Here is a 56,301-nt window from a genome sequence, read left to right as displayed (position 1 = left end):
GTGACATAGCTGCGATCCTGCTCAATCGACTGCACCAGTTCATCCGAGATATGAATGATGTTGGTGCTGAAGCTGAGGTGACCCATGAGTTCAATCATAATCCGCTGATACTCACGCAAAGCGAGCTTGCGCTGCATCAACAGTGTCTGCCAAGTTACATCTGAAGTTACCGATGGATTTCCATCCCGGTCTCCACCAATCCAGGAACCGAAACGCAAATACGTCGGTACATGCCAGTCATGGTCTGGATAAAATTTATTCAGGCAACGTTCCAGCTCCTGATATACATCCGGAAGTACGTGGAACAACGTTTCATGAAAGTAATACATCCCGTTCCGTACTTCATCAAGTACAGTCGGTTTGCGATCGCGTAGCTCATCTGTTTGCCAGAGGGTAATAACCTCATTTAACAGTTTCTCACGCAGCTGTTCACGTTCACGCAACGTCAGCGTAGGATTGTCGAGCAGCATGACATCTTCGGAAATCCGTTTATGGATATCCAGAATAACCCGGCGCATCGCCTCGGTTGGGTGAGCTGTCATCACGAGTTCCAGCGATAAGTCATCCAGAATGTCCTCTACTTCGGTATGAGACAACCCACGTTCCTTCAAATCCTGTACTGCTTTTTCAATGGATCCCGGCTGTACAGCATCTCCTGCAGAGCGCTCATAATCCCGTTTACGCCGAATCCGATGGTTTTGTTCAGCAATGTTAACTAATTGAAAATAAATAGCGAAAGCCCGAATAACCTGATGACGATTGTCCGAGTCTAATTCCTGGATCATCGTTTTGAATTCTTCATACAGTTCTGGCAAAAACTCTGCACGCAACGATTTGCTCGTTTCCCGAATCTTCTCAACGATATCTAGAAGTTTCGTGCCGCCTTGATGGACAAGAACTTCTCCGAGTATATTGCCCAGGAACCGCACGTCTCTACGAAGCAGGTTGTTGGATTGGCTTTTGCTGGCGGTTACCATAGTTTCAGTCATGCTTATCCTCCCATCTGATCGTTCCATTCGTACACGTAAATTTGACACCTTCATAACATCATACAATAAAATGGTACGAAAATCTTTATTTTTCTACTAGAAAAAATGGGGATTATCCCCGAAATACAGCACAAAAACACGCTTTTTTATTCATTTTCTTGTTCTGCTTCAATGAATGGTCATTTGCTGTCGCATGATACCTTTTTCACGTACTTTCTACACCTCATATATCTCATAACTAATCTAAAAAATTTATAATTATGCAGTTTGTTTATATAGGCCTGAATGCACGCAAGCAAAATTTCCAGTCTCCAGTTTTACCATTCATTGATAACAGATGTTACAAAGAAACATGACCGGCAAAGCAAGCTTTTGTATACTTTATCACACTGACGTAATAAATTAAAGATGAAATTTTGATTTTCTATCACATACCGTCTGCTTTCAATCGATTTCTTATGTATGTCTCAATCACTTTTATCGCTTCCCCATAAGTTAACACTCCTCCTGCTACATAATCTTCTTGTGAGTTTGGGCAGATTACTTGATAGTTCGTACAACATAAAGGAGGAGTTCACATCATGAAAAAAGCCACAACAATTATTGCTTCAATGGTACTGGTTGCCGCAATGGCTGGTTCTGCAGGCGCTGAGGGCCACATGTCCAAAGGTATGGATGCCAACGGTTCTCGTGTCCAATCGTATCAGAACAGCAACTACATGGATCGTACAAACAGCAACATGAATATGAACATGGATGGTAACTATCGTACGAATGGGGATTACCGTACCAATAGCGTGCGCACAAATGCAGCTACAACAACAGACCGTGACAGGGGCATGGACTGGGGCTGGCTTGGTTTGCTAGGATTGCTTGGATTAGCCGGCATGCGTAAAAGAGTCACTGATCATCACGAGCGTTAATCCATTGATTCCTTTGAAAAAAAGAACCTCCGCTACTGGGCTGGTCAATGCTGACATATAGCGTAAAACAAGCATAATAGAGCCAAGACCTTCTGTGGCGCTTGTCACGAAGGTCTTGGCTCTATTGAATACATATAGGCGATCTGTCCCTCCGATCACCCTCTGACACTACACATTAACATTTTCAGTTTCACCATTGTTAAGTACACAAAAAAAGTCTCTGCATATATAGCAGAGACCTTGATCTGAATCAGTAAGCGGGTGATGGGAATCGAACCCACGCTATTAGCTTGGAAGGCTAAAGTTCTACCATTGAACTACACCCGCATAACAAAAATCGGGATGACACGATTTGAACATGCGACCCCCTGGTCCCAAACCAGGTGCTCTACCAAGCTGAGCTACATCCCGATATGAATGGAAATAATGGCGCGCCCTGAGAGATTCGAACTCCCGGCCTTTTGATTCGTAGTCAAACGCTCTATCCAGCTGAGCTAAGGGCGCAAATATTGGAGCGGAAGACGGGAATCGAACCCGCGACCCTCGCCTTGGCAAGGCGATGCTCTACCGCTGAGCCACTTCCGCAAAATAAAGGATGCGCGTGGAGGGACTTGAACCCCCACGTCAAAGACGCTAGATCCTAAGTCTAGTGCGTCTGCCAATTCCGCCACACGCGCATATAGTAAAAGTGAGTCATGAAGGATTCGAACCTTCGACACCCTGATTAAAAGTCAGGTGCTCTACCAACTGAGCTAATGACTCATAATAAATGGCTGGGGATATAGGATTTGAACCTATGCATGACGGAGTCAAAGTCCGTTGCCTTACCGCTTGGCTAATCCCCAAAAATAGATGGTGGAGGCTGAGGGGATCGAACCCCCGACCCTCTGCTTGTAAGGCAGATGCTCTCCCAGCTGAGCTAAGCCTCCATCTTTGGGATTCTCATCCCTTGTTAAAGCAATAGATATTACTATGACCCGTAGGGGATTCGAACCCCTGTTACCTCCGTGAAAGGGAGGTGTCTTAACCCCTTGACCAACGGGCCCCATCTTCAGAGCTCTCAACCGGGATCGAACCGGTGACCTCATCCTTACCATGGATGCACTCTACCTACTGAGCTATGAGAGCAAATGGCTCCCCGAACAGGACTCGAACCTGTGACAACTCGATTAACAGTCGAGTGCTCTACCAACTGAGCTATCAGGGAATAATATGCATTTGCAATGCAAATGCAATTCATCGTACAACGTCCACATGCAGAGCCTGTTTTCTATGTATGATGAAAGAGTTCGCTTGGCGGCGTCCTACTCTCCCAGGACCCTGCGGTCCAAGTACCATCGGCGCTAGAGGGCTTAACGGTCGTGTTCGGGATGGGTACGTGTGGAACCCCTCCGCCATCGCCACCAAACGCGATTGGTCGAAGCATAGCTTCTTCCATTCATCAGAGTGTTGTTCTCTGAAAACTAGATTCGAAACGAAACTTACGCGATTAAAACGTGCTATTGGATAAGCCCTCGACCGATTAGTACTGGTCAGCTCCATGCATTGCTGCACTTCCACCCCCAGCCTATCTACCTCGTCGTCTTCAAGGGGTCTTACATACTGGGAAATCTCATCTTGAGGGGGGCTTCACGCTTAGATGCTTTCAGCGCTTATCCCGTCCGTACATAGCTACCCAGCGGTGCTCCTGGCGGAACAACTGGTACACCAGCGGTACGTCCATCCCGGTCCTCTCGTACTAAGGACAGCTCCTCTCAAATTTCCTACGCCCACGACAGATAGGGACCGAACTGTCTCACGACGTTCTGAACCCAGCTCGCGTACCGCTTTAATGGGCGAACAGCCCAACCCTTGGGACCTACTTCAGCCCCAGGATGCGATGAGCCGACATCGAGGTGCCAAACCTCCCCGTCGATGTGGACTCTTGGGGGAGATAAGCCTGTTATCCCCAGGGTAGCTTTTATCCGTTGAGCGATGGCCCTTCCATGCGGTACCACCGGATCACTAAGCCCGACTTTCGTCCCTGCTCGACTTGTTGGTCTCGCAGTCAAGCTCCCTTATGCCTTTGCACTCTTCGAATGATTTCCAACCATTCTGAGGGAACCTTTGGGCGCCTCCGTTACTCTTTAGGAGGCGACCGCCCCAGTCAAACTGCCCACCTGACACTGTCCCCGTACCCGATGAGGGCACCAGGTTAGAACCTAGATACGATCAGGGTGGTATCCCAACGGTGCCTCCACACAAGCTGGCGCTCATGCTTCTAAGGCTCCCACCTATCCTGTACAGATCGTACCCAAATTCAATATCAAGCTGCAGTAAAGCTCCATGGGGTCTTTCCGTCTTGTCGCGGGTAACCTGCATCTTCACAGGTATTAAAATTTCACCGGATCTCTCGTTGAGACAGCGCCCAAGTCGTTACGCCATTCGTGCGGGTCAGAATTTACCTGACAAGGAATTTCGCTACCTTAGGACCGTTATAGTTACGGCCGCCGTTTACTGGGGCTTCGGTTCACAGCTTCGGATTACTCCTAACCACTCCCCTTAACCTTCCAGCACCGGGCAGGCGTCAGCCCGTATACTTCGCCTTACGGCTTCGCACAGACCTGTGTTTTTGCTAAACAGTCGCTTGGGCCTTTTCACTGCGGCCCCCTCGTGCTATTCACACTACCGGGGCACCCCTTCTCCCGAAGTTACGGGGTCATTTTGCCGAGTTCCTTAACGAGAGTTCTTCCGCGCGCCTTAGAATTCTCTTCTCGCCTACCTGTGTCGGTTTGCGGTACGGGCACCTTCATCTGGCTAGAGGCTTTTCTTGGCAGTGTGAGATCATGACCTTCGCTACTGTAATTTTCGCTCCCCATCACAGCTCAGCCTTACAATGTGCGGATTTGCCTACACATCAGCCTTACTGCTTAGACGGACATCCATCAGTCCGCGTCACTACCCTACTGCGTCCCCCCATCGCTCGTAACGATTTACGGTGGTACAGGAATTTCGACCTGTTGTCCTTCGACTACGCCTTTCGGCCTCGCCTTAGGTCCCGACTTACCCTGAGCGGACGAGCCTTCCTCAGGAACCCTTAGGCTTTCGGCGGATCAGATTCTCACTGATCTTTTCGTTACTCATACCGGCATTCTCACTTGTATAATGTCCAGCGCTCCTTACGGTACACCTTCAACCCTTATACAACGCTCCCCTACCCCTGATGCAATGCATCAAGCCATAGCTTCGGTGGTGTGTTTAGCCCCGTTACATTTTCGGCGCAGAGTCACTCGACCAGTGAGCTATTACGCACTCTTTCAATGGTGGCTGCTTCTAAGCCAACATCCTGGTTGTCTGTGCAACTCCACATCCTTTCCCACTTAACACACACTTGGGGACCTTAGCTGATGGTCTGGGCTGTTTCCCTTTTGACAATGGATCTTAGCACTCACTGTCTGACTCCCGGAAGTAAGTCTATGGCATTCGGAGTTTGACTGAGCTTGGTAACCCTTGCGGGCCCCGCACCCAATCAGTGCTCTACCTCCACGACTCTGTTTTCCGAGGCTAGCCCTAAAGCTATTTCGGGGAGAACCAGCTATCTCCGAGTTCGATTGGAATTTCTCCGCTACCCCCACCTCATCCCCGCATTTTTCAACATGCGTGGGTTCGGGCCTCCAGTGCGTGTTACCGCACCTTCACCCTGGACAGGGGTAGATCACCCGGTTTCGGGTCTACGTCCACGTACTATGGCGCCCTATTCAGACTCGCTTTCGCTGCGGCTCCGGCTCTTCACCTTAACCTTGCACGGGAACGTAACTCGCCGGTTCATTCTACAAAAGGCACGCCATCACCCCTAAAACGGGCTCTGACTTTTTGTAAGCACACGGTTTCAGGTTCTATTTCACTCCCCTTCCGGGGTGCTTTTCACCTTTCCCTCACGGTACTGCTTCACTATCGGTCGCTAGGAAGTATTTAGCCTTGGCAGATGGTCCTGCCGGATTCATACGGGGTTTCACGTGCCCCGCACTACTCGGGATCCGTCTCGGAGGGAACCAACTTTCAACTACAGGGCTTTTACCTTCTTTGGCGGGCCTTTCCAGACCTCTTCGCTTAACCGCTTCCTTTGTAACTCCATGTGAGACGTCCCACAACCCCAAAGAGCAAGCTCCTTGGTTTGGGCTTCTCCGCGTTCGCTCGCCGCTACTGACGGAATCACTATTGTTTTCTCTTCCTCAAGGTACTTAGATGTTTCAGTTCCCTTGGTATGCCTCTGCACAACCTATGTATTCAGTTGTGAGTAACTGGATATTACCCCAGCTGGGTTTCCCCATTCGGACATCCCCGGATCAAAGCTTGCTTACAGCTCCCCGAGGCAGTTTCGTTGTTCGCCACGTCCTTCATCGGCTCCTAGCGCCTAGGCATCCTCCGTGTGCTCTTAGTAGCTTAACCATGACGCTCGTGTTCGAGCTGTCGCTCCGCTTGGTTTGCTTGCGCAAAGCCAAAAGTCGCTCCATTTCGATCACTCGCTCCAGCAATCTACCGTTTTTATTGAAACTTGTTATACACAAGTTCAGCTAAAAAGGAATGTTCTAATTCGCGTTTGTTTCGTTTCGATATCTAGTTTTCAAAGAACAAGCTTATAAAATCTTGTTGGTGGAGCCAAGCGGGATCGAACCGCTGACCTCCTGCTTGCAAGGCAGGCGCTCTCCCAGCTGAGCTATGGCCCCATAATTCACCCCAAAAAGTGAAATATGGCTACGAAGTTTATTCCGATTACTTTTCGGGGACCCCGTACAAAAACACTTTATGAAGTTTAAATGGTGGGCCCTGGTGGACTCGAACCACCGGCCTCACCCTTATCAGAGGTGCGCTCTAACCAACTGAGCTAAGGGCCCACATTATAAAATTATCGAACCCATAATGGGTTACGCTTGGCGGCGTTCTACTCTCCCAGGACCCTGCGGTCCAAGTACCATCGACGCTGAAGGGCTTAACGGTCGTGTTCGGGATGGGAACGTGTGGAACCCCTTCGCTATCGCCACCAAACGTTTGAGAGTTTGAGCTCTCAAAACTGAGCAACGAGTGAGTTGAAAGCTTTACGAAGTAAAGCTCGCTTCGGAAGCATACTTCCTGAAGACTTTTTGAATGTTTCCACGCGGGAAACGATTCTCCATAGAAAGGAGGTGATCCAGCCGCACCTTCCGATACGGCTACCTTGTTACGACTTCACCCCAATCATCTATCCCACCTTCGGCGGCTGGCTCCTTGCGGTTACCCCACCGACTTCGGGTGTTATAAACTCTCGTGGTGTGACGGGCGGTGTGTACAAGACCCGGGAACGTATTCACCGCGGCATGCTGATCCGCGATTACTAGCAATTCCGACTTCATGCAGGCGAGTTGCAGCCTGCAATCCGAACTGAGACCGGCTTTGCTGGGATTGGCTCCATCTCGCGATTTCGCTGCCCGTTGTACCGGCCATTGTAGTACGTGTGTAGCCCAGGTCATAAGGGGCATGATGATTTGACGTCATCCCCACCTTCCTCCGGTTTGTCACCGGCAGTCTATCTAGAGTGCCCACCCGAAGTGCTGGCAACTAAATATAAGGGTTGCGCTCGTTGCGGGACTTAACCCAACATCTCACGACACGAGCTGACGACAACCATGCACCACCTGTCTCAACTTTCCCCGAAGGGCACCTGATGCATCTCTGCTTCGTTAGTTGGATGTCAAGACCTGGTAAGGTTCTTCGCGTTGCTTCGAATTAAACCACATACTCCACTGCTTGTGCGGGTCCCCGTCAATTCCTTTGAGTTTCAGTCTTGCGACCGTACTCCCCAGGCGGAGTGCTTAATGTGTTAACTTCGGCACCAAGGGTATCGAAACCCCTAACACCTAGCACTCATCGTTTACGGCGTGGACTACCAGGGTATCTAATCCTGTTTGCTCCCCACGCTTTCGCGCCTCAGCGTCAGTTACAGCCCAGAGAGTCGCCTTCGCCACTGGTGTTCCTCCACATATCTACGCATTTCACCGCTACACGTGGAATTCCACTCTCCTCTTCTGCACTCAAGTCACACAGTTTCCAGTGCGATCCGGGGTTGAGCCCCGGGATTAAACACCAGACTTACATGACCGCCTGCGCGCGCTTTACGCCCAATAATTCCGGACAACGCTTGCCCCCTACGTATTACCGCGGCTGCTGGCACGTAGTTAGCCGGGGCTTTCTTCTCAGGTACCGTCACCTTGAGAGCAGTTACTCTCCCAAGCGTTCTTCCCTGGCAACAGAGCTTTACGATCCGAAAACCTTCATCACTCACGCGGCATTGCTCCGTCAGGCTTTCGCCCATTGCGGAAGATTCCCTACTGCTGCCTCCCGTAGGAGTCTGGGCCGTGTCTCAGTCCCAGTGTGGCCGATCACCCTCTCAGGTCGGCTACGCATCGTCGCCTTGGTGAGCCGTCACCTCACCAACTAGCTAATGCGCCGCAGGCCCATCCCCAAGTGACAGATTGCTCCGTCTTTCCAGTTTCCTTCAGGCGAAGAAAACAAGTATTCGGTATTAGCTACCGTTTCCGGTAGTTGTCCCAAGCTTGAGGGCAGGTTGCCTACGTGTTACTCACCCGTCCGCCGCTAACCGTCCGAGAAGCAAGCTTCTCTTCAAGTCCGCTCGACTTGCATGTATTAGGCATGCCGCCAGCGTTCGTCCTGAGCCAGGATCAAACTCTCCAATAAAGATGAATTTGGTCAGCGTCGTTAAACGCTATCAAACTCATCGGGGTATTGAAAAGAGCGATAAGCTCATTTTGAATCTGACGAGATTAAAATCTCATTTGTGCTCCAGTCGACCCAAGCCAAGGCTTGTCTCAAACTTTCGCGTTCATTCTGCAAGCAGAATGTTTACTCACTCGTTGTTCAGTTTTCAAAGATCAAACATTCAATTTAAAACGTTGTTTTTCATGTTGTCGTCGTTTCAGCGGCGACTTTTATAATGTATCATAGCCAGATTCTATTTGCAAGCATTATTTTCGATTTTTTTAATCATGTTAACAAATATGCTTGTTCTATCAATCGGCTCCTTAAAAAATGGAACGAAAATTAATTTACCATATACTCATGGAATGGTCAACCCTATTTCGACAAAAGATTGATTATTCACTTTAACAATACACCAATGAGTCAGAGGCTCAGACTCTATAGAGAGTGCTGCTCCTCTCCTCATCTCGTGCAGATTTATATTTTCAGCCTTAATATCACGGCTTGGAATGCTTTAACTTGCCACCTCTTGCATACTTGGATAACTCTTTAGGCGGGGCAAATCGTGCATACATTCGGAATACAGTCTTGTACCGACTCGCTATAGCATATTTAATCTCCTGATCAAGACGATGGTCACTCAGATCGAACAACATTTCATCCAATTCTTTGCGCAATACATAGTCCAGCTCTTTGCATTCCTTCTCGTTAAATAGCATACCCAACATTCAGACTTCTCCTTTTTGTGCATAGCCTCTATAGTCACACTGCAGCATTTCAGCAACGTTTTTGGTTAAGCAAATCTCTTTTTGTCTGCACTGCTGAAACCCATTTTATTGTTATGGTCAAATTATTGGGAATTTATGAATGCTGGGTATCACAAAATTTCACGAAAAATTTCAACCTCTCACAAGCGCATATGTGAGTGTGCTCTCAATAACTGCCGCAACGAGGAGTAAGACGACGATCCAAAAGCTTGCTGTTAACGTCATGCTCATAAGCTCTTTCCATCGCGATCCAATCAATCCACGTTTGTCGCCTCCCAGTTGTGCAAGACTGCGTACCGACAGACCACCGAACTTCAATCCAAATGCACATGCAATAATAATGACCGGAATCTCGATAATCCCGTGAGGTAGTAGCCCCTTAACGACGATATCGAAAAAGCTGGCTCCATAATTCATCGAGGTATGAACAACAAAGCCCAGCACCATGCCGTTAATTAGCAGAAAGATGATGGGTAAGATGCCGAAGAAAACACCTGCATAGATGACCAGCACACTTTTGATAGCATTGTTGAAAAAAATGAGCAAAAAGAAATTCCATTGCACATTCTCTCCCTGCTGCAACTGTTGACTGATTTGGCGAAGGCCTTCAATCTGTTTTAACAATAACTGCTCCAGTGGCCCTGTACTTACCCATCCAGCACCAATCCCCACAGCAAACAACAGAAATGACCAGATTAAAACTCCCCTGATCTTGCCCATGTCTCTCATAAAAGTACTGAATTTTAACATAACAACCTCCTGATAATCGAAATGATGGACAAACAACGATGTAAAACGAATAACTGGACAGTACGAGCATACATTGGAAAGTAAACAAGCATTTCTTTATTGGGAGAGGGGCGCTTAGCGAAATGAACTCGTTCTATGTATTTAGCGGCAAAAAAATCAAACGTAACCTGATTGTGCTCGTTGCTGCCATCTTTGCAATTGGTATTATTTATCTGGAGAGCGGAAACGTATCTGTGTTCTCGGAAGAAGCACCTTCCGCCGTCTACAGTGTTGCAACCGACAAAAAGGTCATTGCGCTTACCTTTGATATCAGCTGGGGGGATAAACGCACCGAGCCGATTCTAAAAGTTCTTCAGGAGAACAAAGTGCAAAAAGCTACCTTCTTCCTCTCTTCACCCTGGAGTAAAACGCACCCTGAAATTGTTACTGCCATCAAAGATGCAGGATATGAGATTGGCAGCCATGGACATCGGCACGAAAACTACAGCAGTTTAACCGAAGAGCAAATCCGTAAAGAAATTTCGACAGCTCACAGCATTTTAACCGATTTAACAGGAAAAGAACCGAATTTGCTGCGATTGCCTAATGGAGATTTTGATAAACGTGTGCTTCAGGTTGCGAACAGTTTAAACTATCAAGTTGTACAGTGGGACACCGATTCTCTAGATTGGAAAAATCCCGGGGTGCAAACGATTGTCGATCGCGTCGTCAGTAAAGCTCATCCCGGTGACATCGTCCTGCTGCATGCCAGTGACTCTTCGAAACAAACCCATGAGGCTTTGCCAGTCATCATCGATAAATTGAAAAATCAGGGATATGAGTTCGTGACCGTGTCCGAGATGCTTAATCACTCCAGTGTAAAAGGTAAGGAAGTACGTGATCAAGCCAGCGCCCAATAATGAAACAAGGAGACCATCCATCAGGAACGGAATTTTAAGGTTCACAGCCCGTTTAAACAATACCTGCACCACGCAAGTGGAGCCATGATACGTAAAAAAAAGTTGAAAAGAGCTAACTTGGTTAGCTCTTTTGGTATTTCTCATAATATGGGCTTTTTGATGTTAATGGATGCTTACAAGTCCGTATTCTTTCATCGGCTCGGAGCAGGCTCCACAGATCTTTCTTTTGTAACATCGACCAGTTTGTGCAAAATCAACATCTGGTATGCATTACATAACAGCAAAGGGATCACAATAAATATGGTTGCTGCATTAACATCAATGCGCAATACACCAATCGTCTCCACAGCCGTTACGGCTATCATGAAAAAGAGCGTTGGTACTAACGCGGAGATATGCGTCTGTTTTATTTTCACGTAAGCGGTAACAATTGCCGTCGCCAAAATGATCAGTCCCAGCACAATGTCCGAGATGCGCTCCCGCCCTCCTCCAACGAACAAACGTAAGAACATGATGTCCAGCAGCGCCAGCACGGTCAGCACAATCTGAACCATTTGCCATCCGCGTCTTGGAAATACACCCTTCCCCATATAATTTAATATGAGATATGCAAAGAAACCCATTTGTGAATATACGCTAATCATCACTCCGGAGCCAAACAGAATCAGAAGATACAACATAAAATCAGCAATTCCGTTCATTCTTTCTCCATTTACCAACATCATAATCAATCCTGTACCTAATGCTCCCGCGGCGCCAATAAGTAAGGCTGTCCAAAACAGGAAAAACCATCTACGCAAATTCAAATGTTTTCCACCCCCGAGAGTATATTTTACCAACCTTCACAGCAAAAAACCATCATTGCTCAACATATTTCCCCCTTTCCCATCACATACTACATCCAGTATCTATTCAAGGAGGGATTGTACACATGAAACGGCCTATGTGGCAGCTATGCTGCGTTGTATTGGGACTATCCGTCATGCTTGCCGGCTGTGGTTCAGATCAGAGTTCTTCGCCTCCTCAGGGCAGTTATAAAGAAATGAAAACGATGGTCGTAGATATTTTGAAAAGTGATGAAGGCAAAAAAGCGGTTGAAGAAGCTCTAACGGGGCAAAGCAGCTCTGGAGGCGGTGGCTCTGAAGAAGGGGGCAGCTCTGGCGGTGGAGCAGGAAAAGTCGGTATGAAAATGTTAATGCCTATGCAATCTTCGGAACAAATACGTATTGCTGTAAAAGATACCATAACCGCTCCTGAATACCAGAAGGAATTCGAGAAGATCATGACCGACCCGCAATTTGCCGGTGAATTCGCCAAGGTGATCAACGCTCAAAGCAAGCAACTGCACATGCAGCTAATCAAAGATCCGACGTATCAAAAATCAATCGGGGATATCATGAAATCACCTGAGGTATCCAAGATGTTTATGGATATGACTAAAACCCCTGAATACCGAAAACAGACGATGACCGTTATGCAAGAAGTCATGCAAAATCCTCTGTTTCGTATGGAAGTCCTTACTTTGCTAAAAAAAGTAGTACAAGAAGAGCTTCAGCCCAAAATAGAAAGTGGTGGCGGGCAAAAGGGGCAGGACGGTGGAGATGGTGGCAGTGGTGATTCTGGAGGCGGAGACTCTGGTGGTGGCGGTGGAAATTCATAAAACGAAACGTATATCCGGAGTTCGTTAAAAATTTATCGATGATGGATGCTCATCCTCAAACTTGAGCTGATGTCAAAAAGCCTGCATCCAAAGCAACGGACGCAGGCTTTTACCTCTATTCGTATTAATTACAACGCTTATTCAAATTTAGACTCGATCGACCGGGCAACTTCGTCATAAATAGCTCCGATTGTCGTCTCCGCCTTGTACACAGACGGTGAGAAATCCGGCTCGGAAGGATGGTTGTCTGGAGCACCTAATGGAATCTGAGCCAGGAGCACCGTGTGCAGGCTTTCTGCAAGACGCCCGCCCCCGCCACGCCCAAATACATACTCTTTCTCCCCACATTTTCCACATTCGTAGTACGCCATGTTCTCAACTACACCTAGTAGCTCATGCTCCGTTTGAATGGCCATCGCTCCGGCACGCGCCGCAACAAACGCTGCAGTGGCATGTGGAGTCGTGACAATGATCTCTTTGCTCTGCGGCAGCATTTGATGGACATCAAGCGCGACATCGCCCGTACCTGGAGGCAAGTCCAATAACATATAATCCAGTTCGCCCCACTCTACATCTGTGAAGAACTGACGCAGCATCCGGCCAAGCATCGGACCACGCCAAATCACCGGGTTATTCTCTCGTATAAAGAACCCCATAGACATTACTTTAACCCCAAAACGTTCGACCGGTTGAATGACACCGTCTTCCACGACTGGAAATTCTTCAATTCCCATCATATCGGGTACACTGAACCCATAAATGTCGGCATCAATGAGGCCTACTTTCTTTCCTTGACGTGCCAAAGCTGCTGCCAGATTAACGGTAACAGTCGATTTACCCACGCCCCCCTTACCACTGGCTACCGCGATAAAACGAACTCCCGATTCAGGACTCAACAGTTCATGTCCATCCAGCCCAGCTGCATGGCCTTTTACAAGCACTTCATCCTGATCTTGATCATGTTCCGACTGTCCCAAGTTAAGGCTCTCACGGTCATGCTCAGACGCTGCACGTACGCGGATATGTACATCCTTCACCCCTTGCTGCAAAAGCAGATTGCGCGCGGCATCCGTTAAAGCGGTTGCATCTTCTGGCCGATTCTCCAGTGTCACCATGCTTAGTGCCACATGATGTTCCTTCACCATAATGTCACGAATCCATCCCAGCTCCGTCAAGCTTTGTCCCAGCTGCGGTTCCTGTAATGGCTGTAAAAGTTCAAGTATCTGTTCTTTTGATAACATCAGACAGCACCTCGGTTTTATCTATTGGCATGTGTTAGGTATGCTGTTCCAATTATAGCACTACCTTTCTTCTTCTGACTAACTTTTCGGATGTTCCCCTGCGGAATATCGGAGAATCCCGTTGTAAATAGAGGCAGCTACTTTTCGTTGGTACGCTTCATCAGCGAGCATCCTTGCCTCTTCTGGATGAGACAAAAAGCCGACCTCTACGAGGGCTGACGGGATTTTAAGAGCCTGCAGCAGATAAACTGTACTCACCGTTTTCGCTATACGGTCTGTATTTTCCAGATTACGAATGATTTCGGCTTGAAGCAGGTTTGCCAGTCCTTCATTATCGGGATGGTTAGTTGTGTAGAAGACCTGTGCCCCGCTCCAACGATTGGAAGGTACACTGTTCATATGAATGCTGATGAATAGATCGGCTTGTTTATCTTCGATGTGCCGCACTCTTTGTTTGAGATCCTCTGTTTTGCGTTTGGAGTACCCTCTCGTTCCCTCTTCAGCCAGATCCTTATCGCTTTCACGAGTCATAACAACAAGAGCACCAGCCTGCTGCAAATAGTCCCTGACATAGAGCGCAATAGACAAGTTGATATCTTTTTCGATTACCCCCTGTCTGCTTACAGCGCCACCATCTGGACCTCCATGACCCGCATCAATGGCGATCACCTTTCCGGCAAGAGGCAGACTCCAATATCCTGATGTCTTCGTAGAGGGCATTTCATACGAAACCACCACCACAAACATGGCCAGCAAGCACAGACTCAGCATAACCCTCTTCACCGTCTTCAAGCGGATCCAGACCACCAGATGTTTCCCCATGTTTTTGCGCATAAAAAAACCACCTCGTCCCTATAAATGACTCTAATCATCTATATGGGACAAGATGGACAAATATACCCTTAGGAATGGACTTGCTCTGCCATACCCTCAATCAGCACCTCAGCAACCTCAGGGCGTGTGAATTGAGGTGGCGGACATTCACCATTACGCAGCAATCCACGTACCTTGGTTCCGGACAGCGTCAGGTGGTGCTCCTTGTCATGAGGGCAGGTTTTGCTGGAAGCCATGTTTCCGCACTTGGTGCAGAAGAAGCTATGTTCGAAGAACAGTGGTGTAATTCCAAGTTCCTCAGCGGTAAAATTCGAGAAGATCTCTTGTGCTTCATACGTTCCATAGTAGTCACCCACACCCGCATGATCGCGTCCTACAATAAAATGTGTGCAGCCATAATTTTTACGTACCATCGCATGGAAAATAGCTTCACGAGGCCCAGCATACCGCATGGCAGCCGGGAATACCCCCAGAAACGAACGATCCGCCGGATAATAGTTCTCCAGCAGTACCAGATAACTCTTCATTCGCACATTCGCAGGAACATCATCCGATTTTGTTTCACCCACAAGTGGATTCAGGAAAAGCGCATCAACAATCTCCATCGCACTTTTCTGGATATACTCATGCGCCCGGTGGACAGGGTTACGTGTCTGAAAACCAACAACGGTTCTCCATCCTTTTTCCTGAAAAATCTTGCGAGTCTCTGCCGGATCATAATAGAAATCTTCGAACTTTGCAGGTTTTGGACGGTTCAACACTTGAATTGGACCTCCTACATATGTTGCAGGACGCTCCAGCAGTTTTTTCACACCCGGATGTTCGGGATCATCGGTCTTGAATACACGGCGTGCTTCCTCTCCCTGATCCACCTGATAGATGCTTTGAACTTCAAGCAGACCATACGTTACCCCATCTGTATCACCAACGAGAGCCAAAACCTCACCTTTGCGAAGAGATGCAGCTTGTTGATCATCTACGGCAAGGGTAATCGGTATGCTCCATACTGTACCATCAGCCAAACGCATACGGGAAACTACGGAAAGATAGTCTTCCTCATTCATGAATCCCTGAAGCGGTGAAAACGCACCTACACCAATCAAGTCCAAATCTGAGATTGTCCAGGTATTAATTCGCAACGAGTTAAGCGTCTTACTTCCCTGCAATAGTTGCTCACGTTCTTCTCCTTGTACGACACGCTGTACCAGCGCACCTCCATGAGGCAGAATCGAAGTCATCTTGTCAGCTCCTTATTTATGCATCCGCAATTTGATGAAAACCAATTATTTATCGATTACTGTTTATCTGGCAACGCTGTGCACACCATCATTAAGCTCTTATTTATGCAGTCCACATTCCGTTTTATCATTGCCAGACCAGCGTCCCGCACGTGGATCTTCTCCGGGCATAACCTGCCGTGTGCAATGCTCACAGCCGATACTCGGGTAATTCTGATCATGCAGGGGATTGTATGTGACGTTGTTAGCACGAATGTAGTCCCATACATCCTCACTCGTCCAGTGTGCAATTGGATTAAATTTCATCAGTCCAAACTTCGTATCATATTCAACCTTCTTCGAATTTGCACGCGTTGGCGCCTGATCTCTGCGAATTCCCGTGATCCATGCATCATACTGCGAAAGAATACGTGTCAGTGGTTCCACTTTCCGAATGTTACAACATGCATTAGGATCTGATTTCCACAATTCTTCCCCATGTTGTGCAGCTTGTTCTTCCGGTGTGATTTTTGGAGATACTTTTACAAATTCAAGATTGTACTTTTCTTGCATCCGATCACGCGTATCATATGTTTCCTGGAAATGAAAGTCTGTATCCAGATAAAAAATATCGGTGGAAGGGCTGATTTTTTGCATCATATCTACAAGCACAACATCTTCTGCGCCAAAGCTGCACGCAAATGTGATATTAGGAAATGTTTCAATCGCATAGCGAATAATATCTTCCGGACTTGCTTGCTCCAATTCCTCTGCTTTTGCGCGTGCTAGTTCTTCCTTTTCTAACAAGTTCATTGTTCAATTTCCCCCATTCTTGATCTAAAAGAACATAAAGCCGACTAATCTAATATGAATTATGTATAGTATAAATCTTTCACTCGGGATGTCAATGCCTGCCATCTGGTAAATTACATCAATTCCTTCTACAAAAAAAACATTACAGTATAGATGAATTTAGCGTTTATTAGGCTTTTACATAAAAATCAGACAAAATCATTCGAAAACCTGATAAGGGTAACTTTAAGGTCATTAAGTTCTAAAGTTGAATAAATCGTTGCTATTATTGGACTTATGGTATGATCTGCATCGTTATTTTGAATCGATATACAATTTATTCTGCTTCCCCTTCACTACTAATGAAGATATTTCAGTCCCCATACTCGCTGCTCAGTCAAACCACAAAAGTAAGAAGCCTTTATCATATTCATAAGAAAGACTGATAAGCAGGGCATGAGAAACAGGTGTTCATCTGAGATAATGGCAAGGCTAACAGTACATCTTAGAAGTACAACAGGAAAGCAGTTAGACATGTAGAGAAAAGATAAGTCGAGGAATGAGAGAGGCAATAGGATAAGACTTTGTGGGATATGATTTTACATGTGCGCGCGTGCAACGTATCTTTTCCATCCAAATAATAAAAAAAGCCCCTGGCCGGAGCCAAGGACTTTGAAAAATCTTAACGTTTGGAGAACTGAGGAGCGCGACGAGCCGCTTTAAGACCGTATTTTTTACGTTCTTTCATACGTGGGTCACGAGTCAGGAATCCTGCTTTTTTCAGGGATGCACGGTATTCCGGGTCTGCTTTCAACAGAGCACGGGAGATACCATGACGGATCGCGCCGGCTTGACCGGAGATTCCGCCACCATGAGCGATAACCAAAACGTCATAGTTAGTGAGCGTTTCTGTCAAAGTCAGTGGTTGTTTTACAATCAGTTTAAGTGTTTCCAAACCGAAGTATTCATTAATATCACGTTTATTGATGACAATGCGTCCTTCACCCGGTACAAGGCGAACACGTGCTACCGAATGTTTACGACGACCTGTCCCATAGTATTGTACTTGTGCCATGAAACTGTCCTCCTTTTAATTAACCGCGAAGTTCGTAAACTTCTGGTTTTTGTGCTGCGTGTGGATGCTCAGTGCCTCTGTACGCTTTAAGTCTCAGCTTCATTTTCTCGCCCATGCGAGTTTTAGGAAGCATACCGCGAACAGCCAATTCCAACATACGTTCAGGTTTGTGTTTAACCATCTCTTCTGCAGTAGTTACTTTCAAACCACCTGGGTGCATTGAGTGACGGTAGTATTTTTTACCTTGCATTTTTTTACCAGTCAATACAATTTTCTCTGCATTGATGATAACAACGAAATCGCCAGTGTCCACATGTGGAGTGAATTGTGGCTTATGTTTGCCGCGGATCAAAGCAGCTGCTTCGCTCGCCAAACGTCCGAGGGTTTTGCCTTCAGCATCAATGATGTGCCATTGGCGCTCAACTTCGTTAGGCTTCGCCATGTACGTAGTACGCATGAAAATTTCCTCCTTAAATGTTCAAAATCATCATTTTTCATTTATCTTCGTTCGTTAAGTGATAACTTTAGGTGTTGATGGATAGTTGTTGCGATGTGAACATCTTAATTGGGGCTGTGGGAAAGCCATTAAGAAAACACAACTTTTATATTACATGATAGACGATCAAATCGCAAGTATTATTTAAGTATAATCGCTCACTATTTTAATCCTTTTTGTATTCAAGATCCCAGAGCATCAAACCGCAGCTAACTGCTGTAGGTCCAGCGGCAGAACGGTTGCATGCAGCAATCATATTCGGCACATCAGAGGCTTTCCGTTTGCCCTCTCCGATCTCCAGCAGTGTCCCGACAATGATCCGCACCATATGCTGCAAAAAGCCGTTACCACTCACATAAATGTGAATGACACCCTGATCGCGCGGATGATCCCTGCACATTGAACGGTCCACTTCTATCCATGCTTCATATACCGAGCGTACATGATTATCTTTCTGAGACTTGCGTGAAGCAAAGGACGTAAAGTCATATGTGCCTATGAAATGACGCAGGCCCTCCTCCATAGCAGGGATGTCCAGCTTGGCATGATGATGATGCTGCAGTCTCCTGTTAAAGACATCCGGAAATTGGTTAGCATTGACCGTGTATCGATAGGTCTTCTTTTTCGCTGCATAACGAGAATGAAAATCTAGCGGTACTTCAATAGCATCAATAACAACAATATCGGATGGCAATCTGGAGTTGAGTGCAATACACCAACGTTCCACCGGAATCTGAGACGCTATAGAAAAATTGAAGATTTGTCTGCGAGCATGAACGCCTGCATCCGTTCGGCCTGAACCCGTGATTTTAACGGTCTCACCAGTCAACGCACGAATAGCATCCTCAAGGTGGTCCTGTATGGTATTGCCTCCTGGCTGTATTTGAAAGCCGTAGTAGGCCGTTCCATCATAAGTTACCGTCATACATAAGTTGCGCATATTACCACACCTTTGTTCCATACTATACATAAGTCTATCCCGAACAGCAAAAGAAGCCCCTTACGGAGCTTCATTTACAGCACGAATTCCGAAATGAAGAGAAAAAAAGGGTTGAACCAGAATCGCTTAGATTCTGTCCCCTTTCCTCATCTCACATCTGTATTACGCGCGGTCTACTAGTTCCAAGTAAACCATAGGCGCTGCGTCACCACGACGAGGTCCCAGTTTCAAGATACGTGTGTATCCACCTGGACGCTCAGCGTAACGACCGGACAATTCGCTAAACAGTTTTTGGATTGCATCTTGCTCACCATCGATCGTTTCGCGGCGAACATAAGCTGCCACTTGGCGACGGGCATGAAGATCTCCCTTTTTCGCTTTAGTGATCAGTTTTTCAGCAATAGAGCGAACCTCTTTTGCTTTCGCTTCAGTTGTCTGAATGCGCTCGTATAAGAACAGGTCGGTTACCAGGTCACGGAACAAAGCCTTACGTGCACTGGAATTACGGCCTAACTTTTGGTATGCCATTGTTTTCCCTCCTTCACTTCAAGCACTCAGCTGACTATTCTTCTGTACGTAATCCCAAACCAAGTTCCTCAAGCTTCTCTTGAACTTCTTCCAAAGACTTGCGTCCGAGGTTACGGACTTTCATCATGTCTTCTTCCGTTTTCGTGGTCAGCTCTTGTACGGTATTAATACCAGCACGTTTGAGGCAATTGTAAGAACGAACAGAGAGATCCAGCTCTTCAATCGTCATTTCGAGTACTTTTTCTTTTTTGTCTTCTTCTTTTTCAACCATGATCTCTGCATCCTTCGCTTCGTCTGTAAGACCCACGAAGAGCATCAGATGCTCGGTCAAAATTTTAGCGCCAAGGCTTACAGCCTCTTCAGGACGAATACTTCCGTCAGTCCAAACTTCCAACGTGAGCTTGTCATAGTTGGTTACTTGGCCTACACGCGTATTTTCCACAGCGTAGTTTACGCGGCTGATCGGGGTGAAGATGGAATCGACAGGGATGACGCCGATCGGCTGGTCATCGCGTTTATTCCGATCTGCCTGGACGTAGCCGCGACCGCGATTGGCAAAAATACGCATGTGAAGTCTCGAACCTGGTCCAAGCGTAGCAATGTGAAGATCCGGATTAAGGATTTCCACATCGGAATCAGCACGAATGTCTCCAGCCGTGATTGCTCCTTCGCCTTCAGCATCAATCTCGAGCACTTTCTCCTCGTCAGAGTGAATTTTGAGCGACAAAGCTTTCAGGTTAAGGATAACCTCTGTAACGTCTTCCATTACGCCAGGAACTGTAGCAAATTCATGCAGAACGCCATCGATTTGAACCGAAGACACTGCCGCACCCGGCAGTGATGAGAGCAGGATTCGGCGAAGCGAGTTTCCAAGCGTCGTACCGTATCCGCGCTCCAGCGGTTCTACTACGAATTTCCCATAGGTGCCATCATCATTGACGTCTACCGTCTCAATTTTCGGCTTTTCGATTTCTATCACTGCAATACCCCTCCTTCAAAACGTCGGTCCTCTATGAAACATTTACCTTCTCTTGCGAAAACATGTAGTAGTATGCCTAAACAACCATTATTAGCAGATTGTGCCGGAAGTATACCACACGCAGGGGCAAATCTCATTAGACACGACGACGTTTTGGAGGACGGCATCCGTTATGCGGGACTGGAGTTACGTCTTTGATCAGGTTAACTTCAAGACCAGCAGCTTGCAAAGAGCGGATCGCTGCTTCACGGCCTGCGCCTGGTCCTTTAACCATAACCTCAACGGATTTCATCCCATGTTCCATTGCAGCTTTGGCAGCAGTCTCAGCAGCCATTTGTGCAGCAAACGGAGTCGATTTACGGGAACCTCTGAATCCGAGGCCGCCGGAGCTTGCCCACGAAATCGCGTTTCCGTGAGGATCCGTAATAGTAACGATAGTGTTATTGAAAGTGGAACGGATATGTGCCACGCCAGATTCAATATTCTTACGGTCACGACGTTTAGTACGTACGACTTTTTTCGGTTTAGCCATTTTCTCTTATCCCCCCTTATTATTTCTTCTTGTTCGCTACAGTACGACGAGGACCTTTACGAGTACGAGCATTCGTTTTCGTACGTTGTCCACGAACAGGCAGACCACGACGATGACGAACTCCACGGTAACAACCGATCTCCGTCAAACGTTTAATATTCAAAGAGATTTCACGACGCAGGTCACCTTCAACTTTGACCTCTTTGTCGATACTTTCACGCAATTTGCTGACTTCATCTTCCGTCAAATCACGAACACGAGTGTTCTGATTGATGCCTGTAGAGCTCAGAATTTTCTGGGAAGTCGTTTTACCGATTCCGAAAATATAAGTCAAGGCGATCTCAACGCGCTTATCACGTGGCAAATCCACACCAGCTATACGTGCCATTTTACGCTACACCCCCTTCATTAACCTTGTTTTTGTTTGTGTTTTGGATTTTCACAGATAACCATTACATTCCCTTTGCGGCGAATGACTTTGCATTTTTCGCAAATCGGCTTGACCGAAGGTCTTACCTTCATGTGAATTACCTCCTCAAAGTTTTGCTTAGCAAAACCCTCTTCGTAAGCATTGACCTTGTTCTACTATTGTAAAACCGGCTTCGAAGCTTTCGCAAGTTTTGCCGGGCAAAACCCGCTTCATAAGCTTCACAGTTCACTGCAACTGTCTACTACTATTTACGGTAAGTTATACGACCTTTTGTTAGATCATAAGGTGATAACTGAACAACTACTTTGTCTCCAGTCAGGATACGGATGAAGTGCATCCGCAATTTTCCGGAAACGTGAGCGAGAATTTGATGACCATTCTCAAGCTCAACCTTGAACGTTGCATTCGGCAGCGGTTCAAGAACCGTGCCTTCCACTTCAATGACATCTTCCTTGGCCATTAGTCAGTCTCCTTTCTCTTCAGCTTGAATGTTGGTGGATTCCAGAAAGGAATGAACCGCATAGCGGAGCTTTCCGTTTGTAACCCGACCACTCTCGTTTAAACTGTTTACTACCTCACTGCTAATCATGGGGTGAAGTTCAAGATGAAGAATATTCTTCTTCTTGGGTTGGTCAAACTTTCGTTTGTCTCCATCCGCAATATATACGAACCTATTGTCCACTATAGAAACAATTACTGCGGCTTGGTCCGCATTGCGGCCTTTACGGATCTTCACAAGTTGACCGAGCTGAGGATTCGACTGATTGTTCATGCCTAATCACCTACGCATTCAGTTTTGTGAAAATTTCCATGCCATCAGGTGTAACTGCTACGGTGTGTTCAAAGTGGGCACATAACGATCCATCAGCTGTAACGACAGTCCAGTTATCTTCCAACGTTTTCACATACCGTCTGCCCGCGTTAACCATCGGTTCAATAGCAAGCACCATGCCAGCTTTCAACCTTGGACCACGATCAGGAAGACCATAGTTCGGAATCGCTGGTTCCTCGTGTAGATCCGCTCCAATGCCGTGACCGACATATTCACGAACGACGGAGAACCCCTCATCTTCTATATATTTTTGAATTGCATGAGATATTGTAAACAAGCGAACATCTGGTTTTACCAGCGCCAGACCTGCGTATAACGAAGCCTCGGTAACGTCCAGAAGACGACGGGCTTCTTCGGAAATACGGCCAACTGGATAAGTCCAGGCAGAATCTCCATGATACCCCTGGTACTGCGCGCCAATGTCAAACGTAACGATATCGCCCTCGTTCAACTTGCGTTTGCCGGGAAATCCATGTACCAACTCTTCATTCACTGAAGCGCACACACTGGCAGGGAAACCGTTATAACCTTTGAAAGACGGCACAGCTCCTTGACTGCGGATATATTGATCAGCCATATGGTCAAGTTCACCAGTCGTAATACCGGGAGCGATATGCTCTGCCAAGAGACGATGCGTTTCTGCAACAATTCTCCCTGCTTCCCTCATCAAACCCAGCTCCGTTTCGGACTTACCAATGATCATCAATTAACCTCTCAACAAGGACACGATTTCTTGAGAAACTTGATCGATATCCTGTTCTCCGTCCATTTGACGAAGAAGGCCCTTAGTTTCGTAGAACGTGAGGAGTGGTGCTGTTTTGTTGATATATTCGTCCAAACGAGTGCCTACACTCTCTTCATTATCATCAGAGCGTTGGTACAACTCGCCGCCGCATTTATCACAAGTACCTTCCTGCTTCGGTGGATTAAATACGACATGATACGTGGAACCGCAATTTTTACAAATGCGACGACCCGTTAAACGAGCGAGCAATTTGTTGCGATCCACTTTCAGGTTGATCACATGATCAAGACCTGAATTCAGTCGCTCCAGGATGCCATCCAGCGCCTCTGCCTGAGACAGGGTTCTTGGAAAACCATCCAAAAGAAATCCTTCTCTGCAGTCCGACTGTTGCAATCGCTCTTCAACGATGCCAATGGTTACATCATCTGGTACAAGTAATCCTTGATCCATATATTCCTTGGCTTTCAAGCCAATGGGAGTTCCCTGTTTAATCGCGAGACGAAATGCATCGCCCGTTGAAATATGGGGAATACCGAACTCTTTCACAATGACGTCTGCTTGCGTACCTTTTCCTGCCCCCGGAGGGCCCATGAATAGGATGTTCACGTTATGTCACTCCCTCCAAGACTACCCTACATCAACAAACAGCACAATAGGTGCCGGCAAGTAAATCTTTACTCAACCGGAACCTATCGCCTATTTATTGATAAAACCTTTGTAGTGGCGTTTGATCAATTGGCTTTCGATTTGCTTCATCGTATCCAGCGCAACACCGATAACGATCAGGAGGGAAGTTCCCCCAATTTGCGCTGATTGAGGCAAACCAGAAAGTGCCCCTAAGAATACAGGCAGAACGGAAATAACTGCCAAGAATATGGCTCCGGCCATTGTCAAACGAGTCATGACACGGGTCAGATATTTCTCGGTTGCTTTACCCGGGCGAATACCTGGGATGTAACCGCCGTTCTTTTTCATATTATCAGCCATCTGCTGTGGATTCATCTGTACAAAAGTATAGAAGAATGTGAATCCAAAGATCATCACAACGTACAGCACCATACCAAGAGGTTTGTGTGTAGTCAAGTTCTGACCGATCCACTGTGCCCAACCTTGATTAGCCCAGAAGTTAGCGATAATCGTTGGGAACATCAACAGCGATGATGCGAAGATGACAGGGATAACACCAGCCGCATTAATTTTCAGCGGGATATGTGTATTCTGTCCACCGTACATTTTGTTACCTACGACACGTTTTGCATACTGTACCGGGATTTTCCGAATCGCCTGCTGAATGTAAATGACTCCAATGATAATCAAAACGATCACGATCGCGATGATCACACCTTTAAGGATGTTCATGAACAACTGATCAGGTTGAATGAAGTCAGATTCGATCGTTTGTTTGATAATATTAGGCACCGTAGATAGGATACCCGCAAAGATCAAGATCGAAATCCCGTTTCCTATGCCCTTCTCGGTGATCTGCTCACCAAGCCACATGAGGAATGAAGTACCCGCCGTAAGTACAATCGCGATCAAGATATAATCTGCAAATGTAGCGTTAGGAATCATGTCAGTATTGTACAAGCGATTGAATCCGATCGACGTACCAAACGCTTGAATCAATGCCAACCCGATTGTTAAGTAACGAGTCAATTGTGCAGATTTTTTCTTACCTTGTTCACCTTGCTTTGCCCATTCCGCTAATTTTGGAATAACGTCCATGGAAAGCAATTGTACTATGATAGACGCAGTGATGTAAGGTACAATCCCGAGTGCAAATATCGAGAACTGAAACAGTGCTCCACCCGAGAATGTATTCAGAAGTCCAAAAACTTCTTTACCCGCAGAATTTGTCGCTTCGAACACATCTTTGTTAACACCCGGAACGGGGACAAAGGAGCCGATGCGGTAAATGATCAGTACAAAAAGGGTAAATAATACCCTTTTGCGCAGATCCTCAACCCGCCAGATATTCTTTAGGGTCTTGAACATTAAATCACCTCGGTTGTACCGCCGGCAGCTTCAATTTTCTCTACCGCAGATTGAGAAAACTTGTTAGCTTTAACAGTCAGCTTCACAGTAACTTCACCGTTACCCAGGATCTTGATTCCGGATTTAGCGTTTTTAACTACGCCGTTTGTCATCAAGAATTCTGGAGTTACTTCAGTACCAGCTGCCAAACTATTCAGGTCTTCAATATTCACAACTGCATATTCTTTGCGAGTTGGGTTTACGAAACCGCGTTTTGGCAATCGACGATACAATGGATTTTGTCCACCTTCGAAGCCTGGACGTACACCACCGCCAGAACGAGCGTTTTGTCCTTTGTGACCGCGACCTGATGTTTTACCAGTACCACTACTTGGACCGCGACCAAGACGCTTACGCTCTTTACGGGATCCAGGTGATGGAGAAAGCTCATGTAACTTCATCGTTCGTTGCACCTCCTTAAAGATTTGTGGGATTAACCCGTTCTTATGCTTCTACTTCTTTGACAGCTACCAAGTGACTTACTTTGTTAATCATACCACGGATGGCAGGATTATCGTTTTGAACCACTTTGCTGTTGATTTTGCGCAAGCCCAATGTTTTCACAGTTGTTCTTTGCGTCTCCGGACGTCCGATCAAGCTACGGACGAGGGTAATTTCTAATTTAGCCATGAGAATTCCCTCCTAACCCAGAAGCTCTTCGACGGATTTTCCGCGCAGTTTAGCCACGTCTTCAGCACGCTTCAAACGGGACAAACCTTCCAAAGTCGCATTGACCATGTTCATGGAATTCGAAGAACCCAGAGATTTTGTCAAAATGTCACCCACACCAGCAAGTTCGAGAACCGCACGTACAGGACCACCAGCGATAACACCAGTACCTTCAGATGCTGGTTTCAACAGAACGCGTCCTGCGCCGAACTTACCTGTTACCAAGTGAGGAATCGATGTTCCTACGAGTGGAACGTGTACAAGGTTTTTCTTAGCATCTTCAATACCTTTGCGAATTGCATCAGGTACTTCGCCAGCTTTACCGATACCCGCTCCAACCCAGCCGTTGCCGTCGCCGACTACAACCAGTGCGCTAAAGCTGAAACGGCGTCCGCCTTTTACTACTTTAGCTACGCGATTAATGTTTACTACTCTTTCAGACAGTTCCAAAGTATTCGGATCTACACGCAAGTCGTTAACCTCCTTTTGAAAAATATCTTAAAACTCAAGTCCTGCTTCACGAGCCGCTTCAGCCAAAGCTGCGATACGACCATGGTACAGATATCCGCTACGGTCAAATACGATATTGGAAACACCTTTGTCTTTTGCACGTTTAGCAACGAGTTCGCCAACTTTACGAGCAGATTCAACAGATGCACCGTTTTTGATGTCAGTGCTCAACTCCTTGTCTACGGTAGACGCGGAAGCGATTGTTACACCAGCTACATCATCGATGATTTGAGCGTACATATGTTTACCAGAACGGAAAACGTTCAAACGAGGACGTGCAGCCGTTCCTTGGATTTTTTTACGAACGCGAAGGTGTCTTTTCAGACGAGCCTTGTTTTTATCTGGTTTCGTAATCATCTCAGGGATTCACTCCTTTCAGGTTACCTCGCTGGCTTCAAAGCAGAAGCCACGGGGTATATTAGAAACACACGAAGCAAGCAAGCCGAAAGCCGCGCAAAGGCGGTAAGAGAAATCTTATTTCTTCTTACCGGCTTTACCTTCCTTACGGATGATACGCTCGCCTTCATATTTAATACCTTTACCTTTGTACGGCTCAGGTTCACGAACGGAACGAATTTTAGCAGCGTAAGCACCTACGCGCTCTTTATCGATACCGCGAACGATGATTTTCGTATTCGAAGGTACTTCGAATTCGATTCCCGCTTCCGGTGTAATTTCAACCGGGTGAGAGTATCCAACGTTCAGAACAATTTTATCTCCGGATTTGCTTGCACGATATCCGACCCCAACCAACTCCAGAGATTTAGCGAATCCTTCAGTTACGCCGCTCACCATGTTGCTGACAACGCTACGCGTTGTTCCGTGCAAAGAACGGTGAGTTTTGTTATCGGAAGGACGCACAACTGTAATTTCGTTGTTTTCAACTGTAACCTTCATGTCTTTGTGAAGTTCACGAGTCAAAGTTCCTTTAGGTCCTTTTACCGTGATAACGGTATTGTCCAAAGTGATGTCTACACCACTTGGTACTGTAATTGGTTTGCGACCAATACGAGACATATGTTGCACCTCCTATCTTGTGACGTTATATTACCAAACGTAGCAGACAACTTCTCCGCCGGATTTCGATTGACGAGCTTCTTTGTCCGTCATAACACCTTTGGATGTTGAGATAATCGCGATTCCAAGGCCGCCAAGTACGCGAGGTACTTCATTGCTTTTCGTGTAAACACGAAGACCTGGTTTACTGATTCTTTTCAGACCAGTGATAACGCGCTCGTTATTTTGACCGTATTTCAAGAAAACACGGATAATCCCTTGTTTGTTATCTTCGATAAATTCAGCGTCACGGATGAAACCTTCGCGCTTCAGGATATCGGCGATTTGTTTTTTCATTGTCGAAGCAGGCATTTCTACCGTTTCATGACGAACAGTGTTCGCGTTACGAATACGAGTAAGCATATCTGCAATTGGATCAGACATAGTCATTGTGAGTTAACCTCCTTCCCGTTCAGGACTTTTTACCAGCTTGCTTTTTTCACGCCAGGGATCTGGCCTTTATAAGCTAATTCACGGAAGCAAATTCTGCAAATTTTGAACTTTTGCAGTACCGAATGTGGACGTCCGCAACGCTCACAGCGTGTATAAGCACGTACTTTAAACTTTGGTGTACGTTGTTGTTTAACTTTCATCGAAGTTTTTGCCACTTTAGCCTGACACCTCCTAAATAATTTCGGAGAAAAGGGAGTCTTTCCAGACACCCGGAACGTTTATGCCAACATTATTTAACGAAAGGCATTCCCATTTGCGTAAGCAATTCGCGGGACTCTTCGTCTGTTTTCGCCGTTGTTACGATGACAATATCCATACCGCGGACTTTGTCTACTTTATCATACTCGATCTCCGGGAAGATCAATTGCTCTTTTAGACCCAGTGTGTAGTTACCACGACCATCGAACGCTTTGCTCGATACACCGCGGAAGTCACGCACACGTGGAAGTGTTACGTTGAACAATTTATCGAGGAAGTAATACATACGCTCGCCGCGCAATGTTACTTTCACACCGATAGGCATGTTCTCACGCAGTTTGAAACCTGCGATAGATTTTTTTGCACGAGTGATTACAGGTTTTTGACCTGCGATCAGTTGCAAATCGTTTACTGCGGAATCCAACACTTTAGAGTTTTGGACAGCGTCGCCCACACCCATGTTGATAACGATTTTCTCGATTTTCGGCACTTGCATTACCGTTGTATAGTTAAACTTCTGCATCAAAGCAGGAGCGATTTCTTGCAGGTAACGTTCTTTCATTCTTGATGCCATGAATCATAGCCCTCCTTTCTCATTCGGTTCAATTAGTCGATAATTTCTCCGGAACGTTTTGCAACGCGCACTTTCTTACCGTTATCCAACACTTTGTAACCGATACGGGTTACTTTTCCGCTCTTTGGATCGATGTGCATCACGTTGGAAACGTGAATCGGAGCTTCCTTCTCGATAATGCCGCCTTGCGGGTTTTGCTGGTTAGGCTTCTGGTGTTTTTTCACCATGTTAACACCTTCCACAAGGACGCGGTTTTCACGAGGATAAGCAGCGATGACACGGCCTTTTTTACCTTTGTCTTTACCGCTGATCACCATAACCGTATCTTCCTTTTTAACGTGAAGTTTGTTGTTATGGGATTCCAGAACTTTTTTCACTCTTGGCATTTCGTACACCTCCTGTTTCTAAACATCACGAGCTTACTCTATTAGATAACCTCTGGGGCCAAGGAAACGATTTTCATGAAGTCTTTCTCGCGAAGTTCACGAGCAACAGGTCCGAAAATACGTGTTCCACGAGGGCTTCTGTCGTCTTTTACAACAACAGCTGCATTTTCATCAAAACCGATGTAGGAACCGTCTTTACGACGTACAGAACGTTTCGTACGAACGACAACCGCTCTAACTACATCACCTTTTTTGACAACGCCGCCTGGTGTTGCTTGTTTTACAGAACAAACGATCAGATCACCGATTTGAGCTGTACGACGTCCCGTACCGCCGAGTACGCGGATACACATCAGTTCCTTCGCACCGGAGTTGTCGGCTACAGTCAAACGTGTAAATGGTTGAATCATTTAGTATTCCTCCTTCCAGCTATGCTGATCATGCAATTAGATGATAACCGCTTTTTCAACGACTTCAGTAAGTCTCCAGCGTTTATCTTTCGAAAGCGGACGAGTCTCCATGATTTTCACCGTGTCACCGATTTTCGCAGTGTTTTCTTCGTCATGCGCTTTGAACTTTTTAGTAACCTTAATGCGTTTATGATACAATTTGTGGTTTTTGTAGGTTTCTACAGCAACAACAATCGTTTTGTCCATTTTATCACTGACAACTTTACCAGTCTGAACTTTGCGTGTATTACGTTCTTCGCTCATTGTTGGCCTCCTTCCTGATTACAGACGGAATGTATATCCGACCTCTAATTAACCGATTCCCAATTCTCTTTCACGGATGATGGTTTTAGCACGAGCTATTTCTTTCCGCACATCACGGATTCGAGTCGGGTTATCCAGCTGACCGGTAGCGAGTTGAAAGCGGAGATTAAAGAGTTCTTCTTTAAATCCGGCAATCTTTTGCTCGATTTCAGCAGAGGTTAGGTTGCGAAATTCACTAGCTTTCATTTGCTTCACCACCCAATTCTTCACGTTTCACGAACTTCGTTTTGATTGGCAGTTTGTGAGCGGCAAGACGCATCGCTTCGCGAGCAACATCCTCCGGTACACCAGCAAGTTCAAACATGATCTTACCTGGTTTCACTACTGCAACCCATTTTTCTACGTTACCTTTACCGCTACCCATCCGAACCTCGAGAGGCTTTTGAGTGATTGGTTTGTCAGGGAAAATTTTGATCCAGACTTTACCACCACGTTTGATGTAACGAGTCATCGCAATACGAGCCGCTTCGATCTGACGGTTCGTAATCCAAGCCGGTTCCGTAGCTTGCAGACCATATTCGCCAAAGTTCAGCGTAGTTCCGCCTTTTGCTTGGCCTTTCATATGTCCACGTTGTTGCTTACGGTGTTTTACACGTTTTGGTACCAACATGATTAGTTGCCTCCTTCCTTAGCAGCTTGTTTCTTAGCCGTAGGAAGAACCTCTCCACGATAGATCCATACTTTTACGCCGATACGTCCGTAAGTAGTATGAGCCTCTGCAGTACCATAGTCAATGTCAGCACGCAGTGTGTGCAGTGGAACAGTTCCTTCGCTGTAGCCTTCAGAACGTGCAATCTCAGCACCGCCAAGACGTCCGCCTACTTGAGTTTTAATACCTTTAGCACCGGAGCGCATTGTTCTTTGAATAGCTTGTTTCAGAGCACGACGGAAAGAAACACGACGTTCCAATTGTTGTGCAATGCTTTCTGCTACCAGGATCGCGTCCAGGTCTTGGTTCTTAATTTCAGAAATATTAATGTGTACTTTTTTACCGCCAGCAATTTTCGTAATTTGGTTACGAAGATTTTCAACTTCAGATCCACCTTTACCGATTACCATACCTGGTTTCGCTGTGTGAATCGTTACGTTTACGCGGTTAGCCGCTCTCTCGATCTCAACACGAGACATAGCGGAGTCTTTCAATTTATTTTTCAGGAATTCACGAATTTTCACGTCTTCCATCAAAAGATCACCGAAGTCTTTGCCTGCATACCACTTAGATTCCCAGTCACGGATAACTCCGACACGAAGTCCGACTGGATTTACCTTTTGGCCCACACGTTTTCCCTCCTTCTACTTCTCAGATACCACCAAAGTAATGTGGCTAGTACGTTTGTTAATACGACTTGCGCGTCCCATTGCACGAGGGCGGAAACGTTTCATAGTCGGTCCTTGGTTTACGTAAGCTTGCGAGATCACCAAGTTATTAACATCTAAAGAATAGTTATGTTCCGCATTCGCAATAGCGGAGTTAAGCAACTTCTCAACAACTGGAGAAGCGGATTTCGGAGTGTGACGGAGAATGGCAACCGCCTCACCTACTTGCTTGCCGCGAATCAAGTCAACAACGAGTTGAACTTTACGAGGAGCAATCCGGATAAACTTAGCATGTGCTTTTGCTTCCATTGTGTAACCTCCTCTCAAACATTAGAGATGTTCATTTATCTTCTTGTTTTCTTATCATCATCAGTATGGCCTTTGTACGTACGGGTTGGAGCGAACTCACCCAGTTTGTGTCCGACCATGTCCTCAGTTACATACACTGGCACGTGTTTACGACCGTCGTAAACGCCAAATGTGTGTCCGATGAATTGTGGGAAAATTGTAGAGCGACGGGACCAGGTTTTAATAACGTTCTTCTTGCCTGATGCTTCCATCTCTTCTACCTTCTTGAGCATGTAGCCATCAATGAATGGCCCTTTTTTCAAACTGCGACTCATGTGGAGATCCTCCCTTCAAACATAGCTTTTATGCATCCGTAGATGCCTCACGAAGTTATGCACAGTGTGTATTACTTCGTGCGGCGACGGATGATGTATTTATCAGAAGCTTTATTTTTCTTACGCGTTTTGAAACCAAGAGTAGGTTTACCCCATGGTGACATTGGCGATTTACGTCCGATTGGAGCACGACCTTCACCACCACCGTGAGGGTGATCGTTAGGGTTCATTACTACACCACGAACCTCAGGACGTTGACCCAACCAACGGCTACGACCGGCTTTACCGATTTTGATAAGCTCGTGGTCTTGGTTACCAACAGATCCGATTGTTGCGCGGCAAACTTTCAGAATACGACGAACTTCTCCAGAAGAGAGACGAACAGAAACGTATTTTTCTTCTTTACCAAGCAATTGAGCTTCTGTACCAGCAGCACGAACCAATTGTCCGCCTTTACCTGGTTTCAACTCAATGTTGTGGATAACCGTACCTACTGGAATGTTTTCAAGCGGCAGTGCGTTACCAATTTTGATATCTGAGTCAGGACCAGAGAATACTTGATCTCCAACTTTCAGACCTTTAGGAGCGATGATGTAACGTTTCTCACCATCAGCGTAGTGAATCAATGCGATGTTGGAAGTACGGTTCGGGTCATACTCGATTGTAGCAACGCGGCCCGGTATTCCATCTTTAGTACGTTTGAAGTCGATGATACGGTATTTACGTTTGTGTCCACCACCGTGGTGACGAACTGTAATTTTACCTTGGTTGTTGCGGCCTGCTTGTTTGCTCAACGGGGCCAACAACGATTTCTCCGGCTTATCTGTGGTGATTTCCTCAAATGTAGAAACGGACATATTCCGTCTTGCCGGGGATGTTGGTTTATACTTTTTGATTGGCACTAGTTTTCCCTCCTTACTTCAAAGATTTCAATTATACAGTTTCAAAGAACTCAAGCGATTTGCTATCTTGCGTCAGCGTTACAAACGCTTTTTTCCATTCGCTTGTATATCCGGAATAACGTCCGTACCGTTTCGGTTTAGCTGGAACACGAAGTGTGTTCACGTTTTTCACTTTTACGCCGAAAATAGCTTCTACCGCTTTTTTGATCTCGGTTTTGTTTGCACGGATATCGACTTCAAATACGTATTTCAAGTCGTTCATCATGTCAGCAGTACGTTCCGTAATAATCGGACGTTTTACAATATCACGAGGATCTTTCATTACGCGAGCACCTCCTCTACCTTCTGAACTGCTTCTTTCGTAATGATCAGTTTGTCGTGCGAAAGCACGTCAAGAACATTAATACCATCAGCAGCTACGAATTTCACGCCCGGAATATTCCGTGCAGAAAGAGCTACATTATCATCATAGCTAGGAGCTACGATCAAAGCTTTGCGACCTACTTTGAGGTTGTTCAAAATAGCTGCAAATTCTTTTGTTTTTGGTGAGCTCAACGCGAGAGCATCCAAAACGATAATGTCATTGTCTTGCACTTTGGATGAAAGGGCAGACTTGATCGCCAGACGACGAACTTTCTTAGGCAGTTTGTACGCATAGCTCCGTGGTGTCGGACCAAATACGATACCGCCGCCTTTCCATTGTGGAGAACGAATCGAACCTTGACGAGCGCGACCTGTACCTTTTTGTTTCCAAGGTTTACGTCCACCGCCACGTACTTCAGAACGTCCTTTTACTTTGTGGGTACCTTGACGCAGAGAAGCGCGTTGCATAAGAACTGCATCGTACAGAACGTGTTGATTCGGTTCAATACCGAATACCGCATCATTCAGTTCAACTTCACCTACTTGGCTACCATCTACATTGTAAACTGATACTTTTGGCATTTTGTGTTCCTCCTTTCTTCAGTGGTTATTTTTTCACCGTTTCTTTGACTCTTACAAGGCTGTTCTTCGGTCCAGGAATAGAACCTTTTACGAGGATTACATTACGCTCAGCGTCCACTTTAACAACTTCAAGACGTTGAATTGTAACAGTATCATGTCCCATATGTCCTGGCAGGCGTTTGCCTTTAGGAACGCGGTTAGCTTGGATCGAACCCATCGAACCTGGGCCACGGTGATAACGCGAACCGTGAGACATAGGTCCAGTGCTTTGTCCCCAACGTTTGATAACGCCGGCAAAACCTTTACCTTTAGAAATACCTGTTACGTCAACGAACTCGCCTTCAGCGAAAATGTCAGCTTTCAATTCTTGGCCAACTTCATATTCCGCAATGTTAATGCCGCGAAGCTCACGAACGTAGCGCTTAGGTGCAGTATTCGCTTTTTTAGCGTGTCCTGCTTCTGGCTTGTTAGCATTTTTCTCTTTCTTATCGGCGAAACCGATTTGAACTGCTTCGTAGCCATCGTTTTCAATATCTTTCTTTTGCAAAACAACACAAGGACCTGCTTCGATAACCGTTACTGGAACTACGTTACCTTCAGCGGTAAACACTTGAGTCATTCCAAGTTTTTTTCCTAAGATACCTTTCATGTTGACACCTCTTTTCCTTTATACGTGGTCTTGTTTGTTGCTATATATTACAGTTTAATTTCGATATCTACACCGGACGGCAGATCCAAGCGCATCAAGGCATCCACAGTTTGTGGAGTCGGGTTAACGATGTCGATCAAACGCTTATGAGTGCGTTGCTCGAATTGCTCCCGAGAATCCTTGTACTTGTGCACCGCACGAAGAATAGTAATGATTTGTTTTTCAGTAGGAAGCGGAATCGGACCGGATACACCTGCACCCGAACGTTTTGCTGTTTCAACAATTTTCTCCGCGGATTGATCAAGAATTCTGTGGTCGTAAGCTTTCAAACGAATACGAATTTTTTGCTTTGCCATTTTAGTCCCTCCTTCTATCGCCCAATTTTTTATCGGACATACTCCGTGAAAATTTTCTAACCACTCTCCCATGGCAAAGGGGCCGGGTGTGTCAGTAACCTCTCACATCATCGCAACGTCACAAGAACAACATTCATTATTATATAGAAAAGATGGGCGTATTGCAAGCATATTTAAAAAAAACATTTAAACTGGTCTTTTCAAAAGAATTGACTCCGTTTAGTACAATGTTTTTCCCAATATCCAAGCTGCCTAACCTATCAATCTATAAGATGAATTTTGTTCATTTTAGATGACGCAGGTTCCGAAACGTTGACATAATAAAAGAGTTCTTTATCCGATGTCGGATAAAGAACTCTTCCGAAGCTTCGTTACAATACAATGTTACTCGTTCCAGTACACTGTTGCTTATGCTCATTTGGCGAAAGCCAAATTATTTTTGAATTGATGCTACGGAGCCTGCACCAACTGTACGTCCACCTTCACGAATTGAGAACTTAGTTCCTTCTTCGATTGCGATTGGAGAGATCAGTTGAACAGTAACCGTGATGTTGTCACCAGGCATTACCATTTCAGTACCTTCTGGCAAGTTGATGATACCTGTTACGTCAGTTGTACGGAAGTAGAACTGTGGACGGTATCCAGTGAAGAAAGGCTTGTGACGGCCACCCTCTTCTTTAGTCAAAACGTAGATTTGTGCAGTGAATTCTGTGTGTGGTTTAACAGATGCTGGTTTAGCAAGTACTTGACCACGCTCGATTTGAGTACGATCAACACCACGCAACAATGCACCGATGTTGTCACCCGCTTGTGCGGAATCCAACAATTTACGGAACATCTCAACGCCCGTAACTACGGATTTTTTAGTTTCTTCAGTAATACCAACGATTTCGATCTCTTCGCCGACTTTAACAGTACCACGCTCTACACGACCTGTAGCAACGGTACCACGACCAGTGATGGAGAATACGTCCTCGACAGGCATCAAGAAAGGCTTGTCAGTTTGACGCTCAGGCAGTGGGATGTAAGTGTCGATTTCTTTGAACATCTCAACGATTTTTTGAGCCCACTCACCATCAGGGTTTTGCAGAGCTTCACGAGCGGAACCACGAGTGATTGGAGTGTCATCACCTGGGAACTCATATTCGTTAAGAAGGTCGCGAACTTCCATCTCAACCAATTCCAACAACTCTTCGTCTTCAACCATGTCACATTTGTTCAAGAAAACAACAATGTAAGGTACGCCTACTTGACGGGAGAGCAAGATGTGCTCACGAGTTTGTGGCATTGGGCCGTCAGCTGCGGATACTACCAAGATAGCTCCGTCCATTTGTGCCGCGCCAGTGATCATGTTTTTAACATAGTCGGCGTGACCTGGGCAGTCTACGTGTGCATAGTGACGAGTGTCAGTTTCGTACTCAACGTGTGATGTCGAGATTGTGATACCGCGCTCGCGCTCTTCTGGAGCTTTATCAATTTGATCGAAAGCAATTGCTGCACCACCGTAAGTTTTGGACAATACAGTTGTGATTGCAGCAGTCAGAGTTGTTTTACCATGATCGACGTGACCAATAGTACCAATGTTAACGTGCGGTTTATTACGTTCGTATTTAGCCTTTGCCATTTGAACGTGGCCTCCTTAAAAATTATAATTTTATGTTTCACTGAATGCAGTGCTTCAAACCAGGTTTCAAGCACAAACATTCAGTGTGAGAAAACTACTCGGTGCCTTTTGTTTTGGCAACGATCTCTTCAGCAATGCTCTTAGGAACTTCTTCATAGTGAGAAAGCTCCATGGAGAATACGCCGCGTCCTTGAGTACCGGAACGAAGAGTTGTAGAGTAACCAAACATCTCAGAAAGAGGCACCTTAGCACGAATGATTTGAGCTCCACTACGGGAATCCATACCTTCAATGCGGCCACGACGGGAGTTCAACATACCCATTACGTCACCCATGTACTCTTCTGGAACAGTTACTTCTACTTTCATGATAGGCTCAAGCAGTACCGGTTTACATTTGTCTTTTGCTGCTTTCAGCGCCATAGATCCGGCAATTTTAAATGCCATCTCGTTGGAATCGACATCATGGTAAGATCCGTCTACAATTGTAGCCTTAACGTCTACAAGCGGGAAGCCTGCAATAACGCCGTTTTTCATTTGCTCTTCAATCCCTGACAATGCAGGTTGAATGTATTCTCTTGGAACCGATCCACCGACAACTTTACTTTCGAACTGGCTGCCTGTACCTGGCTCAAGAGGCTCGAATTCAACCCATACGTGACCGTATTGACCACGACCACCGGATTGACGTACGAATTTACCTTCAACGCGCGCTGGAGCACGGAATGTTTCACGGTAAGCTACTTGTGGTTTACCCACAGTAGTTTCAACCTTGAACTCACGACGCATACGGTCGATGATGATATCAAGGTGAAGCTCACCCATACCTGCCAAGATTGTTTGACCTGTTTCTTCGTCAGTATGAGCGCGAAGAGTTGGATCCTCTTCTGTCAACTTACCGAGAGCAACACCCATTTTATCTTGGTCAGCTTTGGTTTTAGGTTCAACAGCGATTTCGATTACCGGATCAGGGAAATTCATCGATTCCAAGATAACCGGGTGTTTCTCATCACATAGTGTATCACCTGTACCTGTATCTTTCAAACCAACTGCAGCAGCGATATCACCGGAGTAAACTTCAGTGATCTCTTGACGGCTGTTTGCGTGCATTTGAAGGATACGACCGATACGCTCACGTTTGTTTTTAGTAGCATTCAATACATATGAACCGGATTGAAGCACACCGGAGTATACGCGGAAGAATGTCAATTTACCAACGTAAGGGTCAGTCATGATTTTAAATGCCAAAGCGGAGAACGGCTCTTCATCAGAAGACTTACGAACTGCTTCCGTTCCATCTTCAAGATGACCAGTGATTGATGGTACATCTGTAGGAGCTGGCAAGTAATCGATAACAGCATCCAACATCAGTTGAACACCTTTGTTACGGTATGAGGAACCACAGATAACCGGGAAGATCTTAACATCTACAACACCTTTACGGAGAACGGATTTGATCTCATCAATAGTGATCTCTTCGCCTTCCAGGTATTTCATTGTCAAATCTTCGTCAAGTTCTGCAACACGCTCAATCAATTCGTTGCGAAGTTCTTCAACTTGCTCAACGAATTCCGCAGGAATATCGGTTTCTTCGATATCTTGTCCCAGGTCATCTTTGTACATATGAGCCCGTTGTGCAACAATATCAATGATACCTTTGAAATCATTCTCAGCACCAATCGGAAGTTGAATCGCAACTGCGTTCGCTTGAAGGCGATCACGCATATCAGATACAACGTTCAAGAAGTCAGCACCGATGATATCCATTTTGTTTACATATGCGATACGAGGTACGCCGTACTTGTCAGCCTGTCTCCATACGGTTTCAGACTGAGGCTCAACGCCTTCTTTCGCACTGAATACACCTACTGCTCCGTCCAATACACGAAGGGAACGTTCAACTTCAACTGTGAAGTCAACGTGTCCCGGGGTATCAATAATATTTACGCGGTGGCCTTTCCAAGCAGCGGTAGTCGCAGCGGAAGTAATCGTAATTCCGCGCTCCTGTTCCTGTTCCATCCAGTCCATTGTCGCAGCGCCTTCGTGAACTTCACCGATTTTGTGCGTACGTCCTGTGTAAAACAAGATCCGCTCAGTTGTCGTGGTTTTACCCGCATCAATATGAGCCATGATCCCGATATTACGTGTATTTTTCAAGGAGAACTCTCTAGCCATGAAATGGGTCTCCCTTCAAAATTGAAGTTATTTTTATTGTGAACTGAATCCTACCAACGGTAGTGAGCAAACGCTTTGTTCGCTTCAGCCATTTTGTGCGTATCTTCGCGTTTCTTAACGGAAGCGCCTGTGTTGTTGGAAGCGTCGATGATCTCAGCCGCCAAACGCTCTTCCATTGTTTTCTCACCGCGGTTGCGGGAGTAGTTCACGAGCCAACGTAAACCCAAAGCAGTACGTCTCTCTGGTTTTACCTCGATTGGTACTTGGTAGTTGGCACCGCCGACACGGCGAGCTTTAACTTCCAGGACTGGCATGATATTTTTGATTGCTGCTTCAAATACTTCCATCGGGTCATTACCCGTACGTTCTTGAATCAACTTGAACGCATTATACAGAATGCTTTGAGCAACACCGCGTTTTCCGTCGAGCATGATGCGATTGATCAAACGAGTAACCAACTTGGAGTTGTATACCGGATCTGGCAACACGTCTCTTTTCGTAACTGGACCTTTGCGTGGCATGGATATCCCCCTTTCTTTCTTGTTCAGCAGTCCCTGTACCTTCTAGACTTAAGCCAGAAGGCTTTCAGGTAACTTGCTTATAATGGTTTAGGCTTTTTTAGCTTTTGGACGTTTTGCGCCGTATTTAGAACGAGCTTGCATACGATTGTTCACACCTGCAGTATCGAGAGCTCCACGAACGATGTGATAACGAACCCCTGCAAGGTCTTTTACTTTACCTCCACGGATCAATACCACACTGTGCTCTTGAAGGTTATGTCCGATTCCCGGGATATAAGCAGTTACCTCGAGACGGTTCGTCAAACGAACACGGGCATATTTACGAAGTGCAGAGTTCGGTTTACGAGGAGTCATTGTACCTACACGAGTGCAGACACCACGTTTTTGTGGGGCACTGATGTTAGTGGATTCACGTTTCAAAGCGTTGAATCCTTTTTGCAAAGCTGGTGATTTAGACTTGTCAACTTTTGCTTGACGTCCTTTACGAACCAATTGGTTAATAGTTGGCATGTGATTGCCACCCCCTTCCTCAATTATTGATGTTTCTTTACAAACCTTTATCTAAGCCCACAGACCCAGGCGGTTCATAAAAAGACAAATGAAAAGTTTTTGCCTTGGAGAATCTTCAAATCTTCTCGGACAAAAACGTTCCTTACACTATCATTTTACGACAGCAGCCATCGCTGCTCCCACTCCAATCCCGCAAGCTTTGCCGAGATTTTTCATTGTGTCCACTTTCGTGCACTTCACATTGTGTTGTTCACACAAGGCAATGATTTTGAAAGTGAGCTGCGGGTCACTATCTTCTGCGACATAGACTTCAGAAGCCATTCCTGTCTGCACTGTCCGCATGGTCTGTTTGGTACCAATTTTGACATGAGCATCTTGCAAGCCTTTTTCATTAGACATCATACATTCCTCCGAATAGGACGACTACAATCAGCTGCCCACGCACCTTTGATATATTAGCATCTAGCGCGAACATTGTCAATGCTATTCCAAAAGATTATTTTATAAAGTTCGTGTACGCCAGGAATCGTCCGCTTGTATGATACAAACGTCGTTTCCTGACATACACTCACTTTCATTCCTTACAATAAGGAATGTTATATTAGTCTACCGAAACTGGCTCCAACTCTTCTACCGAAGATTGGCCATCTTCTGGCTCAGCAAATTTGATACTGCGGTAACGGTTCATCCCCGTACCTGCAGGAATCAATTTACCAATGATTACATTTTCCTTCAGACCCAGCAATTGATCGACTTTTCCTTTGATCGCTGCATCTGTCAGTACACGTGTAGTTTCTTGGAACGATGCTGCTGAGAGGAAGGAGTCTGTTTCCAGTGATGCCTTCGTAATACCGAGCAAGATTGGTTTTGCAACCGCTGGCTCTTTATCACCAAGAATCGCTATTTTGTTAGCTCTTTCGTACTCATGCATATCCACGAATGACCCCGGCAACAGCGTTGTATCTCCTGCATCTACGATACGGATTTTACGCAACATTTGACGGATCATAACCTCAACGTGTTTATCATTGATTTCTACACCTTGGTTACGATATACGCGTTGTACTTCCTGCAAGATGTAGTTTTGCACGCCACGTATACCTTTAATGCGCAACATTTCTTTCGGATCGATGGAACCGTCTGTCAACTCATCACCTGCTTCAATTTCCATGCCTTCGCTTACGCGCACACGGGAACCGTAGGTAACTGCGTATACTTTGGATTCCGCTTCACCTTGAATTTCGATCTCACGGCGATCTTTGGTCTCGCGAATCTCTTTAACCACACCATCAATCTCACTGATCGTTGCTTGACCTTTAGGATTACGAGCCTCGAACAACTCCTGGATACGCGGCAAACCTTGCGTGATGTCGTCTCCGGCTACACCGCCGGTATGGAACGTACGCATTGTAAGCTGTGTTCCTGGCTCACCAATGGACTGTGCAGCAATGATACCAACCGCTTCACCAATCTCCACATGTTTACCTGTCGCAAGGTTACGACCGTAACACTTCTTGCAGACACCGTGACTCGCACGGCAACTGAGTACGGAGCGGATTTGCAGTTTGGTTATACCCGCTTTGATGATAGCCTCTGCTTTATCAGAGTCAATCAATTCATTGCGACCTACAATAATTTCTTTCGTTTCCGGATGACGTAATGTCTCGAAACAGTATCTGCCTTCAATACGGTCGTAGAGATCTTCGATAACCTCTTTACCATCCTGAATACGACTTACCGTAAAGCCTTTATCTGTACCACAATCGTCTTCACGCACGATAACGTCTTGGGCTACGTCTACGAGACGACGAGTCAGGTAACCTGAGTCGGCTGTACGCAGAGCTGTATCCGCGAGACCTTTACGCGCACCGTGAGTGGAGATAAAGTACTCGAGTACTGTCAAACCTTCACGGAAGTTCGATTTGATTGGGAGTTCGATAATTCGACCAGATGGGTTGGCCATCAGACCACGCATACCGCCCAATTGGGTGATTTGCGATTTGTTACCCCGTGCTTTGGAGTCAACCATCATCATGATGGAGTTATAACGATCCATCGATTTCATCAGAATCTCAGTAATATCATCCTTGGATTTTGACCAGATATCAATGATACGGTCATAACGCTCTTCATTCGTAATCAGACCACGACGGTACTGATTTGTAACGATTTGCGCTTTATCTTCGGACTGTCTGAGAATTTCGAATTTCTCAGGTGGAACGATAACGTCTGACACCGCAACCGTAATACCTGCACGAGTAGAGTATGTGAAACCAAGCTGTTTGATTTTATCCAGAATAACCGCTGTTTCTGTTGTGTGATAAATTTCAAAACAACGAGCAATGATGGAGCCAAGATATTCTTTGCCGACACCGCCAGCCAGAGGAGCATTCATAATCGCTTCTCTCAGATCAGCACCTTTTTCATATACAAAGAAGTGATCAGCTGTACCTTGATACAGGTTCGCACGAGTCGCATCATTGATATAAGGGAAGCTTGCCGGGAAGATTTCATTAAAGATAATTTTGCCGACCGTAGTCAACAACATTCCTTCTTGCTGCTCATCCGTGAAGCTTGTTTTACCAAGCGCCTTAACCGGAATAGCTACACGTGCATGCAAACCTGCAGTGCCCCGTTGGTATGCCGATACAGCTTCGTTCACTGTACGCAAGATCATACCTGTACCCTTTTCTTCCTTGTTGTCCATAGTGAGGTAATAAGAACCAAGGACCATATCCTGGGAAGGAGTTACAACCGGTTTACCATCTTTCGGGTTCAAAATGTTACCTGATGCCAGCATCAGGATACGTGCTTCCGCTTGAGCTTCAGCGGACAAAGGAACGTGCACGGCCATTTGGTCACCGTCAAAGTCGGCATTGTATGCCGTACATACGAGCGGGTGAAGACGAATTGCTTTACCTTCAACAAGAATCGGTTCAAATGCCTGAATACCGAGACGGTGAAGCGTAGGGGCACGGTTCAAGAGAACCGGATGCTCCTTGATTACTTCTTCAAGCACATCCCACACTTCAGGACTTACACGCTCAACTTTACGTTTTGCGCTCTTGATATTGTGGGCGAGCCCTTTATTGACAAGCTCTTTCATAACAAAAGGCTTGAATAGTTCGAGTGCCATATCTTTAGGCAGACCACACTGATACATCTTCAAGTAAGGTCCGACAACGATAACGGAACGACCAGAGTAGTCAACACGTTTACCGAGCAAGTTCTGACGGAAACGACCCTGTTTACCTTTCAGCATGTGGCTGAGAGATTTCAAAGGACGGTTACCCGGACCTGTAACAGGACGTCCACGACGACCGTTATCGATCAAAGCGTCAACTGCTTCTTGCAGCATCCGTTTTTCATTTTGCACGATGATATCTGGCGCGCCCAGGTCAAGCAAACGTTTCAGACGGTTGTTCCGGTTAATTACACGACGATACAGGTCATTCAAGTCAGACGTAGCAAAACGTCCACCATCGAGCTGAACCATCGGACGGAGTTCCGGTGGAATAACAGGAAGGACATCCATGATCATCCACTCTGGATTGTTACCAGAGTTACGGAAGGCTTCAATAACTTCCAAACGTTTAATGGCACGGTTACGGCGTTGTCCTTGTGCAGTGCGAAGCTCTTCCTTAAGGAATTCAAGCTCTTTGTCTATATCAAGGTCTTGAAGCAATTTTTTAACTGCTTCGGCACCCATGCCGGCTTGGAAACCGTATCCGTATTTTTCACGGTAGCTGCGGTATTCTTTTTCGGACAACAGCTGTTTTTTCTCCAGAGGAGTTTCTCCTGGATCGGTTACTACATATGATGCAAAATAAATGATCTCTTCCAGAGATCTTGGAGACATATCCAAGGCGAGACCCATACGGCTTGGAATACCTTTGAAGTACCAGATATGTGATACCGGAGCAGCAAGCTCAATATGTCCCATCCGTTCACGACGAACTTTCGCACGTGTTACTTCAACGCCACAGCGGTCACAAACAACACCTTTATAACGAACGCGTTTGTATTTACCGCAATGACATTCCCAGTCTTTTGTAGGGCCAAAAATCTTTTCGCAGAACAGCCCTTCTTTTTCCGGTTTCAACGTACGATAGTTGATCGTTTCCGGTTTTTTCACTTCTCCGCGGGACCAAGAACGAATTTTCTCTGGGGAAGCAAGCCCGATCTTCATGTATTCGAAATTGTTGACGTCCAACAAGGAGCAACCCTCCTTAACCTAATTCCTGTATTCTAGGTTACGCCCTCTCCGGCCGAAGCCGGAGTAAGACGCGAGCCTGATGAAAAACGCCGGTCATCATGCGCCAGAAGCAGTTACTCCGCTCCGACCTCTGTACCCTCAAGGTTGAGGCTGAGCTTATCGCTCGCAGCGTCATCTTCATCGTCCATTTCTTTCATTTCAATCTCTTGCTCATCTTCACTCAAAATCTTAACGTCCATACCCAAGCTTTGCAGCTCTTTGATCAATACTTTGAACGATTCTGGAACGCCTGGTTCCGGCACGTTCTCGCCTTTGACAATGGACTCATACGTTTTCACCCGACCAACAACATCATCGGATTTAACCGTCAAGATTTCTTGCAGGGTATAAGCAGCACCATAAGCCTCAAGCGCCCAAACTTCCATCTCCCCGAAACGCTGTCCACCGAATTGGGCTTTACCACCCAGCGGCTGTTGCGTAACAAGTGAGTAAGGACCTGTGGAACGGGCATGGATTTTATCATCAACCATGTGCGCCAGTTTGATCATGTGCATGACACCAACGGTAACTTCACGTTCAAACTCTTCACCTGTACGACCATCATACAGCACGGTTTTACCATTACGCTGCATACCTGCTTCTTCCATCGTATCGAAGACGTCATACTCCTTCGCTCCGTCGAATACAGGTGTTGCTACGTGGATACCAAGCTGCATTGCTGCCATACCCAAGTGAACTTCAAGCACTTGACCGATGTTCATACGGGAAGGTACGCCCAGTGGGTTAAGAACGATCTGAACAGGTGTTCCGTCCGGTAGGAAAGGCATATCCTCTTCCGGCAAGATGCGGGCCACGACCCCTTTGTTACCGTGACGTCCGGCCATTTTATCACCCTCGGAAATTTTCCGTTTTTGGGCAATATAAACACGAACGAGTTGGTTCACACCTGGTGGCAGTTCATCTCCGTTTTCACGGGTAAATACTTTCACGTCAACTACGATACCATCGGTACCGTGAGGTACACGTAAGGATGTATCACGTACTTCACGTGCTTTTTCACCAAAGATCGCATGCAAGAGACGTTCTTCTGCCGTCAGTTCTGTTACCCCTTTTGGTGTAACTTTACCAACGAGAATGTCGCCTGCGGCGATTTCAGCACCGATGCGGATAATACCACGCTCATCCAGATTACGCAGCGCTTCTTCCCCAACGTTAGGGATATCACGTGTGATCTCTTCAGGTCCGAGCTTGGTATCACGAGCTTCCGACTCATATTCCTCGATATGAATGGATGTGTATACATCTTCCTTAACGAGTTTTTCACTGAGCAGGATCGCATCCTCATAGTTGTAACCTTCCCATGTCATGAAGGCAACAACAACGTTACGTCCAAGAGCCAATTCGCCCATTTCTGTGGAAGGACCGTCCGCAAGAATGTCGCCAGCTTTTACAGCAGTGCCTCTTTTCACGATCGGACGTTGGTTAATGCATGTTCCTTGGTTCGAACGCATAAATTTGTGTAATTTATATTTAACGATATCGCCTTTGACTTCTTGGCCGTCTACTTCTTCAACACGACGAAGCCAAATTTCATTCGCCGAGGACCGTTCAATAATTCCATCATAATCGGCAACAATACATACACCGGAATCTTTCGCGGCTTTGTGTTCCATACCTGTTCCTACAAGCGGAGCTTTAGGAATCAAGAGCGGAACCGCCTGCCGTTGCATGTTTGATCCCATCAGGGCACGGTTGGAGTCATCGTTCTCAAGGAACGGAATGAGCGCCGTAGCGACGGATACAACCTGCTTAGGAGATACGTCCATGTAGTCCACTCGCTCACTCGGCATCGTAAGGATGTTATCCGACTGTTTGTTGTAACGTACAATGATCGCTTCTTCTTCAAAGGTGCTGTCTTCATTCAGCTTTGCATTCGCCTGTGCGATAACATAGTTGTCCTCTTCGTCTGCTGTCAAGTAATCGATCTGCTCGGTTACAACACCAGTCTTCGGATCAACCCAACGATACGGAGCTTCAATGAAACCATATTCGTTCACACGGGCAAACGTTGACAACGAGTTAATCAAACCGATGTTTGGTCCCTCTGGTGTCTCGATTGGACACATCCGGCCATAGTGGGATGGATGGACGTCACGGACTTCCATGCCTGCGCGCTCACGTGTCAAACCACCTGGTCCGAGTGCGGACAGACGACGTTTATGCGTCAACTCACCCAGCGGGTTCGTTTGATCCATAAACTGTGACAACTGAGAGCTACCGAAGAACTCTTTAATCGATGCAATGACCGGACGAATGTTGATCAATGCCTGTGGTGTAATGACGTTTGCATCCTGGATGGACATTCTTTCACGAACCACACGCTCCATACGGGACAAACCGATACGGAACTGGTTTTGTAAAAGCTCACCAACAGAACGCAGACGACGGTTACCCAGGTGATCGATATCATCCGTGCTTCCGATGCCATGCAGCAAGTTAAGGAAGTAACTGATGGAAGAGATAATATCTGCTGGCGTGATGTTTTTCACAGATTTGTCAATGTCACCATTAGCAATCAGTTTAACCACTTTACCATCTTCGATTGGTGAAAACACATCAATGGTTTGCATCGGGATATCATTGGCATCCAAAACGCCGTTCCCCACATGATATGTGCGGAAACCAACACTTTTCTCCAGGTATGGCATGATTTCGTCGAGCAAACGACGGTCCACCATCTGACCTGCTTCTGCAATGATCTCTCCTGTTTCAGCGTCGATCAGGGACTCAGCCAAACGCTGATTAAACAAACGGTTTTTGATGTGAAGCTTTTTGTTGATTTTGTAACGACCAACATTTGCGAGGTCATAACGTTTCGGATCAAAGAAACGTGCAACAAGCAAGCTCTTTGCATTATCCAACGTTGGCGGCTCGCCTGGACGAAGACGCTCATAGATCTCAATGAGTGCTTTCTCCGTTGAATCCGTATTGTCTTTGTCCAGCGTGTTACGGATATATTCGTCATTACCGAGCAAATCCAAAATCTCAGCGTCTGTGCCAAAACCTAGTGAACGCAGGAGAACCGTAACCGGTATTTTACGTGTACGGTCGATCCGGACGTAAACAACATCCTTCGCATCCATCTCCAGCTCCAGCCAAGCGCCGCGGTTAGGGATTACTGTAGCGGTATACGTTTTTTTGGCGTTTTTATCTACTTTGGTACTGAAGTAAACGCTAGGAGAGCGAACCAACTGGCTGACAATAACCCGTTCAGCACCATTAATAATAAATGTGCCGGTATTTGTCATCAGCGGGAAATCTCCCATGAATACTTCCTGCTCTTTGACTTCTCCGGTTTCCTTATTAATGAGCCGGACTTTGACCCGAAGCGGTGCTGCATAAGTAACGTCGCGCTCTTTCGCGTCGTCTACTGTATACTTCGGTTCTCCGAGACTGTAATCGATAAATTCCAAAATCAAATTACCTGTAAAATCCTGGATCGGCGAGATATCCTGGAACATTTCGCGCAACCCTTCCTCCAAAAACCAGTCATATGATTTCTGTTGGATTTCAATCAGGTTCGGAACTTCGAGTATCTCGTTAATTCGTGCATAACTGCGCCGAGTGCGTCGACCATATTGAACAAGATGTCCTGCCAACTTAAACTCACCCCTCAATGTCTACTCACTTTAAAAATTTCGTTGCGAACCTCTGTTTGTAACCTTATAATGGTACACATACAGAGCAAAACAATGCACCCGCAAATAAAGAAAAGCCCTTATTCGAAATGTCGTTCGATAAAGGAGCAACTTTGATCGGCGGATGTCTTTCCAAATCATTCTTATCCCCAGTTTGCCCAAAATGTACATATTATACGCCAAACATAGGCATAATAAGCCCGGTTCGGCGTAAAAAAGCTTGACATTTTCAGTTAGCTAAAGCCAAGTAGGGCATCTTAATACTGACATTTTACAACTATACCACGGCTTAAATTTCAAGTCAATAGGCCTATTGCAAAAAAAATGATCCCCTGCTTACTTTACAAATTCGAATGAACCTCTTACAGTTCCTCTACTCTTCTTTCACCGCTTTGAAGATTCGATAACCTTTATCCTTCGTTACTTCTTCCACTCGTGTAAACAACGATTCCAACTTCGCTTTCGCTGAAGGTGCTCCCTGTTTCTTTTGAATGACAATCCATAACGCCCCACCTATCTTCAGATGGTTATAGGCCTGATCAAAGATAGTATGCACTGTCTCTTTGCCAGCTCGTATAGGAGGATTCGTCAAGATCACGTCGAAATCCCGCTTTTTTACTTCAGTCAGTAGATTGCTCTGAATTACAGTAACATTGCCAATGCCATTGCCCTTAGCATTTTCTTTGGAAAGCTCAACAGCTCTCTCGTTGATATCGATCATGGTGACATGCCCATCCGGTACAAGTTTTGCTGCTGTAAGCCCGATTGGCCCGTAACCACATCCCACATCGAGAACATGAGCGCCTGACGGCAGTTCCATCGCATCAATTAACACTCTGCTGCCATAATCGATTCCATTCTTGGAAAAAACACCAGCATCCGTCACAAGTCGCAGACTAATTCCGCGAAGTACCGCTTCCGCAGCCTTGCGATCATGTGCTACTTGCGGTTTGTCCGAATAATAATGATTGGACATGCCCTCACTCACTTTCCATAGTTACATTTACAGCAACAAACCCCTTGATATAAGTCAAGGGGTTTGTTGTTTTGTTCATTCAGCTTGGATAAGCTAAATTATTTAACTTCGATTGTAGCGCCAGCTTCTTCAAGCTTAGCTTTAACAGCTTCTGCTTCTTCTTTAGCTACTTTTTCTTTCAGTGGTTTTGGAGCATTGTCAACCAGTTCTTTTGCTTCTTTCAGGCCAAGACCTGTGATTTCGCGAACTGCTTTGATAACGTTGATTTTGGAAGCACCAGCGTTAGTCAGGATTACGTCGAATTCGGATTGCTCAGCTTCAGCTGCAGCAGCTCCGGCACCTGCAGCAGCTACTGGAGCTGCAGCAGTTACGCCGAATTCTTCTTCGATTGCTTTAACAAGATCGTTCAGTTCCAGTACAGTCATGCCTTTGATTGCTTCCAAGATTTGCTCTTTACTCATGATTGAACCTCCATATATAATTTTATTTTTTTGTTATTCGTTACTGCTAAGCAGCATGTAGATCAAAACGCTTACGCGCTTTGCTCTTCTTTTTCCGCAACAGCTTTAACCGCAAGCGCGAAGTTGCGCACTGGCGCTTGAAGCACACTGAGGAGCATGGAGAGGAGACCTTCGCGAGAAGGCAGTTCTGCCAATGCTTTAACTTCTTCTACTCCGATTACGCGACCTTCAACAACTGCACCTTTCAATTCCAGTGCATCATTCTTTTTCGCGAAGTCGTTCAGAATTTTAGCTGGAGCAACAACGTCATCTACGCTAAATGCAATTGCAGTAGGACCTGTAAGAACATCGTTCAGTTCTGTCAGTTCAGCTGCTGCAGCCGCACGGCGAAGCAACGAGTTTTTCAGCACTTGGAATTCGATTCCCGCTTCACGAAGCTGCTTACGCAGTTCAGTTACTTGGGCAACGTTCAATCCACGATAGTCAACAACAACAGTCGTAGCGCTCTCGCGCAATTTTGCTGTTACTGCATCAACGGACTCTTGTTTTGCTTGAATCACTTTTGCGTTTGCCAATCTGTACACCTCCTGATCAAATTTATCCCATTAAGAAAAGCCTCCGTAGAATCACGAAGGCTTGATATATACTCGCATCCGATTTGCATCGTTCAAGTTGTATAATCACACCTCGGTAGGAAATTAAGCCGGATGGCACCTACTGTCTACGGCAAGCATATTCAAATGTCAACGGTCAGTCACTCGGACTCACAACTTTTATAGAATATCAAAACAGGACGAACCTGTCAAGAATATTTTATCTAAAAGATGCTGCGTTCACGCGTGCACCAGGGCCCATCGTAGAAGAAAGACTTACATTCTTCAGATAAACACCTTTAGCTGCCGCCGGTTTAGCACGGTTCAGAGCGTCCATGAGAGCTTTGAGGTTCTCATTCAGTTGCTCGGAAGAGAAAGAAGCTTTACCGATCGGTGCATGAATTTGACCTGCACGATCCAGACGATATTCGATTTTACCGGCTTTGATTTCTTGAACAGCCTTAGTTACATCGAAAGTTACCGTTCCGGCTTTAGGGTTAGGCATCAGGCCTTTACCGCCGAGCAGACGGCCCAATTTACCTACTTCACTCATCATATCTGGTGTCGCTACGCAGACGTCGAATTCGAACCAGCCTTGTTGGATTTTGTTGATCATGTCTGCATCACCAACATAATCCGCGCCAGCCGCTTCCGCTTCTTTCGCTTTGTCACCTTTTGCAAATACCAATACGCGTTGTGTTTTACCTGTGCCGTGTGGCAAGACAACAACACCACGTACCGCCTGGTCTTGCTTACGAGGGTCTACACCCAAACGAACTGCTGCTTCGATAGTCTCATCGAATTTTGCAGTAGCTGCCTTTTTCACAAGCTCTACAGCTTCTGAAGGCTCGTAAGTTGCTTCGCTATCGATCAGCTTAGCAGCTTCCAGGTATTTTTTACCGTGTTTAGCCATGTTTTATTCCTCCTTTGTGGTTTTAGCGGATATACCTCCCACATTGACCGGCCGCGAATCGGCCGGCTTTACGAAGCCATGTTTCGTGTGAAAATTAGTCTTCGATGGTGATACCCATGCTGCGGGCAGTACCTTCGACCATACGCATTGCGGACTCAACGTCTGCTGCATTCAGGTCAGGCATTTTTGTTTCCGCGATTTGACGTACCGCGTCACGTTTAACGGTAGCAACTTTTTTCTTATTCGGCTCGCCGGATCCTTTTTCAACTTTAGCTGCCACTTTCAACAGAACTGCTGCAGGTGGAGTTTTAGTGATGAATGTAAAGGAGCGATCTTCGAATACAGAGATTTCAACTGGAATGATCAATCCCGCTTGATCAGCTGTACGAGCGTTGAATTCTTTACAGAATGCCATGATGTTGACACCTGCTTGACCCAATGCCGGACCTACTGGTGGTGCTGGATTTGCTTTACCTGCTGGAATCTGCAGTTTTACCATTTTGATTACCTTTTTTGCCATGATTGACACCTCCTTGCAAAATAGTGGTTAACGGGCCTCGCAGCCCTCCCACAAGAAACTTGAAGAAACTATATCTTCTCCACTTGTGTATATTCCAACTCAAGCGGCGTTTCCCGTCCAAACATGTTAACGTGTACTTTCAACTTGCTTTTTTCTACCAAAATCTCTTCCACGGAGCCCACAAAATTCGCAAAAGGACCGACTTTGATTCGTACGGATTCCTTAATATCGAATTCAATTTTAGGCTTAGGTTCAACCATACCCATGTGCTTCAGAATTTGTTCCACTTCTTCTGGCAACAAGGCTGTTGGTTTAGAACCGGAACCTGTCGAACCGACAAAGCCGGTAACACCCGGTGTATTGCGAACAACATACCAAGAATCATCCGTCTGAACCATTTCGACCAAGACATAACCGGGGTAAACTTTACGCATAACGGTCTTTTTCTTACCGTCTTTGTTTACCACTTCTTCTTCCATCGGAACAAGAACGCGGAAAATCTTGTCTTCCATGCCCATGGACTCTACGCGTTTTTCCAAATTGGCTTTGACCTTATTTTCATACCCTGAATAGGTATGAACGACGTACCATCTTTTTTCCATATCAAGCCACCTGGGACCCTTCTTAAATAATCGCTTCGATCACAGCGGAGATGCCGATATCTACGACCCAAAAAAACAGCGTCATAACCACAACAGTACCAAGTACGATTAACGTGTAGTTCGTCAGCTCTTTACGATTAGGCCAGCGAACCTTTTTAAGTTCAGCCCAGCTTTCAGAGAAAAAGGAAATCAGAGATTTGAAACTACGTTTCACGCCGACTACACCTCCAAAAACTATCTGGTTTCGCGATGAGAAGTCTGCTCGTTACAAAACTTGCAAAATTTCTTCATCTCCATGCGGTCGGGGTGATTACGCTTGTTTTTTGTCGTAGTGTAATTTCTTTGTTTGCAGTTAGTACAAGCCAAAGTAATAATTACCCGCATGATGTACACCTCCCGAAGACTTCCACATTGAAGCAGAGTCTCTAAATTGATCCTAAAAAAGCCGTAAAATAGGCCTACCTAAAACACTTTATCACAAGGGTATAAGCATGTCAATGAAAGAATAAGCTTTCATCGTTGGGTATTAATTCCGCACAAAACGCGCCGTATCTCTCATCTCTGATTTTTTCACTGCTCCGGCATGAACCGAGCGATTACTAGTATTTATCAATCCTTAACAATATAAACTTCAGACAATAAAAAAAGACTCAAACACCGAGCCTTTTCCATCAACGACAACAACCTTTGTTCAATTATCTCGAACTTCCAGGTATTTCTCAAGTTTGCGCTTCACACGCTGCAATGCATTATCGATAGACTTCACATGACGATCCAGATCCACTGCAATTTCCTGATAAGATCTCCCGTCAAGGTACAACATCAGCACTTTACGTTCCAGGTCACTCAAAATCTCAGACATCTTATCTTCCAGTCCCACAAACTCTTCCTGGTTAATAATCAATTCTTCTGGATCACTGACCTGAGTTCCACAAATCACATCGAGTAACGTACGATCAGACTCTTCATCATAAATGGGCTTGTCCAGAGATACATAAGAATTAAGAGGAATATGCTTCTGACGTGTAGCTGTCTTGATTGCCGTAATAATCTGTCTGGTAATGCACAGTTCGGCAAATGCCTTGAAAGAAGCAAGCTTGTCTCCTTTGAAATCACGAATGGATTTGTAAAGGCCAATCATTCCTTCTTGAATAATATCTTCCCGGTCAGCTCCGATCAAAAAATAAGATCTTGCCTTGGCGCGTACAAAGTTGCGATACTTGTTGATCAAAAACTCCAGCGCTTCGCTTTCGCCTTCACGGACCGCTTCGACAATGTCTTCGTCACTTTGGTAATCATACTTGGATAACATGATATCTTTGAGGTCGACACTCACAGACAATCCCTCCGGCTGCAACGCAAGGTACCCCGTTACTCTACTCTATGAAATATACGATCAGTATATATGATGGTACCTGCCACCGTCAACCACGCTATGCCTAAAAAAGAACACCTATAACATAATTGTCAATAGTTTCAATATTGAAACTATTGTAAAAACCCACTGTCAGCCTCGTCTCCAGCGTTCAAACTGTTGCAATACATCCGGACTTAATTTCCCCCCGATTGTATTACGTGTTGACTTAGCCTGATCTTCAGCAAGTCGCTGTTGTAACTCTTTTTCATTCTGCTCTACTTCAATCAGCAGCTCTCTGGCAGATATGCGCAGCGCTCCCTGTCCAAAGATAACATGTTGCTCCACCATATCGCTTGTAGCCACATAGATTTGGCGTCTTCGCATGCTTAGTTCCCGAACGAGCCTTTCGATGCATTCATCTGCCGTCTCTTTTTCCTTTGTAAAATAAATCTGAACTTTACTCTGAGTAAAGGATTTGCCGAGTCCTGGCACAAGGTATGCGTCAAACACAACAATGACGCGCCGACCGGAAAAAGCCTGATAGTCTGCCAGGCGAAAGAGAAGCCTGTTCCGAGCCTCTTCAAGCCCGTTTTCAGCCAACTTCGATAATTCCGGCCAGTCACCGATCATATTATACCCGTCTACAAGAAGCACATCACGGGAGTCAGCCATAACATCTAGTCCTGCGCTTGGCGGGAGCGAAGCACCTCGTACATGACAACACCCGCTGCCACGGAAGCATTCAGGGAATTAATCTGGCCTTGCATCGGTAATTTAACCAGCACATCACATTTTTCACGAATAAGACGGCCCATGCCTTTGTTCTCATTCCCGATCACGAGTGCAACCGGCCCTGAGAATACACCATTACCAAACACGCCTTCACGCGCGGTGACATCTGTACCTACAACCCACACGCCCTCTTCTTTGAGACGATCGATCGTCTGCGCCAGATTACTTACGCGAGCAACGGGTACATACTCCGCTGCACCTGCTGATGTTTTGGACACTGTTGCAGTTACCGATGCTGAGCGACGTTTAGGAACGATGACACCGTGGGCTCCTGTGCAGTCCGCTGTACGCAAAATGGAACCGAGATTATGAGGATCTTCAATCTCATCAAGCAAAATTAAAAAGGGCTGTTCATTTTTGGATTTGGCTATTTCCAAAATATCTTCAACCTCAGCATAGGCATAAGGTGCCGCCTGAGCAACCACACCTTGATGCTGTATACCCGGAACCGTCTGATCTAGCTTACGCTTGTCCACATGCTGAATGACAATCCCCTGTTTTTTGGCCTCTGCAATGATCGGTTGCGTCAAATGTTTCTGCGCGGTATCGGCGATCCATATTTTATTAATAGTCCTGCCTGATCGCAGTGCCTCCGTTACGGAGTGTTTCCCGGCAATCCATTCTTCTTCCATCTTTCTTCGTTCCTCTCTGTATTGCTTATTATATATGTTAATCGCCGAGGCTATTTCAACGTTGAAGCAGATGCCTGTTCCGCCTGCTCAATACCAATCGCGATCAGTTGAATCATTCGTTCGTGCTGACTGCTGCTGTACAAGTAGCCGATCAGACATTCAAACGCCGTTGCATGTCTATACTCCAGCACATCAGCATTTTTCGGAACACTGCCAGATTTGGCATTCCGCCCTGACCGTACAACATCCTGTTCTTCTTCTGTCAGTTCAGCCTCAATACTTGTCAGTATGCGGCTTTGTGCTTTGGCAGATACCAGTTTAGTTGCACTACGGTGTAAATGATTGGGGCGCATGTTTGCTTTGGATAACAGATATTGCCTCACGGCAACCTCATATACCGCATCGCCAATGTAAGCCAGAGCGATCGGCGGAATCAGCCTTGCAGGTCTGGAAGGAGGATAAGGAAACCATCCACCTTCCGAAACACTCGCCTGATTTTTCGCTTCAGTCCCCTCAGCCCGTTCAACCTGTTCGACAGATTCAGGTAAAATATTCTCTTTTTCTTCACTCATTTACGCCGCCATCTCATGCCCTGCGCAGTATCCTCAAGCAGGATTCCCTGAGCCGACAATTCATCACGAATCTCGTCCGCACGAGCCCAATTTTTGGATTTGCGTGCTTCCACACGCTCTTGGATAAGACGTTCAATGTCCTCATCCAGAAGCTCCGGTTCAATGTCCGTATAGATTCGAAGCACAGCATTCAGTTCAGTGAACAGTTCCAGCAACGCATGAATCTCAGCGGCATTCACCACATCCTGCTGCAACAACTGATTTGCTTCCGCAGCCCATTCGAACAATGCAGTGATTGCATCAGGCGTGTTGAAGTCATCCTTCATTTTTTCATGATACTGCTGCCGAATTTGGTCTAGTCTTGCAGAGAACTCCGGTGTGACCTCCTGATTGACAGACACAGCACCCAGGCGATGTTTGAGGTTACCTACCGCATTGGCAATCCGATCCACACTGTTCTGAGCCTGTTCCATCGTATCTTCCGTAAAATTGAGCGGGTTACGATAGTGGGTGGACAGCATAAAGTAACGAATCGCTTCACGTTTGTACTGATCACGCAGGTCTTTTACCAGAACGCCGTTACCGAGGGATTTCGACATTTTCTCGTTATCGATGCGAATAAAACCGTTATGCATCCAGTAATTAGCCAAAGGTGCACCTGTGATTGCCTCGGACTGTGCGCATTCGCATTCATGGTGAGGGAACTGAAGATCCTGTCCACCCCCGTGAATATCCAGCGTGTCACCCAGGTATTCTCTTGCCATTGCAGAGCACTCGATATGCCATCCAGGACGGCCGTCTCCCCATGGGCTAGACCAGAAGATCTCGCCTGGTTTTGCTGCTTTCCAGAGCACAAAATCTTCCGGGTGTTCCTTCCGCTCATCTACGCCGATTCGAATACCAAATTGCAACTCTTGCAAGTTCTGTTTCGACAATTGACCGTATTTTTCGAACTTTCCTGTTCGATAATATACATCACCGCCATTTTCATAAGCAAAACCTTTTTCAACCAGTTCACGGATAAAATCAATAATTAACGGCATGTTCTCTGTTACCCGTGGATTGCTGCTGGCTTTAGGAATACCCAACCCTTCCAGGTCCGCGTAATAAGCGGCAATAAACTTCTCAGCCACATGCGGTACGTCCGTGCCAAGCTGCTCCGCTTTGCGAATCAGTTTGTCATCCACATCGGTAAAGTTCACGACATAATTCACTTCGTGTCCAATCTGCTCCAGATATCCACGAACCGTGTCGAAAAAGATCACTGGACGTGCATTACCGATATGAATATAGTCATAAACCGTTGGTCCGCATACGTACATTTTCACTTTGCCG

Annotated in this window: 65 protein-coding genes, 13 tRNA genes, 4 rRNA genes and 1 other annotated feature (2 of these 83 only partly in view); of the genes, 3 read left to right on the top strand and 79 right to left on the bottom strand. The window is 46.0% G+C overall.

Translation table 11 applies throughout. The features are described from left to right. Positions 1-989 carry the beginning of a phosphoenolpyruvate carboxylase gene (gene ppc, locus ACR8BL_RS20555; RefSeq protein ID WP_434749283.1) on the bottom strand. The gene continues 1,804 nt to the left of window position 1, outside the view, so only the first 989 of its 2,793 coding nucleotides appear in the window; the start codon lies at positions 987-989; its stop codon lies beyond the left edge, outside the window. A 581-nt stretch (positions 990-1,570) separates the two neighbouring features. On the opposite strand from ppc, the gene ACR8BL_RS20550 reads away from it, so the two are divergent. Beyond that, positions 1,571-1,912 carry a WGxxGxxG family protein gene (locus tag ACR8BL_RS20550; RefSeq protein ID WP_434749282.1) on the top strand — a complete coding sequence of 114 codons (342 nt, stop codon included), beginning with the start codon at positions 1,571-1,573 and terminating at the stop codon, positions 1,910-1,912. A gap of 256 nt (positions 1,913-2,168) precedes the next feature. Here the strand turns inward: ACR8BL_RS20550 and ACR8BL_RS20545 are convergent. From ACR8BL_RS20545 to ACR8BL_RS20455, 19 genes are all read right to left on the bottom strand, one after another. Then, positions 2,169-2,239, bottom strand: a tRNA-Gly gene (locus ACR8BL_RS20545). Positions 2,240-2,249: 10 nt separating this feature from the next. After that, positions 2,250-2,323 (bottom strand) — tRNA-Pro (locus tag ACR8BL_RS20540). Positions 2,324-2,339: 16 nt separating this feature from the next. Further along, positions 2,340-2,416, bottom strand: a tRNA-Arg gene (locus tag ACR8BL_RS20535). 6 nt (positions 2,417-2,422) lie between these two features. Then, positions 2,423-2,497: transfer RNA gene (locus ACR8BL_RS20530), tRNA-Gly, on the bottom strand. Between the two features lie 11 nt (positions 2,498-2,508). Further along, positions 2,509-2,589, bottom strand: a tRNA-Leu gene (locus tag ACR8BL_RS20525). Positions 2,590-2,601: 12 nt separating this feature from the next. Further along, a tRNA-Lys gene (locus ACR8BL_RS20520) sits at positions 2,602-2,674 on the bottom strand. Positions 2,675-2,682: 8 nt separating this feature from the next. Continuing rightward, positions 2,683-2,757 (bottom strand) — tRNA-Gln (locus ACR8BL_RS20515). An 8-nt stretch (positions 2,758-2,765) separates the two neighbouring features. Further along, positions 2,766-2,841 (bottom strand) — tRNA-Val (locus ACR8BL_RS20510). Between the two features lie 44 nt (positions 2,842-2,885). Next, positions 2,886-2,957 (bottom strand) — tRNA-Glu (locus tag ACR8BL_RS20505). 10 nt (positions 2,958-2,967) lie between these two features. Further along, positions 2,968-3,040 (bottom strand) — tRNA-Thr (locus ACR8BL_RS20500). 3 nt (positions 3,041-3,043) lie between these two features. Beyond that, positions 3,044-3,119, bottom strand: a tRNA-Asn gene (locus ACR8BL_RS20495). Positions 3,120-3,203: 84 nt separating this feature from the next. Beyond that, positions 3,204-3,320: ribosomal RNA gene (gene rrf, locus ACR8BL_RS20490) — 5S ribosomal RNA — on the bottom strand. Positions 3,321-3,414: 94 nt separating this feature from the next. Continuing rightward, positions 3,415-6,340: ribosomal RNA gene (locus ACR8BL_RS20485) — 23S ribosomal RNA — on the bottom strand. Positions 6,341-6,542: 202 nt separating this feature from the next. Continuing rightward, a tRNA-Ala gene (locus tag ACR8BL_RS20480) sits at positions 6,543-6,618 on the bottom strand. Between the two features lie 91 nt (positions 6,619-6,709). After that, positions 6,710-6,786 (bottom strand) — tRNA-Ile (locus tag ACR8BL_RS20475). 34 nt (positions 6,787-6,820) lie between these two features. Further along, positions 6,821-6,937, bottom strand: a 5S ribosomal RNA gene (gene rrf, locus ACR8BL_RS20470). 130 nt (positions 6,938-7,067) lie between these two features. Then, positions 7,068-8,623 (bottom strand): 16S ribosomal RNA (locus ACR8BL_RS20465). The 16S, 23S and 5S rRNA genes sit together here with 13 tRNA genes alongside, the layout of an rRNA operon. A gap of 518 nt (positions 8,624-9,141) precedes the next feature. Then, complete coding sequence (locus ACR8BL_RS20460) at positions 9,142-9,372, bottom strand: hypothetical protein (protein ID WP_434749281.1); 231 nt, start codon at positions 9,370-9,372, stop codon at positions 9,142-9,144. Positions 9,373-9,543: 171 nt separating this feature from the next. After that, positions 9,544-10,161, bottom strand: a complete 618-nt coding sequence (locus ACR8BL_RS20455; RefSeq protein ID WP_434749280.1) for a stage II sporulation protein M — start codon at positions 10,159-10,161, stop codon at positions 9,544-9,546. A 122-nt stretch (positions 10,162-10,283) separates the two neighbouring features. Here ACR8BL_RS20455 and pdaB point away from each other — a divergent pair, with 122 nt between their 5' ends. After that, complete coding sequence (pdaB, locus tag ACR8BL_RS20450) at positions 10,284-11,060, top strand: polysaccharide deacetylase family sporulation protein PdaB (protein WP_434749279.1); 777 nt, start codon at positions 10,284-10,286, stop codon at positions 11,058-11,060. A 191-nt stretch (positions 11,061-11,251) separates the two neighbouring features. On the opposite strand, the gene ACR8BL_RS20445 is transcribed toward pdaB, so the two are convergent. Then, positions 11,252-11,866: a KinB-signaling pathway activation protein gene (locus tag ACR8BL_RS20445; RefSeq protein WP_434749278.1), complete on the bottom strand. Its 615-nt coding sequence runs from the start codon at positions 11,864-11,866 to the stop codon at positions 11,252-11,254. A 125-nt stretch (positions 11,867-11,991) separates the two neighbouring features. On the opposite strand from ACR8BL_RS20445, the gene gerD reads away from it, so the two are divergent. Continuing rightward, positions 11,992-12,720, top strand: a complete 729-nt coding sequence (gene gerD, locus ACR8BL_RS20440) for a spore germination lipoprotein GerD (protein WP_434749277.1) — start codon at positions 11,992-11,994, stop codon at positions 12,718-12,720. Between the two features lie 137 nt (positions 12,721-12,857). Here gerD and ACR8BL_RS20435 read toward each other — a convergent pair whose 3' ends face one another. The 58 genes from ACR8BL_RS20435 to cysS form a co-directional block, all read right to left on the bottom strand. After that, entirely contained in the window at positions 12,858-13,961 is a 1,104-nt protein-coding gene (locus ACR8BL_RS20435; protein WP_434749276.1) for a P-loop NTPase, read from the bottom strand. 78 nt (positions 13,962-14,039) lie between these two features. Then, positions 14,040-14,795: an N-acetylmuramoyl-L-alanine amidase CwlD gene (gene cwlD / locus ACR8BL_RS20430; protein ID WP_434749275.1), complete on the bottom strand. Its 756-nt coding sequence runs from the start codon at positions 14,793-14,795 to the stop codon at positions 14,040-14,042. Between the two features lie 68 nt (positions 14,796-14,863). After that, positions 14,864-16,033, bottom strand: a complete 1,170-nt coding sequence (gene sat / locus ACR8BL_RS20425) for a sulfate adenylyltransferase (RefSeq protein ID WP_434749274.1) — start codon at positions 16,031-16,033, stop codon at positions 14,864-14,866. A gap of 99 nt (positions 16,034-16,132) precedes the next feature. After that, positions 16,133-16,825, bottom strand: coding sequence for a phosphoadenylyl-sulfate reductase (locus tag ACR8BL_RS20420; RefSeq protein WP_434749273.1), 693 nt, complete (start codon positions 16,823-16,825; stop codon positions 16,133-16,135). Positions 16,826-17,486: 661 nt separating this feature from the next. Next, the gene (rpsI, locus tag ACR8BL_RS20415; protein WP_090924661.1) at positions 17,487-17,879 is read right to left on the bottom strand and encodes a 30S ribosomal protein S9; all 393 of its coding nucleotides are present in this window, start codon (positions 17,877-17,879) and stop codon (positions 17,487-17,489) included. 19 nt (positions 17,880-17,898) lie between these two features. Beyond that, on the bottom strand, positions 17,899-18,336 hold the full coding sequence (gene rplM, locus ACR8BL_RS20410) for a 50S ribosomal protein L13 (RefSeq protein ID WP_434749272.1): 438 nt from the start codon (positions 18,334-18,336) through the stop codon (positions 17,899-17,901). Between the two features lie 205 nt (positions 18,337-18,541). After that, positions 18,542-19,315, bottom strand: a complete 774-nt coding sequence (gene truA / locus ACR8BL_RS20405; RefSeq protein WP_434749271.1) for a tRNA pseudouridine(38-40) synthase TruA — start codon at positions 19,313-19,315, stop codon at positions 18,542-18,544. A 162-nt stretch (positions 19,316-19,477) separates the two neighbouring features. Continuing rightward, positions 19,478-19,843 (bottom strand): 50S ribosomal protein L17, encoded by a 366-nt coding sequence (rplQ, locus tag ACR8BL_RS20400; protein ID WP_017692102.1) that lies wholly within the window; start codon positions 19,841-19,843, stop codon positions 19,478-19,480. Between the two features lie 34 nt (positions 19,844-19,877). Beyond that, positions 19,878-20,822, bottom strand: a complete 945-nt coding sequence (locus ACR8BL_RS20395) for a DNA-directed RNA polymerase subunit alpha (protein WP_017692101.1) — start codon at positions 20,820-20,822, stop codon at positions 19,878-19,880. 136 nt (positions 20,823-20,958) lie between these two features. Continuing rightward, positions 20,959-21,354 (bottom strand): 30S ribosomal protein S11, encoded by a 396-nt coding sequence (gene rpsK / locus ACR8BL_RS20390; RefSeq protein WP_068537278.1) that lies wholly within the window; start codon positions 21,352-21,354, stop codon positions 20,959-20,961. 19 nt (positions 21,355-21,373) lie between these two features. Beyond that, positions 21,374-21,742 (bottom strand): 30S ribosomal protein S13, encoded by a 369-nt coding sequence (rpsM, locus tag ACR8BL_RS20385; protein ID WP_056697730.1) that lies wholly within the window; start codon positions 21,740-21,742, stop codon positions 21,374-21,376. Positions 21,743-21,762: 20 nt separating this feature from the next. Then, a complete protein-coding gene (gene rpmJ / locus ACR8BL_RS20380) occupies positions 21,763-21,876 on the bottom strand; it encodes a 50S ribosomal protein L36 (protein ID WP_003333770.1) in 114 nt (37 codons plus the stop codon). 152 nt (positions 21,877-22,028) lie between these two features. Next, positions 22,029-22,244, bottom strand: a complete 216-nt coding sequence (gene infA, locus ACR8BL_RS20375; RefSeq protein ID WP_017692098.1) for a translation initiation factor IF-1 — start codon at positions 22,242-22,244, stop codon at positions 22,029-22,031. A 3-nt stretch (positions 22,245-22,247) separates the two neighbouring features. Further along, the gene (locus tag ACR8BL_RS20370; protein ID WP_434749270.1) at positions 22,248-22,556 is read right to left on the bottom strand and encodes a hypothetical protein; all 309 of its coding nucleotides are present in this window, start codon (positions 22,554-22,556) and stop codon (positions 22,248-22,250) included. A gap of 10 nt (positions 22,557-22,566) precedes the next feature. Beyond that, positions 22,567-23,319, bottom strand: coding sequence for a type I methionyl aminopeptidase (gene map, locus ACR8BL_RS20365; RefSeq protein ID WP_434749269.1), 753 nt, complete (start codon positions 23,317-23,319; stop codon positions 22,567-22,569). 3 nt (positions 23,320-23,322) lie between these two features. Beyond that, entirely contained in the window at positions 23,323-23,967 is a 645-nt protein-coding gene (locus ACR8BL_RS20360) for an adenylate kinase (RefSeq protein WP_434749268.1), read from the bottom strand. Positions 23,968-24,057: 90 nt separating this feature from the next. After that, on the bottom strand, positions 24,058-25,356 hold the full coding sequence (gene secY / locus ACR8BL_RS20355; protein WP_434749267.1) for a preprotein translocase subunit SecY: 1,299 nt from the start codon (positions 25,354-25,356) through the stop codon (positions 24,058-24,060). Beyond that, positions 25,356-25,796 (bottom strand): 50S ribosomal protein L15, encoded by a 441-nt coding sequence (gene rplO, locus ACR8BL_RS20350; RefSeq protein WP_434749266.1) that lies wholly within the window; start codon positions 25,794-25,796, stop codon positions 25,356-25,358. Before rplO ends, secY begins: the two co-directional genes overlap by 1 nt. A gap of 43 nt (positions 25,797-25,839) precedes the next feature. Then, positions 25,840-26,025, bottom strand: coding sequence for a 50S ribosomal protein L30 (rpmD, locus tag ACR8BL_RS20345; protein ID WP_017692092.1), 186 nt, complete (start codon positions 26,023-26,025; stop codon positions 25,840-25,842). A 12-nt stretch (positions 26,026-26,037) separates the two neighbouring features. Beyond that, positions 26,038-26,535: a 30S ribosomal protein S5 gene (gene rpsE, locus ACR8BL_RS20340; protein ID WP_024633574.1), complete on the bottom strand. Its 498-nt coding sequence runs from the start codon at positions 26,533-26,535 to the stop codon at positions 26,038-26,040. A 27-nt stretch (positions 26,536-26,562) separates the two neighbouring features. Further along, a complete protein-coding gene (rplR, locus tag ACR8BL_RS20335) occupies positions 26,563-26,931 on the bottom strand; it encodes a 50S ribosomal protein L18 (protein ID WP_017692090.1) in 369 nt (122 codons plus the stop codon). Between the two features lie 117 nt (positions 26,932-27,048). Next, positions 27,049-27,591 (bottom strand): 50S ribosomal protein L6, encoded by a 543-nt coding sequence (gene rplF, locus ACR8BL_RS20330; protein WP_090924669.1) that lies wholly within the window; start codon positions 27,589-27,591, stop codon positions 27,049-27,051. A 30-nt stretch (positions 27,592-27,621) separates the two neighbouring features. Further along, a complete protein-coding gene (gene rpsH, locus ACR8BL_RS20325) occupies positions 27,622-28,020 on the bottom strand; it encodes a 30S ribosomal protein S8 (protein WP_123067254.1) in 399 nt (132 codons plus the stop codon). Positions 28,021-28,052: 32 nt separating this feature from the next. After that, positions 28,053-28,238, bottom strand: coding sequence for a type Z 30S ribosomal protein S14 (locus ACR8BL_RS20320; protein WP_013312154.1), 186 nt, complete (start codon positions 28,236-28,238; stop codon positions 28,053-28,055). Positions 28,239-28,312: 74 nt separating this feature from the next. Further along, positions 28,313-28,855, bottom strand: a complete 543-nt coding sequence (gene rplE / locus ACR8BL_RS20315; protein WP_090924671.1) for a 50S ribosomal protein L5 — start codon at positions 28,853-28,855, stop codon at positions 28,313-28,315. Between the two features lie 32 nt (positions 28,856-28,887). After that, positions 28,888-29,241, bottom strand: a complete 354-nt coding sequence (gene rplX, locus ACR8BL_RS20310) for a 50S ribosomal protein L24 (protein ID WP_090924672.1) — start codon at positions 29,239-29,241, stop codon at positions 28,888-28,890. A 41-nt stretch (positions 29,242-29,282) separates the two neighbouring features. Beyond that, positions 29,283-29,651, bottom strand: a complete 369-nt coding sequence (gene rplN, locus ACR8BL_RS20305; RefSeq protein WP_024633579.1) for a 50S ribosomal protein L14 — start codon at positions 29,649-29,651, stop codon at positions 29,283-29,285. Between the two features lie 36 nt (positions 29,652-29,687). Then, a complete protein-coding gene (gene rpsQ / locus ACR8BL_RS20300; RefSeq protein WP_434749265.1) occupies positions 29,688-29,954 on the bottom strand; it encodes a 30S ribosomal protein S17 in 267 nt (88 codons plus the stop codon). A 48-nt stretch (positions 29,955-30,002) separates the two neighbouring features. After that, on the bottom strand, positions 30,003-30,200 hold the full coding sequence (gene rpmC / locus ACR8BL_RS20295; protein WP_017692083.1) for a 50S ribosomal protein L29: 198 nt from the start codon (positions 30,198-30,200) through the stop codon (positions 30,003-30,005). Further along, entirely contained in the window at positions 30,190-30,624 is a 435-nt protein-coding gene (gene rplP / locus ACR8BL_RS20290; protein WP_024633581.1) for a 50S ribosomal protein L16, read from the bottom strand. The genes rpmC and rplP overlap by 11 nt, the downstream gene beginning before the upstream one ends. A gap of 2 nt (positions 30,625-30,626) precedes the next feature. After that, positions 30,627-31,292 (bottom strand): 30S ribosomal protein S3, encoded by a 666-nt coding sequence (gene rpsC / locus ACR8BL_RS20285; protein ID WP_090924673.1) that lies wholly within the window; start codon positions 31,290-31,292, stop codon positions 30,627-30,629. Between the two features lie 15 nt (positions 31,293-31,307). Then, positions 31,308-31,640, bottom strand: coding sequence for a 50S ribosomal protein L22 (rplV, locus tag ACR8BL_RS20280; RefSeq protein WP_090924674.1), 333 nt, complete (start codon positions 31,638-31,640; stop codon positions 31,308-31,310). A 35-nt stretch (positions 31,641-31,675) separates the two neighbouring features. Further along, complete coding sequence (gene rpsS / locus ACR8BL_RS20275) at positions 31,676-31,954, bottom strand: 30S ribosomal protein S19 (RefSeq protein WP_056697694.1); 279 nt, start codon at positions 31,952-31,954, stop codon at positions 31,676-31,678. Between the two features lie 71 nt (positions 31,955-32,025). Continuing rightward, on the bottom strand, positions 32,026-32,856 hold the full coding sequence (gene rplB, locus ACR8BL_RS20270; RefSeq protein ID WP_434749264.1) for a 50S ribosomal protein L2: 831 nt from the start codon (positions 32,854-32,856) through the stop codon (positions 32,026-32,028). Between the two features lie 31 nt (positions 32,857-32,887). After that, positions 32,888-33,178, bottom strand: coding sequence for a 50S ribosomal protein L23 (gene rplW / locus ACR8BL_RS20265; protein ID WP_090924675.1), 291 nt, complete (start codon positions 33,176-33,178; stop codon positions 32,888-32,890). Continuing rightward, positions 33,178-33,801 (bottom strand): 50S ribosomal protein L4, encoded by a 624-nt coding sequence (gene rplD, locus ACR8BL_RS20260; protein ID WP_090924676.1) that lies wholly within the window; start codon positions 33,799-33,801, stop codon positions 33,178-33,180. The genes rplW and rplD overlap by 1 nt, the downstream gene beginning before the upstream one ends. Before the next feature lie 25 nt (positions 33,802-33,826). Beyond that, the gene (rplC, locus tag ACR8BL_RS20255) at positions 33,827-34,450 is read right to left on the bottom strand and encodes a 50S ribosomal protein L3 (protein WP_090924677.1); all 624 of its coding nucleotides are present in this window, start codon (positions 34,448-34,450) and stop codon (positions 33,827-33,829) included. A 47-nt stretch (positions 34,451-34,497) separates the two neighbouring features. Further along, entirely contained in the window at positions 34,498-34,806 is a 309-nt protein-coding gene (gene rpsJ, locus ACR8BL_RS20250) for a 30S ribosomal protein S10 (RefSeq protein WP_017692074.1), read from the bottom strand. 433 nt (positions 34,807-35,239) lie between these two features. Further along, entirely contained in the window at positions 35,240-36,430 is a 1,191-nt protein-coding gene (gene tuf, locus ACR8BL_RS20245; protein ID WP_123067252.1) for an elongation factor Tu, read from the bottom strand. A gap of 94 nt (positions 36,431-36,524) precedes the next feature. After that, positions 36,525-38,603 (bottom strand): elongation factor G, encoded by a 2,079-nt coding sequence (gene fusA / locus ACR8BL_RS20240; RefSeq protein ID WP_434756417.1) that lies wholly within the window; start codon positions 38,601-38,603, stop codon positions 36,525-36,527. Between the two features lie 50 nt (positions 38,604-38,653). After that, positions 38,654-39,124 carry a 30S ribosomal protein S7 gene (gene rpsG / locus ACR8BL_RS20235; RefSeq protein ID WP_018753997.1) on the bottom strand — a complete coding sequence of 157 codons (471 nt, stop codon included), beginning with the start codon at positions 39,122-39,124 and terminating at the stop codon, positions 38,654-38,656. 87 nt (positions 39,125-39,211) lie between these two features. Then, positions 39,212-39,634: a 30S ribosomal protein S12 gene (gene rpsL, locus ACR8BL_RS20230; RefSeq protein WP_056697677.1), complete on the bottom strand. Its 423-nt coding sequence runs from the start codon at positions 39,632-39,634 to the stop codon at positions 39,212-39,214. A 150-nt stretch (positions 39,635-39,784) separates the two neighbouring features. Then, entirely contained in the window at positions 39,785-40,033 is a 249-nt protein-coding gene (locus tag ACR8BL_RS20225) for a ribosomal L7Ae/L30e/S12e/Gadd45 family protein (protein ID WP_434753190.1), read from the bottom strand. Between the two features lie 202 nt (positions 40,034-40,235). Next, on the bottom strand, positions 40,236-43,850 hold the full coding sequence (rpoC, locus tag ACR8BL_RS20220) for a DNA-directed RNA polymerase subunit beta' (RefSeq protein WP_434749262.1): 3,615 nt from the start codon (positions 43,848-43,850) through the stop codon (positions 40,236-40,238). A 113-nt stretch (positions 43,851-43,963) separates the two neighbouring features. Continuing rightward, positions 43,964-47,509, bottom strand: coding sequence for a DNA-directed RNA polymerase subunit beta (gene rpoB, locus ACR8BL_RS20215; RefSeq protein ID WP_434749261.1), 3,546 nt, complete (start codon positions 47,507-47,509; stop codon positions 43,964-43,966). Positions 47,510-47,921: 412 nt separating this feature from the next. Beyond that, positions 47,922-48,524 carry a class I SAM-dependent methyltransferase gene (locus tag ACR8BL_RS20210; RefSeq protein ID WP_434749260.1) on the bottom strand — a complete coding sequence of 201 codons (603 nt, stop codon included), beginning with the start codon at positions 48,522-48,524 and terminating at the stop codon, positions 47,922-47,924. 98 nt (positions 48,525-48,622) lie between these two features. Next, complete coding sequence (gene rplL, locus ACR8BL_RS20205) at positions 48,623-48,985, bottom strand: 50S ribosomal protein L7/L12 (protein ID WP_434749259.1); 363 nt, start codon at positions 48,983-48,985, stop codon at positions 48,623-48,625. A 71-nt stretch (positions 48,986-49,056) separates the two neighbouring features. After that, positions 49,057-49,560, bottom strand: coding sequence for a 50S ribosomal protein L10 (gene rplJ, locus ACR8BL_RS20200; protein ID WP_434749258.1), 504 nt, complete (start codon positions 49,558-49,560; stop codon positions 49,057-49,059). Positions 49,561-49,583: 23 nt separating this feature from the next. Further along, positions 49,584-49,730, bottom strand: a sequence feature (ribosomal protein L10 leader region). 68 nt (positions 49,731-49,798) lie between these two features. Then, a complete protein-coding gene (rplA, locus tag ACR8BL_RS20195) occupies positions 49,799-50,491 on the bottom strand; it encodes a 50S ribosomal protein L1 (protein ID WP_434749257.1) in 693 nt (230 codons plus the stop codon). Between the two features lie 94 nt (positions 50,492-50,585). Beyond that, entirely contained in the window at positions 50,586-51,011 is a 426-nt protein-coding gene (rplK, locus tag ACR8BL_RS20190) for a 50S ribosomal protein L11 (protein WP_017692062.1), read from the bottom strand. A 68-nt stretch (positions 51,012-51,079) separates the two neighbouring features. Next, entirely contained in the window at positions 51,080-51,613 is a 534-nt protein-coding gene (gene nusG, locus ACR8BL_RS20185; RefSeq protein ID WP_036607165.1) for a transcription termination/antitermination protein NusG, read from the bottom strand. A 22-nt stretch (positions 51,614-51,635) separates the two neighbouring features. Beyond that, on the bottom strand, positions 51,636-51,827 hold the full coding sequence (gene secE / locus ACR8BL_RS20180; protein WP_024633600.1) for a preprotein translocase subunit SecE: 192 nt from the start codon (positions 51,825-51,827) through the stop codon (positions 51,636-51,638). Between the two features lie 20 nt (positions 51,828-51,847). Continuing rightward, entirely contained in the window at positions 51,848-51,997 is a 150-nt protein-coding gene (gene rpmG, locus ACR8BL_RS20175) for a 50S ribosomal protein L33 (RefSeq protein WP_072735843.1), read from the bottom strand. 307 nt (positions 51,998-52,304) lie between these two features. Further along, positions 52,305-52,949, bottom strand: a complete 645-nt coding sequence (sigH, locus tag ACR8BL_RS20170; protein ID WP_024633601.1) for an RNA polymerase sporulation sigma factor SigH — start codon at positions 52,947-52,949, stop codon at positions 52,305-52,307. Positions 52,950-53,120: 171 nt separating this feature from the next. Then, positions 53,121-53,642 (bottom strand): NYN domain-containing protein, encoded by a 522-nt coding sequence (locus tag ACR8BL_RS20165; protein ID WP_434749256.1) that lies wholly within the window; start codon positions 53,640-53,642, stop codon positions 53,121-53,123. Positions 53,643-53,647: 5 nt separating this feature from the next. Then, a complete protein-coding gene (rlmB, locus tag ACR8BL_RS20160; protein WP_434749255.1) occupies positions 53,648-54,394 on the bottom strand; it encodes a 23S rRNA (guanosine(2251)-2'-O)-methyltransferase RlmB in 747 nt (248 codons plus the stop codon). Between the two features lie 50 nt (positions 54,395-54,444). Next, positions 54,445-54,966 carry a Mini-ribonuclease 3 gene (locus tag ACR8BL_RS20155; RefSeq protein ID WP_434749254.1) on the bottom strand — a complete coding sequence of 174 codons (522 nt, stop codon included), beginning with the start codon at positions 54,964-54,966 and terminating at the stop codon, positions 54,445-54,447. Beyond that, positions 54,963-56,301, bottom strand: the 3' portion of a protein-coding gene (gene cysS, locus ACR8BL_RS20150; RefSeq protein WP_434749253.1) for a cysteine--tRNA ligase. It continues 62 nt past the right edge of the window; only the last 1,339 of its 1,401 coding nucleotides appear in the window; the start codon falls outside the window, past its right edge; its stop codon occupies positions 54,963-54,965. Before cysS ends, ACR8BL_RS20155 begins: the two co-directional genes overlap by 4 nt.

Source organism: Paenibacillus amylolyticus (genome assembly GCF_051136285.1).
Taxonomy (GTDB): domain Bacteria; phylum Bacillota; class Bacilli; order Paenibacillales; family Paenibacillaceae; genus Paenibacillus; species Paenibacillus amylolyticus_F.
Note: the sequence above shows the minus strand (reverse complement) of the source record. Positions and strands in the feature narration are given on the sequence as shown.

Coding starts and splice junctions, on each gene's coding strand:
- rplE (WP_090924671.1), bottom strand. CDS start 28,855: ATGGCATCAAGAATGAAAGAACGTTACCTGCAAGAAATCGCTCCTGCT.
- rplX (WP_090924672.1), bottom strand. CDS start 29,241: ATGCCAAGAGTGAAAAAAGTTCTGGAATCCCATAACAACAAACTTCAC.
- gerD (WP_434749277.1), top strand. CDS start 11,992: ATGAAACGGCCTATGTGGCAGCTATGCTGCGTTGTATTGGGACTATCC.
- rplW (WP_090924675.1), bottom strand. CDS start 33,178: ATGAAAGATCCTCGTGATATTGTAAAACGTCCGATTATTACGGAACGT.
- rpmC (WP_017692083.1), bottom strand. CDS start 30,200: ATGAAAGCTAGTGAATTTCGCAACCTAACCTCTGCTGAAATCGAGCAA.
- fusA (WP_434756417.1), bottom strand. CDS start 38,603: ATGGCTAGAGAGTTCTCCTTGAAAAATACACGTAATATCGGGATCATG.
- rpmD (WP_017692092.1), bottom strand. CDS start 26,025: ATGGCTAAATTAGAAATTACCCTCGTCCGTAGCTTGATCGGACGTCCG.
- rplR (WP_017692090.1), bottom strand. CDS start 26,931: ATGATTACGAAACCAGATAAAAACAAGGCTCGTCTGAAAAGACACCTT.
- rplF (WP_090924669.1), bottom strand. CDS start 27,591: ATGTCTCGTATTGGTCGCAAACCAATTACAGTACCAAGTGGTGTAGAC.
- ACR8BL_RS20435 (WP_434749276.1), bottom strand. CDS start 13,961: ATGTTATCAAAAGAACAGATACTTGAACTTTTACAGCCATTACAGGAA.
- infA (WP_017692098.1), bottom strand. CDS start 22,244: ATGGCCAAGGAAGATGTCATTGAAGTGGAAGGCACGGTTCTTGAACCG.
- rpsI (WP_090924661.1), bottom strand. CDS start 17,879: ATGGCACAAGTACAATACTATGGGACAGGTCGTCGTAAACATTCGGTA.
- rpsJ (WP_017692074.1), bottom strand. CDS start 34,806: ATGGCAAAGCAAAAAATTCGTATTCGTTTGAAAGCTTACGACCACAGA.
- rpsK (WP_068537278.1), bottom strand. CDS start 21,354: ATGGCTAAACCGAAAAAAGTCGTACGTACTAAACGTCGTGACCGTAAG.
- rplV (WP_090924674.1), bottom strand. CDS start 31,640: ATGGAAGCAAAAGCACATGCTAAGTTTATCCGGATTGCTCCTCGTAAA.
- rplM (WP_434749272.1), bottom strand. CDS start 18,336: ATGCGTACTACGTACATGGCGAAGCCTAACGAAGTTGAGCGCCAATGG.
- rplO (WP_434749266.1), bottom strand. CDS start 25,796: ATGAAGTTACATGAGCTTTCTCCATCACCTGGATCCCGTAAAGAGCGT.
- sat (WP_434749274.1), bottom strand. CDS start 16,033: ATGACTTCGATTCTGCCTCATGGAGGTGCGCTGGTACAGCGTGTCGTA.
- rlmB (WP_434749255.1), bottom strand. CDS start 54,394: ATGGAAGAAGAATGGATTGCCGGGAAACACTCCGTAACGGAGGCACTG.
- rplN (WP_024633579.1), bottom strand. CDS start 29,651: ATGATTCAACCATTTACACGTTTGACTGTAGCCGACAACTCCGGTGCG.
- pdaB (WP_434749279.1), top strand. CDS start 10,284: ATGAACTCGTTCTATGTATTTAGCGGCAAAAAAATCAAACGTAACCTG.
- ACR8BL_RS20455 (WP_434749280.1), bottom strand. CDS start 10,161: ATGTTAAAATTCAGTACTTTTATGAGAGACATGGGCAAGATCAGGGGA.
- rplC (WP_090924677.1), bottom strand. CDS start 34,450: ATGAAAGGTATCTTAGGAAAAAAACTTGGAATGACTCAAGTGTTTACC.
- ACR8BL_RS20225 (WP_434753190.1), bottom strand. CDS start 40,033: ATGTCTAATGAAAAAGGCTTGCAAGATGCTCATGTCAAAATTGGTACC.
- secY (WP_434749267.1), bottom strand. CDS start 25,356: ATGTTCAAGACCCTAAAGAATATCTGGCGGGTTGAGGATCTGCGCAAA.
- rpmG (WP_072735843.1), bottom strand. CDS start 51,997: ATGCGGGTAATTATTACTTTGGCTTGTACTAACTGCAAACAAAGAAAT.
- truA (WP_434749271.1), bottom strand. CDS start 19,315: ATGCGCAACTTATGTATGACGGTAACTTATGATGGAACGGCCTACTAC.
- ACR8BL_RS20210 (WP_434749260.1), bottom strand. CDS start 48,524: ATGTCCAATCATTATTATTCGGACAAACCGCAAGTAGCACATGATCGC.
- map (WP_434749269.1), bottom strand. CDS start 23,319: ATGATCATTGGTAAGTCCGAAACGGAGCTGGGTTTGATGAGGGAAGCA.
- ACR8BL_RS20550 (WP_434749282.1), top strand. CDS start 1,571: ATGAAAAAAGCCACAACAATTATTGCTTCAATGGTACTGGTTGCCGCA.
- nusG (WP_036607165.1), bottom strand. CDS start 51,613: ATGGAAAAAAGATGGTACGTCGTTCATACCTATTCAGGGTATGAAAAT.
- ACR8BL_RS20155 (WP_434749254.1), bottom strand. CDS start 54,966: ATGAGTGAAGAAAAAGAGAATATTTTACCTGAATCTGTCGAACAGGTT.
- rpsQ (WP_434749265.1), bottom strand. CDS start 29,954: ATGAGCGAAGAACGTAATACACGCAAAGTTCAGACTGGTAAAGTTGTC.
- rplP (WP_024633581.1), bottom strand. CDS start 30,624: ATGTTGGTACCAAAACGTGTAAAACACCGTAAGCAACAACGTGGACAT.
- ACR8BL_RS20165 (WP_434749256.1), bottom strand. CDS start 53,642: ATGGCTGACTCCCGTGATGTGCTTCTTGTAGACGGGTATAATATGATC.
- rpsH (WP_123067254.1), bottom strand. CDS start 28,020: ATGACTATGTCTGATCCAATTGCAGATATGCTTACTCGTATTCGTAAC.
- ACR8BL_RS20370 (WP_434749270.1), bottom strand. CDS start 22,556: ATGAACAATCAGTCGAATCCTCAGCTCGGTCAACTTGTGAAGATCCGT.
- rplA (WP_434749257.1), bottom strand. CDS start 50,491: ATGGCTAAACACGGTAAAAAATACCTGGAAGCTGCTAAGCTGATCGAT.
- rpsL (WP_056697677.1), bottom strand. CDS start 39,634: ATGCCAACTATTAACCAATTGGTTCGTAAAGGACGTCAAGCAAAAGTT.
- rpsM (WP_056697730.1), bottom strand. CDS start 21,742: ATGGCACGTATAGCTGGTGTGGATTTGCCACGTGATAAGCGCGTTGAG.
- tuf (WP_123067252.1), bottom strand. CDS start 36,430: ATGGCAAAGGCTAAATACGAACGTAATAAACCGCACGTTAACATTGGT.
- rplK (WP_017692062.1), bottom strand. CDS start 51,011: ATGGCAAAAAAGGTAATCAAAATGGTAAAACTGCAGATTCCAGCAGGT.
- rplL (WP_434749259.1), bottom strand. CDS start 48,985: ATGAGTAAAGAGCAAATCTTGGAAGCAATCAAAGGCATGACTGTACTG.
- cwlD (WP_434749275.1), bottom strand. CDS start 14,795: ATGCGCAAAAACATGGGGAAACATCTGGTGGTCTGGATCCGCTTGAAG.
- rplQ (WP_017692102.1), bottom strand. CDS start 19,843: ATGGCATACCAAAAGTTAGGCCGTAATTCCAGTGCACGTAAGGCTTTG.
- ACR8BL_RS20420 (WP_434749273.1), bottom strand. CDS start 16,825: ATGAACTTGTTAGAAAAGGAAGAACTAGCACGCGCAAAAGCAGAGGAA.
- rpsS (WP_056697694.1), bottom strand. CDS start 31,954: ATGAGTCGCAGTTTGAAAAAAGGGCCATTCATTGATGGCTACATGCTC.
- rpmJ (WP_003333770.1), bottom strand. CDS start 21,876: ATGAAGGTAAGACCTTCGGTCAAGCCGATTTGCGAAAAATGCAAAGTC.
- rplD (WP_090924676.1), bottom strand. CDS start 33,801: ATGCCAAAAGTATCAGTTTACAATGTAGATGGTAGCCAAGTAGGTGAA.
- ACR8BL_RS20460 (WP_434749281.1), bottom strand. CDS start 9,372: ATGTTGGGTATGCTATTTAACGAGAAGGAATGCAAAGAGCTGGACTAT.
- rpsG (WP_018753997.1), bottom strand. CDS start 39,124: ATGCCACGCAAAGGTCCAGTTACGAAAAGAGACGTGTTGCCAGATCCG.